This window comes from Planctomycetota bacterium (assembly GCA_026387035.1).
GTDB lineage: Bacteria > Planctomycetota > Phycisphaerae > FEN-1346 > FEN-1346 > JAPLMM01.
Genome location: JAPLMM010000227.1, coordinates 1 through 45,907 on the forward strand (window position 1 = coordinate 1; position 45,907 = coordinate 45,907).

General features: G+C 65.2%; 40 protein-coding genes. 30 read left to right on the top strand and 10 right to left on the bottom strand.

Annotated elements, in window-relative coordinates; genetic code table 11:
- Positions 1 to 167: 167 nt before the first annotated feature.
- Entirely contained in the window at positions 168 to 902 is a 735-nt protein-coding gene (locus NTX40_08200; protein MCX5649059.1) for a PEP-CTERM sorting domain-containing protein, read from the bottom strand.
- An 818-nt stretch (positions 903 to 1,720) separates the two neighbouring features.
- Here NTX40_08200 and NTX40_08205 point away from each other — a divergent pair.
- Positions 1,721 to 2,806 (top strand): hypothetical protein, encoded by a 1,086-nt coding sequence (locus NTX40_08205; protein MCX5649060.1) that lies wholly within the window; start codon positions 1,721 to 1,723, stop codon positions 2,804 to 2,806.
- 377 nt (positions 2,807 to 3,183) lie between these two features.
- Here the strand turns inward: NTX40_08205 and NTX40_08210 are convergent, their stop codons facing one another.
- Both NTX40_08210 and NTX40_08215 read right to left on the bottom strand, forming a co-directional pair.
- Positions 3,184 to 3,567, bottom strand: a complete 384-nt coding sequence (locus NTX40_08210) for a hypothetical protein (GenBank protein MCX5649061.1) — start codon at positions 3,565 to 3,567, stop codon at positions 3,184 to 3,186.
- A complete protein-coding gene (locus NTX40_08215; protein MCX5649062.1) occupies positions 3,567 to 3,830 on the bottom strand; it encodes a hypothetical protein in 264 nt (87 codons plus the stop codon). The genes NTX40_08210 and NTX40_08215 overlap by 1 nt, the downstream gene beginning before the upstream one ends.
- Positions 3,831 to 4,293: 463 nt before the next feature.
- Between NTX40_08215 and NTX40_08220 the strand changes: the two genes are divergently transcribed.
- The 7 genes from NTX40_08220 to NTX40_08250 all read left to right on the top strand — a co-directional run bounded on the left by NTX40_08220 (position 4,294) and on the right by NTX40_08250 (position 17,913).
- Positions 4,294 to 8,766 carry a hypothetical protein gene (locus NTX40_08220; protein MCX5649063.1) on the top strand — a complete coding sequence of 1,491 codons (4,473 nt, stop codon included), beginning with the start codon at positions 4,294 to 4,296 and terminating at the stop codon, positions 8,764 to 8,766.
- A complete protein-coding gene (locus NTX40_08225; protein MCX5649064.1) occupies positions 8,763 to 10,811 on the top strand; it encodes a hypothetical protein in 2,049 nt (682 codons plus the stop codon). Before NTX40_08220 ends, NTX40_08225 begins: the two co-directional genes overlap by 4 nt.
- Before the next feature lie 214 nt (positions 10,812 to 11,025).
- Positions 11,026 to 12,423 (top strand): sialate O-acetylesterase, encoded by a 1,398-nt coding sequence (locus NTX40_08230; GenBank protein MCX5649065.1) that lies wholly within the window; start codon positions 11,026 to 11,028, stop codon positions 12,421 to 12,423.
- Complete coding sequence (locus tag NTX40_08235; GenBank protein ID MCX5649066.1) at positions 12,420 to 14,330, top strand: sulfatase-like hydrolase/transferase; 1,911 nt, start codon at positions 12,420 to 12,422, stop codon at positions 14,328 to 14,330. Before NTX40_08230 ends, NTX40_08235 begins: the two co-directional genes overlap by 4 nt.
- Positions 14,331 to 14,464: 134 nt before the next feature.
- Positions 14,465 to 14,608 (top strand): hypothetical protein, encoded by a 144-nt coding sequence (locus tag NTX40_08240; protein MCX5649067.1) that lies wholly within the window; start codon positions 14,465 to 14,467, stop codon positions 14,606 to 14,608.
- Between the two features lie 54 nt (positions 14,609 to 14,662).
- Positions 14,663 to 16,267, top strand: a complete 1,605-nt coding sequence (locus NTX40_08245; protein MCX5649068.1) for a DUF4038 domain-containing protein — start codon at positions 14,663 to 14,665, stop codon at positions 16,265 to 16,267.
- 32 nt (positions 16,268 to 16,299) lie between these two features.
- A complete protein-coding gene (locus NTX40_08250) occupies positions 16,300 to 17,913 on the top strand; it encodes a DUF4038 domain-containing protein (protein ID MCX5649069.1) in 1,614 nt (537 codons plus the stop codon).
- Between the two features lie 188 nt (positions 17,914 to 18,101).
- Here NTX40_08250 and NTX40_08255 read toward each other — a convergent pair whose 3' ends face one another.
- Entirely contained in the window at positions 18,102 to 18,407 is a 306-nt protein-coding gene (locus NTX40_08255; GenBank protein ID MCX5649070.1) for a DUF4976 domain-containing protein, read from the bottom strand.
- Positions 18,408 to 18,475: 68 nt separating this feature from the next.
- Positions 18,476 to 19,876, bottom strand: a complete 1,401-nt coding sequence (locus tag NTX40_08260; GenBank protein MCX5649071.1) for a Gfo/Idh/MocA family oxidoreductase — start codon at positions 19,874 to 19,876, stop codon at positions 18,476 to 18,478.
- Between the two features lie 529 nt (positions 19,877 to 20,405).
- Between NTX40_08260 and NTX40_08265 the strand changes: the two genes are divergently transcribed.
- The 11 genes from NTX40_08265 to NTX40_08315 all read left to right on the top strand — a co-directional run bounded on the left by NTX40_08265 (position 20,406) and on the right by NTX40_08315 (position 28,912).
- Positions 20,406 to 20,963, top strand: a complete 558-nt coding sequence (locus NTX40_08265; GenBank protein MCX5649072.1) for an SIS domain-containing protein — start codon at positions 20,406 to 20,408, stop codon at positions 20,961 to 20,963.
- Positions 20,960 to 22,060 (top strand): phosphatidylserine decarboxylase family protein, encoded by a 1,101-nt coding sequence (locus NTX40_08270; protein MCX5649073.1) that lies wholly within the window; start codon positions 20,960 to 20,962, stop codon positions 22,058 to 22,060. Before NTX40_08265 ends, NTX40_08270 begins: the two co-directional genes overlap by 4 nt.
- Entirely contained in the window at positions 22,057 to 22,941 is an 885-nt protein-coding gene (locus NTX40_08275; GenBank protein MCX5649074.1) for a CDP-alcohol phosphatidyltransferase family protein, read from the top strand. The genes NTX40_08270 and NTX40_08275 overlap by 4 nt, the downstream gene beginning before the upstream one ends.
- Positions 22,942 to 23,116: 175 nt before the next feature.
- Complete coding sequence (locus tag NTX40_08280) at positions 23,117 to 23,881, top strand: hypothetical protein (protein MCX5649075.1); 765 nt, start codon at positions 23,117 to 23,119, stop codon at positions 23,879 to 23,881.
- A 30-nt stretch (positions 23,882 to 23,911) separates the two neighbouring features.
- A complete protein-coding gene (hisS, locus tag NTX40_08285) occupies positions 23,912 to 25,207 on the top strand; it encodes a histidine--tRNA ligase (GenBank protein MCX5649076.1) in 1,296 nt (431 codons plus the stop codon).
- Between the two features lie 8 nt (positions 25,208 to 25,215).
- The gene (locus NTX40_08290; GenBank protein MCX5649077.1) at positions 25,216 to 25,770 is read left to right on the top strand and encodes an HYExAFE family protein; all 555 of its coding nucleotides are present in this window, start codon (positions 25,216 to 25,218) and stop codon (positions 25,768 to 25,770) included.
- Positions 25,771 to 25,783: 13 nt separating this feature from the next.
- Positions 25,784 to 25,999: a hypothetical protein gene (locus tag NTX40_08295; protein MCX5649078.1), complete on the top strand. Its 216-nt coding sequence runs from the start codon at positions 25,784 to 25,786 to the stop codon at positions 25,997 to 25,999.
- A gap of 49 nt (positions 26,000 to 26,048) precedes the next feature.
- On the top strand, positions 26,049 to 26,336 hold the full coding sequence (locus NTX40_08300) for a hypothetical protein (GenBank protein MCX5649079.1): 288 nt from the start codon (positions 26,049 to 26,051) through the stop codon (positions 26,334 to 26,336).
- A 35-nt stretch (positions 26,337 to 26,371) separates the two neighbouring features.
- Complete coding sequence (locus NTX40_08305) at positions 26,372 to 26,677, top strand: hypothetical protein (GenBank protein ID MCX5649080.1); 306 nt, start codon at positions 26,372 to 26,374, stop codon at positions 26,675 to 26,677.
- Positions 26,678 to 26,685: 8 nt separating this feature from the next.
- Positions 26,686 to 27,723, top strand: coding sequence for a biotin synthase BioB (bioB, locus tag NTX40_08310; GenBank protein ID MCX5649081.1), 1,038 nt, complete (start codon positions 26,686 to 26,688; stop codon positions 27,721 to 27,723).
- Between the two features lie 64 nt (positions 27,724 to 27,787).
- Positions 27,788 to 28,912 (top strand): beta-ketoacyl-[acyl-carrier-protein] synthase family protein, encoded by a 1,125-nt coding sequence (locus NTX40_08315; protein MCX5649082.1) that lies wholly within the window; start codon positions 27,788 to 27,790, stop codon positions 28,910 to 28,912.
- 185 nt (positions 28,913 to 29,097) lie between these two features.
- Here the strand turns inward: NTX40_08315 and NTX40_08320 are convergent, their stop codons facing one another.
- The 5 genes from NTX40_08320 to NTX40_08340 all read right to left on the bottom strand — a co-directional run bounded on the left by NTX40_08320 (position 29,098) and on the right by NTX40_08340 (position 34,847).
- The gene (locus NTX40_08320) at positions 29,098 to 30,258 is read right to left on the bottom strand and encodes a hypothetical protein (GenBank protein MCX5649083.1); all 1,161 of its coding nucleotides are present in this window, start codon (positions 30,256 to 30,258) and stop codon (positions 29,098 to 29,100) included.
- Positions 30,255 to 32,396 (bottom strand): ABC transporter permease, encoded by a 2,142-nt coding sequence (locus NTX40_08325; protein ID MCX5649084.1) that lies wholly within the window; start codon positions 32,394 to 32,396, stop codon positions 30,255 to 30,257. Before NTX40_08325 ends, NTX40_08320 begins: the two co-directional genes overlap by 4 nt.
- Positions 32,397 to 32,505: 109 nt before the next feature.
- A complete protein-coding gene (locus NTX40_08330; protein MCX5649085.1) occupies positions 32,506 to 33,435 on the bottom strand; it encodes an ABC transporter ATP-binding protein in 930 nt (309 codons plus the stop codon).
- A gap of 65 nt (positions 33,436 to 33,500) precedes the next feature.
- Positions 33,501 to 33,695, bottom strand: a complete 195-nt coding sequence (rpsU, locus tag NTX40_08335) for a 30S ribosomal protein S21 (GenBank protein MCX5649086.1) — start codon at positions 33,693 to 33,695, stop codon at positions 33,501 to 33,503.
- Between the two features lie 597 nt (positions 33,696 to 34,292).
- Positions 34,293 to 34,847 carry an FHA domain-containing protein gene (locus NTX40_08340; protein MCX5649087.1) on the bottom strand — a complete coding sequence of 185 codons (555 nt, stop codon included), beginning with the start codon at positions 34,845 to 34,847 and terminating at the stop codon, positions 34,293 to 34,295.
- A gap of 598 nt (positions 34,848 to 35,445) precedes the next feature.
- On the opposite strand from NTX40_08340, the gene pilM reads away from it, so the two are divergent.
- The 11 genes from pilM to NTX40_08395 all read left to right on the top strand — a co-directional run bounded on the left by pilM (position 35,446) and on the right by NTX40_08395 (position 45,868).
- Positions 35,446 to 36,567, top strand: a complete 1,122-nt coding sequence (pilM, locus tag NTX40_08345; protein MCX5649088.1) for a pilus assembly protein PilM — start codon at positions 35,446 to 35,448, stop codon at positions 36,565 to 36,567.
- Between the two features lie 18 nt (positions 36,568 to 36,585).
- Positions 36,586 to 37,317 carry a PilN domain-containing protein gene (locus tag NTX40_08350; GenBank protein MCX5649089.1) on the top strand — a complete coding sequence of 244 codons (732 nt, stop codon included), beginning with the start codon at positions 36,586 to 36,588 and terminating at the stop codon, positions 37,315 to 37,317.
- Positions 37,314 to 37,841: a type 4a pilus biogenesis protein PilO gene (gene pilO / locus NTX40_08355; protein MCX5649090.1), complete on the top strand. Its 528-nt coding sequence runs from the start codon at positions 37,314 to 37,316 to the stop codon at positions 37,839 to 37,841. Before NTX40_08350 ends, pilO begins: the two co-directional genes overlap by 4 nt.
- A gap of 2 nt (positions 37,842 to 37,843) precedes the next feature.
- Positions 37,844 to 38,563, top strand: coding sequence for a hypothetical protein (locus tag NTX40_08360; protein MCX5649091.1), 720 nt, complete (start codon positions 37,844 to 37,846; stop codon positions 38,561 to 38,563).
- Between the two features lie 8 nt (positions 38,564 to 38,571).
- Positions 38,572 to 40,377, top strand: coding sequence for an ATPase, T2SS/T4P/T4SS family (locus tag NTX40_08365; protein ID MCX5649092.1), 1,806 nt, complete (start codon positions 38,572 to 38,574; stop codon positions 40,375 to 40,377).
- Positions 40,378 to 40,388: 11 nt separating this feature from the next.
- Complete coding sequence (locus NTX40_08370) at positions 40,389 to 41,450, top strand: type IV pilus twitching motility protein PilT (GenBank protein ID MCX5649093.1); 1,062 nt, start codon at positions 40,389 to 40,391, stop codon at positions 41,448 to 41,450.
- 7 nt (positions 41,451 to 41,457) lie between these two features.
- A complete protein-coding gene (locus tag NTX40_08375) occupies positions 41,458 to 42,681 on the top strand; it encodes a type II secretion system F family protein (protein ID MCX5649094.1) in 1,224 nt (407 codons plus the stop codon).
- A gap of 2 nt (positions 42,682 to 42,683) precedes the next feature.
- A complete protein-coding gene (locus tag NTX40_08380) occupies positions 42,684 to 42,827 on the top strand; it encodes a prepilin-type N-terminal cleavage/methylation domain-containing protein (GenBank protein ID MCX5649095.1) in 144 nt (47 codons plus the stop codon).
- A 625-nt stretch (positions 42,828 to 43,452) separates the two neighbouring features.
- Positions 43,453 to 43,896: a type II secretion system protein gene (locus NTX40_08385; GenBank protein ID MCX5649096.1), complete on the top strand. Its 444-nt coding sequence runs from the start codon at positions 43,453 to 43,455 to the stop codon at positions 43,894 to 43,896.
- Between the two features lie 49 nt (positions 43,897 to 43,945).
- Entirely contained in the window at positions 43,946 to 45,358 is a 1,413-nt protein-coding gene (locus NTX40_08390) for a pilus assembly PilX N-terminal domain-containing protein (protein ID MCX5649097.1), read from the top strand.
- A gap of 3 nt (positions 45,359 to 45,361) precedes the next feature.
- On the top strand, positions 45,362 to 45,868 hold the full coding sequence (locus NTX40_08395) for a prepilin-type N-terminal cleavage/methylation domain-containing protein (protein MCX5649098.1): 507 nt from the start codon (positions 45,362 to 45,364) through the stop codon (positions 45,866 to 45,868).
- The last annotated feature ends 39 nt before the right edge of the window (positions 45,869 to 45,907 follow it).

Consider the following 45,907-nt stretch of genomic DNA (forward strand, 5'->3'; position numbering starts at 1 on the left):
CCGCCTCCTAACTACCCAGCGCCAACACCATGCCGCGAAAAACGGTCACACCCGCGTAAAAAAGAAGCGGCGGGCAAGCCCGCCGGCTAAATGTGACGGCGCGGGGGTGAAAAAGAGAGCGGCGTCCCGGTGGGACGCCGCGCTCAAAGCCTCAAGCCCGCTTTACATTACTTGCGTTTGCGGCCGAGGATGAGGCCCAGGCCGCCCAGACCCAAGAGGGCCATCGTCGCCGGCTCGGGAGCCGCCTCGACGCGGAAATTATCCATGGCAAAGACCTGGGAGTTACTGTCGTTGTAGGCGACGAAGCCGAAGTCGGTGATAGTGCCAGCCGGCAGCAGGGTGGGGGTGGTTGACCACGCTTTACTATCCCTCCAATCATATGTGTTAAAAACGTTGCCCGTCATTGCGTACCAGTTGGCGGTTTCCACGTTTACCGTCGAGGTCGCCCATCCGGTGATGTTAGAGCCGTTGACAGTGCCGTGGTCGTTGGCACCGGTGCCGAACGTCTCGCTACCGTACCATGTGCCGCCGACTTTAGCGAGGAATTTCGCGCCATTAGCAATCCCTCTGGCCCAGTCAACCGTGAACGTAGTCTCGGTACGCTCGGCACTCAGGATCGGCCGTTCCGCGGTGGTCCCCCATGTGTGACAATGGGATTCTCCCTCATACCACCGAGCGAACCAATCGTCACTCGTGTCGGGCGGTGCGGTGCTGGTCCAGCCTGTTGCTGTTCCGACCTTTCCCGTTCCGCCGACCCAACCGGTGCCAAGGTTCAAGGCTTCCCCGGGGGTGGTGCCCACGAATGTCTCTTGGTAGAGTTGCACCGGCGCAGCCTGCGCCGCCGAGGCCAGCACCAACACCGCGCACGCCATCAACGCTACTGCCAGTCCTAACGTTCTCATGATCCTCCCCTTTCGAAAGGAACCCCACAGGACCGATCCACTTGCCACACCAAACGACTTGTCACCCTCTAACTCCGCCGGAAGTATACCACAAAATCCGGCGAAGTCAAATGGAAAAAGGATTTTTTCGGCATCCGGGGGGGGAAGGGGGGGGGGGAAAAAGTGCCTGTAAATAAAGGATTTACGGGGGAAAAATTTTCGGATTTTCCCCGGTTTTTCCCTCTTTCGGCCTCTTCGCCAGGAAACGGCAAAGCCTTCAACGCAGAGAACGCAGAGAACGACAGGAATTGGGGAACGGCAAAAGGCAAACCCGCCGTCGCCGACCCTGCTCTGCGAAGCCCGCTACGCAGGGCGAAGCAGAGGGCTATGGCGGGCAGGCGGCACGGCCTTCAACGCAGAGAACGCGGAGAACGGCGGAGACTGGGGAACGGCAAACGGCACGGCAGCGGTCGAGCCACCCTGGCAGGGCGAGCCCCTGGATGGTCTGCTTGTGCGCGGTGGGTCGGGAGACCCACCGCGCAAAGTTGCGAAGGATTTACGGAGGAAAAATTTTTCGGATTTCACCCTGGCAGGGGGGGCGGAATCGGATGGAACCCCCGACGCCCGCTCGATATACTACAACTATCCCACGAGCGGCCCCTCGACCATGCCCTTCGAGAGCCTCAGGGCCCTGAGGCTCTCGAAGGGCATGGTCGAACGGCTCGGGCCGCCCTGCGGTTCGACCGTGCTCACCGCCCCGAGCGTGTCGAGGGGAGGTTCTCGAAGGGCGGAGAGGGGAGATAAGTACGGTGTCCCCCGGAACTCCGACACGTAGCGGCATGATGAACGCGAAAGAGCGAGTTCTGACGGCTGTGGCTCGGCGGGCGCCCGACCGGGTGCCCATGGATTTCCAGTTCAATCCCTGGGTGCTCGAACGCCTGCATCGCGACCTGGGAACCTCAACGCTCCGAGAGGTGCTCGACCGTCTGCGCAGCGACATCGTCGACTTGCGGGGCGTTGTCGATCCGAAGTACCGCGGCCCCATCCCGCAGTCGCGCGAATTGGGCGACGGCGTGCGGGAGAATTTCTGGGGATGGCGGCAGAAGGTCATGCATACGGCGACCGGTCCGGAAGACTGCTTCGTCGAGTTTGTGTTGGCCGATGCGACGTCGATTGACGATTTCGAGCGGCATCGCTGGCCAAGCCCGGATTGGTTTGACTTCTCCGCGTTCTCCACGCGCCTTGACGAGTGGCGGGACCTCGCCGTCATGGCCAGCGGGGCCAGCGTCTTCCAACACCCTACGTTCCTGCGAGGGTTGGAGAATCTGCTCATCGACATGGCCGCCCAGCCCGAGATGGCGCACTGGCTCATCGATCGCTTCACGGACTTCTACCTGGGCTTCTTTGACCGCATGCTGACGGCAGCCAAAGGGCGGATTGACATTCTGCGGACGGCGGATGACCTGGGCGCCCAGCGAGGACTGTTCTTCAGCCCGGACATGTTTCGGACCTTCATCAAACCCCGACTGAGCAAACTGATCGACATGACCCACAGCCACGGGGTGAAATTCTTGTTTCACTCGTGCGGCGCCATTCGCCCTCTGATCGAAGACTTGATCGAGATCGGCGTCGACATCCTCGACCCGCTGCAGGCCGCGGCCGAAGGGATGCAGCCCCAAGTCCTCAAGGATGCGTACGGCGACCGCATCTGCCTGCACGGCGGCATCTGCACCCAGCACCTCCTGCCGCGAGGCACGCCGGACGAGGTGCGATGCGAGGTGCAACGACGCTTGAAAATCATGGGCAACGGCGGCGGTTACATCCTGGCGCCTTGCCATGTTCTGCAAACGGATGTGCCTACCGAGAATATTTTGGCCCTGTCTGAGGCGGGCTTCGAATCCGGCCGGGACTCCGGATGCTATTGAGCATTTTGTTTTCCAGGTGCATTGCCGTGTGAAAATTCGGGCGATACGCTTCAACGGCAGGCTGGAGGCTTGAGACCGCAGAGGCCTGCCCTGCCTGCCCTGAGCAGGGTCGAAGGGAGCGAGCGAAGCGAGTCGAAGGGACGCAGAGAAAGACGCAGATTGGGGAAAGGCAAACGACAAACAACAATGACCAAGGCGAGACCCCTCCGCTTCGGTCGGGGTGACACCCGGCGACGCCTGCCCGCCCCGCCTGCCCCGTTGGGTTTGGGGCCGGGATCCGCCTTTCAATCCGCAATCCGCATTCCGCAATCACTATCTCCCCCCACCCCCCTCTGCGATCTCTGCGTTGAAGACACCGCGAAATCCCGCCGACGCCCTCACGGGTGCGGCGTAATGGCAAGGATCGTGATCTCGCCCGGACCGGGACCGTAGCACCAGAACACGCGGTAAGCCCCCGGCGTTCGGTGCTGGGCATACGCCTCGAACACCTTGGCCTTCGGGTCGAAGGGGCTTTCCAGCGAGTGGTACGGGTGGGTTTGGAGTCCGGGATGGCGCGGATTGTCCGCCAGAAGGAGGATCGTCTTACGGACCTGCTTAAAAAGCCCTTCCTGCCGGGAGGATTTCCGTCTGCCGGTTCGCCCCCGCGTCCGGCCGGATCGCTTGCCCTGAGTCCCGACAAGGTCGGGATCGAAGGGGGCGACCGAAACCTGGAGTTCCTCGTACTGGCGGCGCGCGGTGGGCGTCCATCGGACCGCAGCCATCAGCGATTGTCCTCATCGTCGCCCGACCCCGCCTCCAGGTCCGGGGCCTCGGCAAACCGGCCCGCGCGCGCCTCCTCCAGTCCCCCGCGGACCGCCTCCAGAGCCTTCGCGTTCTTGTAGAGCCACGCTTCCCGGGCGGGAATCGCCTCCGCTGGAATGATCTCCAGCGCCCCGTCCTCGTGCTCCCGCACGATCACCAGGCGGTTCGCGTATCGTGGGCCGAGCGTAATCCGCCCCCGGCCGTCAACGGTCTTCGTCGTCATGGCACCTTCCTCCTCACCGGACATTATTGCCTATATCGGGCGAAAAGGCAAGTGGGAAATAGGGCAATTGCTCCGGATTTCAAGGGCAGGGCATTTCCGCCCCGCCTCAGGCACCCAGGCACTCCCTGGCAGGGCGAGCCCCTGGCTGGGCTACGCCCGCCGTGGCCCGCTGCCGTGGCTCGACCGCAGGAACCCAGGCACTGGCCGTCCAATGCTGTTTCTTTGTCAAATGCGAGATTCCCCCGCCGACCCCCAAAGGCACGCGCTCGCCCCGCCACGGCGGGTAAACTTCCGGCTTCGTCCTGCGGACTACGCCGGGACAAGTCGGCTCGCGGCTAACCGTGAACGGCGCACAGCGCTGCTGGGTGGACCACGGGGCCCGGGGGAGCGAAAATTTTTGGAACTTTCGGCCGGGGGGATGGTCTAATACCTGGAATCCGAGTGGTTCGGTTGCCGAGCCTTTATGAAGCGTCGGCTTATCGCTATCGCCGTTCTGGTATTCTTCGTCGCGGCCCCGGCCGTGGGGAACTCCGTGCGCCCGGACCTGGTGCGCGAAATTCTTCGCCGGAAACCCGAATGGCCGGGCGTCGAGGTCGAAATTCCCGTCGAGGTCTACGACGCGTACGTGCGGGACCTGCGCGCGGTTCCCGTCCCGCCGCAGCCCCCCGAAGTTTCCTGGATCGAGCGGGTCACGTACCGCATTTCCATCGCCGCCGACGACGCGAAACTCGAAGCGGAGTTCAACCTCGTCTTCCTGCCCGGCGAGGGGGCCAAGGCCCTGGCTCTGCTTCCGAAGGCCCTCGCGTGGAGCGAGGTGACGCTGGACGGCAAGACCGTCGAACTCCGGCAGGCCGACGACGGCTGGTTCTACCTGGACCCGCCGGAGCCCGGCCGATACCGCGTCGTGGCGAAGGCGCCGGTGAAACCGGCGAAGAACGGCGACCGGTTCGACGCCTCGTGGCCGACGCCGGCGGCGGCGTGGACCGTCGGGGCCGTGGAGTCGGACGGCCTGTGGGAGGTGCGATTCTCGCGGTCGCCGCTGCCCGTCGTCGGGGCGGAGGCGGCCGGGACGCACGGCACGGTGGGCCTCGTGCCGGGCGACCGGTTGGGCGTCCAGTGGCAGCGTCCTCAGCCGCCCGTCCGCCGGGCCGCCAGCATCGAATCGAAATCCCATGTCGGTTGGACGCTGGCGGACGGCGTGCACCAGGTGCGTGCGATCCTGGACCTTCGGCTGTGGGGCGGGGAGGCGGAGGAACTTTCGCTTTCGTTCCCGCTGGGGGCCGACCGCATCGAAATCCGGGGTCCCGACGTCCGCGAGGTGCAGACCCAGGGGGCCCAGGCCCGCGTGTTCCTGCGCGGGGCGATTACGCAGCGGACGCGCCTGGCGGTCTCCTTCGAGGTGCCGCGGGCGGCCACCGGGCGGATGACGCTGCCGGCGTTCGGCGTGGCGGGAGCGAGGCCGGCGGGCGGAACGCTGGCGATCGCGGGCGGCAGCGGGGCGGTGCTCCTGGAGATGGAGAGCCGGGGCCTTGAGCCGATGGCCCTTTATGACCTGCCGGCGGAGACGCGGGGTCTCCTGGCGGCGCCGCCGGTCTATGCCTACAACCTCGCGCCGGGGCCGTGGGAAGCGCAGGTCGATTTGGTGGCGATGGCGGAGTTTCCGGTCCGCGAGACGCTGATCGACTCGGCCCTTTACACGGTCCTCTACCGCCCGGACGGGCGGGTGATGACGAAGGTGATTTACGAGGTTCGGAACCGGGCGAAGCAGTACATGCGGGTGGACCTGCCGGCGGGGGCGACGCTGGTCGTCGCCCGCGTGTCGGAGGAGCAGCGGAACCTGGCCCGCGGCCCGGGGACGAGCGTTCTCGTGCCCCTGGAAAAGAGCGTTCTGACGACGGCGGGGCTGGTGAGTTTCCCGGTGGAACTGGTGTACGTGATGGCCTCGCCGCCGCTGGACCGCAAGGGCGAGTTCCGCGCGGTGCTTCCGCGGACAGACCTTTCGATCGCCTACGCGCGGTGCGCGCTGATGCTGCCGGAGGGGATGAAGGTGAAGGAGTGGGGCGGACCGCTTCGGAAAGTGCCGTCGTGGTCGAGCGAGACGGCCGAGATGGAGTTTGAGTACGGGCGCGGGTACCTGGCGCCGCCGGAGGCGAAGGAGCCGCCCACGCCGAAAGGGCCGGGGATTTTGGAGACCATCGGCGGGCTGTTCGTGATGGCCTCGCGGGCGCCTGTGCCACAACGCGTTGCTCAACCGATGGAAGACGATGAAACGCGGCGGCAGCGGGAACTTCAGACACAGACGCTCCAGGCGAAGAACACTTACCGTGCGGCGGTGCGGGCGTACGATGCCGGGGACAACCCGCGGGCGCAGAAACTGTTCGAGCAGGTGACGACCATCGCGCCGGAATCGACGGAGGGGTACAACGCCAAGAAGTACCTAGGGAACGTGAAGATTGCGATGGGCGAAGCGGAGGAGGGCGCGAAGGGCGACCGCGGCGCACGGGCGGCGACGAAGGCCGTCCAGCGGGCGCAGCAGATGGCGAACGTGACGATGCTCGAGCGCCAGCAGGAACTCCTGGCCCAGGGCCGGCAGGCGGCCCAGGCGGGGGACGTGAAACAGGCCGAGGCGGCGTACCAGGTGGCGACGGAGATGTCAAAGGAACTCCAGTCCCGCGGCGAGGAGGCGCGCGAGCAGCACGCCACGGTCCGCAAGGCCGAGCAGTTCCTCACGGAGTCCAAGGCGCAGCGCGGGAAGCAGGAGGCCGAGGTGGCGGGACTTCAGCAGCGGCTGGAGTCGGCGAAGAAGAACCTCACCAAGGCGGGCGGAAAAGCGGCAGCGAACATCGCCGACTTCGGTGTGGAGGGAGATGAGCGCGTGGGGGTGAGTGGAGGCTTCGCGTATTTTGGGACGCCGCCGGCGAAGGCGCCGGCCCAGGTGGAACTTGGGACGGCTATTGCGAAGCAGCAGGTGGACACGTACGGCAAGGTAGGGTCGGCCCAGGGCAAGGCGGTCTTCACTGGCCATGGCGTGGGTGGAGGCGGGGGCGGCACCGAGGGTTTGGGTCCCGCCGGAGGTGGCGGCGGGCAGGGGGAGGTCGCTCAACTTCAGGAACAGGTTCACGAACTGGAGGCGCTCCAGAAAAGATTCGGCGGCGAGAAGGCGGCCAAGCAGCCGACGTCCGAGGCGCTGGCGAAGGCGATTGACCTGGACAAAAAGGTGGAGCAGCGGACCGAGGCCCTGAAAGCGGGCGCGAAACAGGCGGCCTCGCTCGCCCGCGCGGGACGCCTGGCCGAGGCCGAGCAACTGATGGCGAACCTCCAGACGGAGGTGGAAAAAACAGCGAACGTGGCCGCCCTGATGCTGGCGGAAAAGAAGCCAGAGAAAGTGGCGGCGCTGGAAGGCGCGCCAGCGGCTGTGGAAGTGGCGGCGCCGGCGGCGCCGGAAGGCACGCCAGCGGTCACGGTGGACCGCTCCGGCTCGATGGTCCGGGGCGTCCGGACGGCGCGGGACCTTCAGCGGCAAGAGGTGAAGGCGAACGTGAGCGACCTTTTGGCGCTGGCGGAGCGGCGCGTCAAGGAGGGGCGGACGCTGGAAGCACGGAATACGGCCCTTCAGTCGCTGGCGAACGCGGAACGGATTGTGGAGGTCAACAAGGACCTGCTGGACGCCGATGCGGAGGGGCTGCGAAGCGGAATCAACGCCTTGCGGTCGGAGGTCGGGAAACCGAGCGGGCAACCTCCGCCGAGCCCGGCCGCGGAACCGGCCATGCCGGACCAGGAACGCGACAAGCGGGTGGAAGAACTCTGGTCGCGTGCGCGGAGCCTCGGGCGCTTGAAGAGAATGGACGAGGCGGTGGCGACGGTGGACGAGATCATCCGCCTGGAGCCGGGGAACGAAAACGCCTGGCGATGGCGGGAGGACCTGAGGGGGCTGAAGGGGCAGAAGGAGAGTCTGGCGCGCGCGCCGGAGGCCATGACCGACCCGGCGCGGCAGGGCGCGGCGGTGAGCGGCAAAGAGAAGAAACTTGAGGAACTGAACGCGGAGTTCTTCAGGGCCGTCGAGGAGATCCAGGAGCAGAAGAAGGGGCAGGAAACGGTCCAGTTCGACGTGAGCGACCTCACGGAAGGGGTCCAGGACGGTAAAAGGCTGGCGGAGTTCGTCGGGGCGAACTACGACTGGACGCTTCGGCAGGACGTGCGGGCGGCGCCGACGGTGACCGTGATGAACGGGCAGGCGACCACCGTGGTGGCGACGGGAGGGCGTTACGGGGCGATGACGGCCGCGGGGGTTGCAAGCGCGAATGTCCGTTTCAACGACGGGAGGCTGGAGGTGCCGAACGACCCGGCCGTGGTGGGCCAGGTGCAGGCGGTGCTGGAGCGTCTGCGGGCGAATTGGGGCCAGCGGGTGGCGGTGGGGTCGCGGAACGTGTATGTGGCGGGCCATCAGGTCGGCGCTGCAGGGGTCAAGTGGGTCGAGGGTGCGAACGGGGTGCGGTACGCGGTGGTGGATGAGGGGGCCCTCTTGAACCTCATGGACCTGGAGCAGCGGGACCGCAACGGTCCGCCGGCCGGCGCGGCGAGGGACGTTTACCAGGACGCCGTGGTGGGGACGCAGGCGCTCCTGGCGAACGGCGCCGTGGTGGACCTCGCGCGGGCGGGCGACCGGGACAACACGCTGAACTACAACGGCAACAGCATTCCGGTTGGGCACGACGATTACCTCCTGGTGAATAACGGTTCGTACGTGACGGCGGTGAAGGCGGGCGAGATGCGTCACTGGTCGGCCGAGACGGAACCGGTGAAGTTTCCCGGGGTGCCGGCGGCGGTGGTGGTTCCGGCCGTCGGGCGCACGGTGAAGTTCGAGAAGACGTTGCTGGAACCGGAAGACGTGGTAGAATTGGTCACCCAGTACACTTGGGAAGGAGAGCCGAGATGAGGACGCGAACGTGGGTGCTGTGGTTGGGTGTGGCGGTGCTCCTGGCGGCAGGGCCGGCCCTGGCGGCAGGTCCGGCGGCGATCGCGCAGGAGAAGAAACCCGAAGAGGTTCCCCTGGATGAGGAAGGGCGGGTGATCCTCTCGTGGGAGACGTTCAAGGACGTGACGAAGTGGGACGAGCAGCGACCGCCGGCGGAGGAGCCCGGCGTCTTCACCCTCTCGTGGGAGGACGTGCGCGACCTCCTGGGGATCGAGATGAAGGACGTCAAGATGGACAAGACGAAACTGCGGATCCCGTGGCAGGAGTTCAAGGCCCTTCTGGAATGGAGCATCACGAAGAAGAAGGAGCCGGCGGCAGCACCGCCGCCCACGGATTGGACGATCACGGCGGCGGTGTACGAGGGCCAACTGACGAAGGACGGGGCGATCTTCGACGCGACGTTCCACATCCGGATCCTGAAGGAAAAGGAGTGGAAGACGGTGCCGCTGTTGCCGGCGTCGGTGGCGGTCGAGGAAGCGACGCTTCCGGAGGGGGCGTACCTGAGGCTCGCGGGCGGGTTCTACGAGTTGATCACGGCCGGCACGGGCGCCCAGGAAGTGAAGGTGAAGTTCTCCACGGCCGTGACGGAATCGGCCGGCTCTAACACGGCGGGGTTCGCGCGCGTGCCTTCGGGCACCTCGATCGTGAACCTGGTGGTGCCGCAGGCGGCCGTGACCGTGACGGTGGCGAACGCGCAATCGCTCGTGAAGACCGAGGGCGAGAAGGAAACGCGCGTGACGGCCGCGCTGCCGTCCGGCGCGCCGTTGCAAATCGCCTGGGAGCGGGCGATCCCCGAGGCCGAAAAGGTGCCGCCGAAACTCTATGCCGAGACGAAAACCCTCGTGGCGGTGGGCGACGGCATCCTCATTTGCCGCCAGCGCGTGGACTACAACATCCTCCACACGGGCGTGCGGGTGCTGAAACTGAAGGTGCCGGCCGGCGCGAGCATCCTGGAGGTGACGGGCAACCGCGTCCGCGACTGGCGTGTGGCGGACGGGAATCTGTCGGTCTCGTTGACGTATGAGGCGATCGGGGCGTACAGCCTCCAGGTGGTGTATGAGAAGGCGACGGGCGAAGTGCAGGCGGGCGGGGTTTCGTTGCCGGTGCTTCACGCCTCCGACGTCGAACGCGAGAAGGGCAACATCGGCGTGGTGGCGCTGGCGAACGTGGAACTGTCGAGCCCGGCATTGAAGGGTGCGACGGCGATTGATGTCCGCGAACTGCCGCCCGAACTCCTCGGCATGACCGGCCAGCCGGTCCTCCTCGCCTACCGCTACGTGGCGGAGGACTTTAACATCCCGCTCGCCATCAAAAAGCACGAGGACGTGACGGTGCTGGTGACGATCGTGGACTCCGGCGTCATCACGACGATGCAGACGCTGGACGGGCGGCGGATCACCAAGGCGATTTACAACGTGCGGAACAACCGGAATCAGTTCCTGCGTCTGACGCTGCCGGCCGGCGCGGAGATGTGGTCGGCGAGCGTGAGCGGCCGGTCGGTCCGCCCCGCGAAGGACGAGCAGGGGCGCATCCTTCTGCCGCTCGTGCGGTCGGAGGGGGCGTCGAGCGGTCTGGCGGCGTTCCCCGTGGAGGTGGTGTACGTGGAGAAGGGCGAAGTGCCGCCGGCCTCCGGGACGCTCGAGATCAAGTTGCCTCGCGCGAGCGAACCCATCACGCAACTGATGGTTAACCTGTACCTGCCGAAGGAAGCCAAGTATACGAAGGGGTGGTCGGACGAGCCGGCCATCGAGAGCCCGCTGACGGTCGTCAAGGCGTACCGGCAGTTGGTGGGCGTGGTCGGCGCGCCGGGCATCCAGGCGGAACAGGCGGCGATGGCGATTCAGCAGGCGGCCCAGGCGAGGGCGGATGCGGAGACGGCCGGCGCCGGCGCGACGCCCATCCGCGTGAACCTCCCGATCGACGGGGAGTTGTTCCGGCTCGAGAAGATCCTCGTGCTGGACGAGGACCTGTTCATCCGGGTCAACTACAGCGGGTGGAAGAGGTAGGTCGGCGACGGAGGAAGGCGGGGCGGGGGTGTCCTATCCCCGCATGGAAATTATCTTGACATGCCCCCCTCGTGACTACACTGTTTTCAGTTGTCGAACTTCGGCTGGTTCGAAGCCGACTTCGTCGTGAACCGGCGACCGGTAGGAGATGTTTGTGCAACAGGCTCGCTTCCTGAATTGTTGCCCAGGGGGGCTTGGGAGAAAGGAATCACGCATGAGGCCTGTCAGACTGCTCGGACTGCTCGGATTGCTGTGCCTGGGGTTGGTCGTGGGTCCAGCCGAGACTCTCGGCCAGGAGGCGAAACCGTTCGTCCATTCCTTGTTCGGCGACCACATGGTCCTCCAGCGCGACATGAAGGCGCCCATCTGGGGCTGGGCCAAGCCGGATGAGAAGGTGACCGTCGAGATGGCGGGGAAGAGCGGCACGGCCGCCGCCGACAAGGACGGCCGATGGGAGGTCCGGCTGGGTCCCTTCAAGGCGGGCGGTCCGCACACGCTGAAGATTTCCGGGCCCCAGGCGGTGACGATTCAGGACGTCCTCGTGGGCGACGTGTGGCTTTGCTCGGGCCAGTCGAACATGGCGTGGGGCATGAAGGGTAGCGACACGGGCGACGACATTGCGAAGGCCGATTTTCCGAAGATTCGGCAAACGGGTCCCGGTGGGAATTGGGCTGTCTGCACCCCGGAGTCGGCGGCCGGGTTCAAAGCCGTCGGTTTCTACTTTGCGCGGGCGGTTCAGCGGGAGACCGGCGTTCCGATCGGCCTAGTCAACAATGCCGTGGGCGGATCGCGCATCGAGCCGTGGGTCGACCCTGCCAGTGTGGCTTCTTCGGTGCCCGAAGTTCGGCCCGCGCTCGAAGGGGGCAAAAGCGGCCTGTTCAACGCCAAGACGCTGCCGCTCGTCCCGTATGCTTTACGCGGCATGCTGTGGTACCAGGGCGAAAGCAACGGCAACGAGGGCACAAGTTACCTCCAAAAGTTGCGGGTCCTCATCGGCGGCTGGCGGAAGTTGTGGGGCCAGGGCGATTTTCCCGCGTATGTCGTGCAACTTCCCAATTTTCAGCAGGCCAACGACAATCCGGCCGGCGGCGACGGGTGGGCCAAGATCCGCGAGGCCCAGTTGAAGGCCCTCGCGATTCCCAACACCGGCGTCATCATCACGATCGACGTCGGCGAGCCGGGAAACATCCATCCGAAGAACAAGTTCGACGTGGGCGAACGCCTTGCGCGGTGGGCGGTGGCCAAAGACTACGGCAAGAAGGACCTCGTTTACAGCGGGCCGCTCTACAAGGGCATGAAGGTCGAGGGCAACAAGGTCCGCATCTCGTTCGACCACGTCGGCAGCGGCCTGATGGTCGGCAAGAAGGAAGGCCGGCGACCGGCCGAGGAGGTCAAGGGCGGCCAACTGAAGCGCTTCGCCGTCGCCGGGGCCGACAAAAAATGGGTCTGGGCCGACGCCGTCATCGAGAAGAACACGGTCGTCGTCTCCAGCCCCGACGTGCCGAATCCCGTGGCGGTGCGGTATGCCTTCTCCGGCAACCCCGAAGGCTGCAACCTTTACAACAAGGAAGGGCTGCCCGCCTCGCCGTTCCGGACGGATGATTGGGAATGAAGCGAATGAGGAAGGGAACCGTGAGCGCCCCTCGAAGGGTGACGCGGCGATCGTTCATCAAGTGCGTGGGCGCGGGGTCGGCGGCGCTCGTGGCGCCGGCCGCCGCTCTGCGTGCGGCCGAGGAAGCGGCGGCCGGGGGCGGCCCGCGACCGAACATCCTCTGGATCACCAGCGAGGACAATGGCCCCTTCTTCGGCTGCTACGGGGACGCGTACGCGACGACGCCGCACTTTGACAAGTTCGCGTCCGAAGGGGTGCTCTACCTGAACGCGTTCGCCAACGCGCCGGTTTGCGCACCCGCGCGGTCGACGATCATCTCCGGTATGTACGCGTGCAGCCTGGGCACGCATCCCATGCGGAGCACCTACGCGATCCCTTCGGATATCCGGTTCTTCCCCCAGTACCTCCGCGAGGCGGGCTACTACTGCACCAACTGCAGCAAGGAAGACTACAACATGCGGAAGCCGCCCGGAACCTGGGACGACTCCAGCGCCAAGGCCCACTACCGGAACCGCCAGGCCGGCCAGCCGTTCTTTGCGGTGTTCAATCTCACGGTGAGCCACGAAAGTTCCGTTCACAAGAGCGCGCCGAAAACCTCGCACGATCCGGCGAAGGCGCCGCTGCCGCCGTACCATCCTGACACGCTGACGATCCGCCACGACTGGGCGCAGTACTACGACAAGGTCCAGGCCCTGGACGCGCAGGTGGGCGGGATCCTGGCGAACCTCGAGAAGGACGGCCTCGCGGAGGACACGATCGTCTTTTACTACTCGGACCACGGCGGCGTGCTGCCGCGGAGCAAGCGGTTTCTGTACGACAGCGGAACCCATGTGCCGATGATCGTCCGCTTTCCGAAGAAGTACCAGCACCTCTCGCCCGGGAAGCCGGGGACGCGGACGGACCGGCTCGTGAGTTTCGTGGACCTGGCGCCGACGGTGCTCGGCCTGGCGGGGATCCCGGTGCCGGAGAGCATGCAGGGCGAGGCCTTCCTCGGCCCCGAGGCGCGCGAGCCGCGAGAGTATGTCTGCCTTTTCCGCGCGCGCATGGACGAGCGCTACGACATGATGCGCGCCGTGCGCGACAAGCAGTTCAAGTACATCCGCAACTACATGCCCCACCGGATCTACGGCCAGTATCTGGAGTACCTCTGGAAGATGCCGGCGACGCGGTCCTGGGAAGAGGAGTACAAGGCAGGCCGGTGCAATCCGACCCAGAGCATCTTCTGGGGACCGAAACCCGCGGAAGAACTGTACGATGTCGCGAAGGACCCGTACGAGGTGAACAACCTCGCGGCGGACCCGGCGTGCGCCGACGTCCTCGAGCGGATGCGCCGGGTCTTGAGGGACTGGATCCTGAAAATCCGGGACACGGGTTTCCTGCCCGAGGGCGACAGGATCGAACAGACCGCCGGGACGACAGCCTACGAGTTGGTCCGCAAGGCCGGTTTTCCGCTGGAGCGCATCGTTGAGACGGCCGAGATGGCGACGGACCGCGACGCCCGCCATTTGCCGGAACTTGTCAAGCGCCTGAAAGACCCCGACAGCGCGGTGCGGTACTGGGCCGCCACCGGGTGCGTCGTTTTGGGCGAGCAAGCGCGTTCGGCAGCGGGCGCTCTCGCCGCCGCGCTCGCGGATTCCTCGGGGGACGTCTGCATCGCTGCCGCCGAGGCCCTCTTCAGGCTCGGCATGACGGACAAAGCCCTTCCCGTGCTGAAGCAGGCGCTGGCCGACAAGAATCCGCGCGTGGTGCTCCATGCGGTCAATGTGGTTCAGTGCTTAGGCGAGAAGGCGTTCTCGCTCTTGCCGGCCGTGGAGCGGGCGATGAAGAATTCCGGCGACAATTACGTGGACAGCGCGGGAGCGCATGTGCTGGAAACGCTGGGGAAGAATAGTTTCGGGCCGGAATGAGTCATGAAACGAGGGGCGACCGCACCGATGCCCAGGGAGAGAAGTAAAACTGCCGAGTCGATGCGTCAGGCGGCTGCCGGTACTTGCTGCTACGTTCCCGGCTGCCCCCGCGGCACCGGCCTCGGAACCACGGAATGCCCGGACTGAAGGAGCCCGACCGGCGAAAAACCCTCACTTGCGCCGAGGGCTTCATTGTGCCACTCTCGCTGACGACATACATGGAAGCCAACCTTCCCAAGCAGAGGGCGGTTCACGATTTTGTGGTTCCCAAGCAGTAACGCTGCACTCGAACGGGAGACGCAACGATGAGCAGACGATGGCTGGGGGCATGGGTGGTTGTTTCGCTGGCCCTTGCGGCCCGCGCTAACGCGGGACAGCGCGTCGAGACGAATCGCGTTGCCGAAATCGCCTTGGTCTCCGAGAAAACATATGCGAACCCGTTCACGGAGATCCGACTCGACGCTATCGTTACTCAGCCGGATGGCAACCCATTGCGGGTGCCGGCGTTCTGGGCCGGCGGCAATCGGTGGTGTTTCCGTTACGCATCGAGCCAGCCGGGCCAGGCCGTGTGGCGGACCGAATGCTCTGATGCGGCGAACCCGAAACTCCATGGCGTCGAAGGGAAGGTCGACGTGGTCGCCTACGCAGGCGACAATCCCTTGTACCGCCATGGCCCGATTCACGTGGCCAAGGGCCAACGGCACTTTGAACATGCCGACGGCACGCCGTTCTTCTGGCTGGGCGATACGTGGTGGAAGGGGCTGTGCAAACGGCTCACGTGGGAAGGGTTCCAGGAACTCGCGGCCGACCGCAAGGCCAAGGGATTCAGTGTCGTGCAGATCGTCTGCGGACCCTATCCCGATGAAGGGATGTTTGAGCCGCGATGGGAAAACGAAGGCGGAAAGCCGTACGAGACCAGGGATTTCACGGTGGTCAATCCCGCGTATTTCGAGTATGCGGACCGCCGCATCGAGCACCTGGTGGAGGCAGGCATCGTCCCGGCCATCGTCGGTGCTTGGGGGCGAAGCGACTGTAACAGTATGCAGGCGGTCGGAGCCACCGGCCTCATGCGGCATTGGCGGAATCTGGTTGCGCGGTATGGCGCCTTTCCCGTGGTCTGGATTCTGGCGGGTGAAATCGGCACCGGTACCAAGTGGGGCCAGGGACCGTGGGCCGAAGTGGCAGAATATCTGCGCAGCGTGGATCCCTACAAGCGCCCGCTCACCTGCCATACCTCGGCGGGTCGCCGCGGCGCTCCGGGGGATGAACTACTGATTGATTACGACATGGTTGGGGGTAGCCATGCCGCTCCGACAACCCGGCAGACCCTCTCGGTCTTCACCGAAGCGTATGGCAAGGCGCCGCCCATGCCGGTTCTCTGCGGCGAAACCGGTTACGAAGGCCACATGCAGTTCCATTTCCAGGATGTTCAGCGCCACGTGTTCTGGATGTACATGCTCAGTGGCGCGGCGGGCCATACGTACGGCGCGGCGGGCGTCTGGCACGCGAGCGTCGAAGGCGATCCGGGCATCACGCCCGTCTACGACCGGACGACCTGGCGGGAGGGGATGAACTACCCCGGCTCGACGCAGCTCGGGCTGGGCAAGCGGCTGCTCGAACAATATCCCTGGTGGCGATTCGAACCGCATCCTGAGTGGGTGGAAGACGGCTACTTTGCGGCAGGTATTCCGGGCGAGGTGCGTTTCATCTACCTGCCCCGGCGCAACGTTTACGATTGGAGCGGCCCGACGGTCAAGAACCTGGAGCCCGACGTCAACTGGCATGCCTATTACTTCGATCCCGCGACCGGCCGGCGATTCGATCAGGGCACGATCCAAGGGAAGACTGGGAACAAGACGGCAGAGCCGGTGGATTTCAAGAGGAACGTGCCATCGCCCCAGGACTGGGTGTTGGTGCTGGAACGAGTGACATCGTAAGAGAAGGACACGCTTTTTAGGAGAGGCAACCGATGAGAAACATGGTGCATCTGGCATTGGCGTTGTGTGCGTTAGCCCAGGGGGCGGCGCGCGCAGCCGAGGTGGGGCAATGGGAGGTGTTTGAAGCGTCCTACGAATCCAAGAAGACCTACGCGAACCCCTTTAATGACGTCGAGGTGGAGGTCGTCTTTCGCAGCGGGGTGAAGCAGTGGACCGTGCCTGCGTTCTGGGTGGGTGGCAGCAAATGGACCGTTCGCTTCGCGCCACCCGTGCAGGGGGAGTATGCGTTCCGCGTTCAGTGCACGGACCCGTCGAACCCCGACCTGAACGGGCACGAGAAGGCCCTTCGCGTCGCGGCCTACGCGGGCAACAACCCCCTGCTGAAGCATGGCTTTCTCCGCGTCAGCGCGGACAAGCGGCACTTGGAACATGCCGACGGCACGCCGTTCTTCTGGCTGGGCGATACGTGGTGGAAGAACTTGTGCAAACGAATGACGTGGGAAGGCTTCCAGGAACTGACGGCCGACCGCAAAGCCAAGGGCTTTTCCGTGGTGCAGATCGTCTGCGGGCCGTATCCCGATGAAGGCATGTTTGAGCCACGATGGGAGAACGAAGGCGGAAAGCCGTACGAGACCAGGGATTTCAGCGTTGTTAATCCCAAGTACTTCGATTACGCGGACCGTCGTATCAAACATCTGGTCGATGCCGGGATCGTCCCGGCAATCGTCGGTGGATGGGGGCGAGGCGACTGTGACGGCATGAGAATGGCAGGCGTGGACGGCATCAAGCGGCATTGGCGGAATCTGATCGCGCATTATGGCGCCTATCCGACGGTATGGATCATTGGCGGCGAATCGGGCGGGCCGCAGTGGACCGAGGTGGCACGGTACGTTCAGAAAATCGACCCCTATTGCCATCCGGCGACGGTCCATCCGTTCCATTCGGGCCGGCTGTCCGTGACCGACGAAACGGTCATCGATTTCGACATGCTCCAGACGGGGCACGGCGATTGGGACGCGGCGCGCGGCGCGATACCGAAACTCCAGGCCGCCTACGCCCGCGAACCGGTCATGCCCGCCATGATCGGCGAGTACTGCTACGAAGGCCACATGCAGACGGCATTCCAGGACGTTCAGCGTTACGTGTTCTGGGGGACCATGCTCAGCGGTTCGGCGGGTCTTACCTATGGTGCGGCGGGCGTCTGGCACGCCAGCGTCGAAGGCGATCCGGGCATCGCGAGGGTTTACGACTTCACGACCTGGAAAGAAGGCATGAACTTTCCCGGCTCCGCGCAACTCGGGCTGGGCAAGAAGTTGCTCGAACAGTATCCCTGGTGGAAATTCGAGCCGCACCCGGAGTGGGTGGAAGCGGGCTGTTTTGCCGCCGGCATACCGGGCGAAGTGCGCTTCATCTACCTGCCGCGACGCAACGTGTACAACTGGACCGGCCCGACGGTCAAGAATCTTGAGCCTGACGTCGATTGGCACGTCTACTACTTTGATCCGGCGACAGGCCGGAAATTCGATCAGGGCACAATCAAAGCCCGGGTGAAAGCGGGCGACACGCCGGCGGACCCCGTTGATTTTAAGAAGAACGTTCCTTCGCCTCAGGATTGGGTGCTGGTGCTGGAGCGGGTGAAACCGTAAAGATAACCTTTACGATCTTGTGGTTCCCAAACAGTAACGCTGCACTCAAACTGGAAACTCAACGATGAACAGACGATGGCCGGGTGTCCTGATCCGGCGATTTCCGTGCCATACGGTCCCCGCACAAGCGTCCTGCACGTTATCTCCGTGGCCCCACATTAGCCGCCGCGCCGGCCCGGCACGGGTTGCTACTTGGGGCGGGCGGACTGCCAGCCGCCGGGCAACAAGGCTTTCATTTCCTCGAGGACGCCGGCGGATTTGGGATCGTCGGCCAGGTTGTGCCACTCGTGCGGGTCGGCCTGGTGATCATACAATTCCACGCCGTCCCTGCCTTCATTCCATTCGGTGTAGCGATACCGCTCGTTCCGGGCACTTCGGCCCATCGCGCTCTTGCTGCTGATCCTGGTTGCCCGGCCGCCCTTTTGCCCGTGAATCACCTGCGTGAAGGCGCCCTTTTTCCACGGCCTGTCTGGGTCATCGAGCAGCGATGGCAACTTCGTCCCCCTCACGGCGGGGGCTAATAACGCCTGCCCGCGCACGGCCGTCGGTCTTCCGGACGCGCTTACAGCCACTTCTTCCGCTGCGGGAGGTTGATGAACCGGTCGGCCTCGGGCAGGCCCTTGGCCTTCAGGGCGACGCTGTCCCATTCGATGGGCTTACCCACGCGGAGGGCCACCATGCCGACCATCGCGATCTCGGCCACGCACGCGGCCACCGCGAACGGCTGGAACGTCGGCGGGCCGCCCTTGCAGGCGTCCAGCCATTCCTGCATGTGGCCCCTGGTGCGCGGCAGGGTGACGGGGACGGGCTTGGCGGCCTCGTGATCGTTAACGCCGCGGCACTTTTCCTCTCCCTTGAGTTTCATGACGCCGCCTTCGCCCCACGCGCTGGACAGGAGCAGGCCCTTCTCGCCGGCGAACAGGCAGCCGTTGCCCGGCACCTTCTTGTAGGTGGCCAGCAACTCCTTCGACAGTTCCTCGGGCGGGCCGCCTTGAGGGCCGTCGTGCCAGTAGACGCTGACGGCATCCATCTTCTCGCGTGCGGCAAAGTCCCAGCGGAACGTCGTGGCCGACGGGTAACTGTCCTTGAGCGGTTCGCCGGTGGGAATCTCGACCGAGGCCTTCTGGGCCGCCCCCAGTTTCAACGCCAGGTACGGCAGGTTCAGCCCGTGCGCGCCCATGTCGCCCAGGTGACCGTCGGCGAACTCCAACCACCGGCCCCACGCCAGGCACCCGCCCAGGTAGTACTTCTTGAACGGCAGGAGCGCCGAGGGTCCGCACCAGAAGTCCCAGTTGAGGCCTTCGGGAATCGGGTCGGCGTTGGTATCGATCGGCGCGCTGGGCGGAAAACTGCGGGTAATCCAGCAATGCACCTCGCGGATCTGGCCAAGGAGGCCCGCCTGCATGACTTCCATGCTGCGGCGGAAGGTGTCGCTCGAGCCGCCCTGTGTCCCCAGCAGCGTCATCAGTTTGGTCTGCCGGCCCAGTTCGCGGATCTCGCGGGTCTCGGCCACGCTGTGGGCCATCGGCTTCTCGCAGAACACGTGTTTGCCCGCCAGCATCGCCGCCTTGCTCATCGGCACGTGCCAGCGTTGGCCCACCGCAATCACCACCGCCTCCACCGACTTCTCGGTCTCCAGGAGTTTGCGGTAATCCTCGTAGACCTTGGCCTTGGCCATCGCCGCGCCGGCCTCGCCGTGCCTCTCGGTGGCCATCTTTTTTATCCGATCGATCTGCCGGGCGTCGACATCGCAGACCGCCACGATGTTCTCGTTGATGAACGAGGGCAGGATCTGCCCGCTCCGGCCGCCGCAGGCCAGCATCGCGATGTTCAGTTTTCTGCTGGGCGCCCCGGCCCCCAGCGCGCCCGACGGCAGGATGGTCGGCAGCGCCATGGCGCCGACGCCGGCCGCCCCGAGTCCCTTGAGGAACGAACGCCGAGTTGTCTTTGAATGGTGTTGCATGATCGCCTGCCCTCCTTCTGGTAACCGTTCACGGCCTTGTGGCCGGCCAGGCTCACGATGAGCCTGATCGGTAATATATACGCCCCCCCCGCACAATAGCAAGGAAAAAACCCAGAAAAGAAAGGTGGACGTGTGCCTGCCGACAGTCCGACGGGTCGGCCACGGCCGCCCTCGCGGACGGGTAAGTATTCCAAAGCCACCCGCACGCTTCCGCGAGTTCGACTATGGAACCGGACCCTGGGCAAGTCATCCGGCAGCAGGCCGAGGCAGCAGGCGCGCATCGCCGAGTTGGAGCAACGGGTCGCCCAACCGACGGCCCGGGCCCGAGGAACTGTCGGCCCAGGTGGCTCGCCTGAAGAAGAACTCGTCCAATTCCTCCAAACCGCCCTTCAGTCCCGGCGCGCCTGCCCCGCCTGCCCCGTTGGGGTTGGGGCCGGGATCAAGCCGCCCAAGCCGCCGGCCGGCAAGGGCTTCCTTTTGAGCAGCGAGAGCGGTATACTGGCCCGCGATCTTTGAAGCGGAAACCGCGATGCCGATACGGAACTCCATCACGCAGATTCTCGGCGAAATGAGCCGAATGCTCGGCCAGGTCCCTGTGGAGGGTCTGGAACGGTTGGCGGAGGAAGTGTTAAAGGCCGACCGGATTTACGTGGCGGGGGGCGGGCGGTCGGGCCTGATGGCCCGGGCATTTGCGATGCGTCTGATGCACCTGGGCCTGGTGACTTACGCGGTCGGCGAAACGACGACGCCGGGCATCCGGCGGGGGGATCTTCTGCTGGCGTGCTCGGCGAGCGGCGAGACGCACGTGACGGTGCTGGTGTCGCGGGTCGCCCAGGATGCGGGGGCGCGGGTGTTCGCCATCACGGCGATAGCGGATTCGCCGATGGCCCAACTGGCGGACGAGACGATCGTGATTCCGGCGCCGTCGAAGCGGTCGGACCGGTGGAGCGACCAATCGTCGCAGTACGCGGGATCGCTGTTTGAGCAGGCGCTGCTGGTGCTGCTCGATGCCGTCAGCGCGGAAATCGGTCGGCGTCTGGGGAAGCGGCCGCAGGACCTGGATTCTCGCCACGCGAACCTGGAGTGAGACGTCCGGTCGGCCTGCGCGGCGGACGCCGCGGATGGGACGACCGGATTGGAACGATGACGGATCGGACGGACAACACGGAGGCGATTGCGCCAGCCAACCGGCGATTTGCCGAGCAGCCCGCCGGGGCGTGGAAACGGCTGGGGCGGTGGTTTTCCCGCCTGGCGGGGCAGGGGCGGCGTCAGGTTCTGAGCCGGCTCAGGCCGGGGTACGTGAAGCGGGTGCGTGAGGCGCGGCGGGGGGAGTGCCGGTCATGCGGCGCGTGCTGCGACCTGACGTTTTATTGCCCGTTCCTGGACCCCGAGAAGACGCTGGAGCGGTGCACGCACTATGAGAAGCGGACGCGCACGTGCCGGGACTTCCCGATCGACTCGCTGGACCTGGTCCTCGCGCGGGTCCCGTGCGGTTACTGGTTCGAGGGGGGGGGCGAGAAGGCGCCGATGCGGATACCCCTGGCGCGGTACGGCATTCGCGAGATGGTGCTCTTTGGCGGGCTGGCGGCGGCGGGGGTGGTGCTGTCGGCGATTTACTTGTGGTATCTGACCCCGGCGTTTGCGGTTGGGTTGGGGTTTGTGCTCTTTTTCTTCCGCGATCCCGAGCGGCGAGTGCCCTCGACGCCGGGCGTTCTTCTCGCGCCGGCGGACGGGAAGGTGGTGGAGATCGGAGAGGTGGATGAACCGGAGTTTCTGGGGCAGCGTGCCTGGCGGATCGGCATTTTCATGTCGCCGCTGAACGTTCACGTGAACCGGGCGCCGTGCGACGGGGAAGTGGAGGCGGTGGCGCACCGTCCGGGGCGGTTCCTAGGCGCGTATAAGGAATCGGCGTCGAGCGAGAACGAGCGGACGAGCCTCGTGCTTCGCAACGCAGCCGGGGGGCGGACGCGGGTTCTGGTCCGGCAGATTGCGGGGGTGCTTGCGCGGCGGATCGTGTGCGACGTGGCCGTCGGCGACCGCGTGGAGCGTGGCCAGCGGTTCGGGATGGTGAAGTTCGGTTCGCGGGCGGAGGTGTATGTGCCGGCGGACAGCGGATTGGAGTGGTCGGTCCGGGTGGGCCAGCGGGTGCGAGGCGGGGAAACCGTTCTCGGGGTGTTTCGATGAAAGCGCGACCGATCGCCATTTTGCCGTCGCTCTGCACGCTGGGGAACGCGCTGTGCGGGTTTGCGGCGATCACGCTGACGATGAAGGCGCTGGGCAGCGCGGATGCAGAACACGCGATGGGACCGGCGAACGTCCGGCTGGCCGGGGCGTTCATCCTGCTGGCGATGGTGCTGGACGCGCTGGACGGTCGCCTGGCCCGAATTGCCCGTGCGACGAGCGAGTTCGGCGGCCAGTTGGACAGTGTGGCCGACGCGGTCAGTTTCGGCGTCGCCCCGGCGTTCCTGATGAGCCGGGTGGTCGTCGAGACGCTCAAGGGCACGGTCCCGGAAAGTTACGCCGGGTGGCTGTGGGTGATGTGGGTGTGCGCGGCGGTGTACCTGGGGTGTACGCTGATCCGGCTGGCACGGTTCAACGTGGAGAACGTGCACGACGAAGAGGCGCACATGAGTTTCAAGGGTCTTCCGTCGCCGGCGGCGGCGGGTGCGATTGTCTCGGTGGTGATCTTTCTGGCCACGTGCTGGCAGCATGGCACGTATCCCCAGGTGACGGTGGTGCTCTTGTGGTTCCTTCCGGTCCTCGCGGTCGCCCTGGCCGTTCTGATGGTGTCAAACGTCCGGTACGAGCACGCGCTGAACCACCTGATCCGAAGGCGACGGCCGATCAGCCATCTGGTGTTGGCGGTTCTCGGTCTGGCGGGGGCGGTGATTCTCGGTCTGGCGCTGGCGGCGCTTCTGTGGCACGTGGTCTTGCTGGTGGGGTTCGGGGGGTACGCGCTGAGCGGTCCGCTCGGGGGCCTGTACCGTCGCTGGAAGTATCGCGGCCAGGCGCTGCCGCCCGAGGCGGAGATGTCGGAGGACGAGTTTTCCTCCGAGGAAGAGTGAAAGGCGTCGGGTGCCCCTGAGAGCGGTGACGAACGCCTGAGTGCAATGGCCCGGGGTCCGCGGTCGGTCCGGATGGTCCAAGAACCTTGACAGGGTTGCGGGGCAGGTCTACCATCCGCCCAAGTGCAGGTCGGAGCGTGGAGCGGCTTTGCGCGACAGAAACGGGAGTCCGCGGTTGTCTCACCGAACGGCGCATGCGGCTATCTGCTGGCTCGCGGTCGGCCTGCCGGCCGCGGGCGTCTTCACGTCGGGATGTGCTCCGGCGCACGCGGTGCTGTGGGCGGACACGGCCCTGGCGAACGAGCGGTTCTCGGCCGCACGTCACCAATGGGCCTACGACGGCGAGCCGGTCCAGTTTGAACTCCAGGTGACGCCCGGAGGGGCGAACTATATCGTGTTCGGCAAGGGCGACGAGGCCTCGGTCGTGGACATGGAGGAGGGGAGGGGGCAATACCGCTGGACGCTGGTTTTTCAGGCGGGGCACGAGCCGCAGGGCTACGAAATCTATGCCGTCCCGTTTCTGATCCGTGACGAGAGGGACTGGGTTTACGACCGGACCGAGAAGAAGTGGTATTTCTATCCGCCGAGGGGTGATCGGAGCGACGTGCAGACGGCGCCGGAACAGGTGATGCGGATCACGTGCTACCGGCGGGCGATTTCGACGACGTTCAAGGCCCGTGGCGGTCGTCCGCGTCGAGTGACGATGACGCTCGTCAAAGGCGTGGGGGAGCGTGTGGCGATTGCGGAGCAGCGGCCGGGCGCGTCGCCAGAGGGGCGCGGGTTCCTGCTGCTGGGTCCGAACGAGAAGGGCGAGTGCGGCGTGAGTTATTCGCCGCTCTACAATGAAGTGAGCCGGGCCGGGACGACCCAGGTGGAAGTCGTCGTCGAGCATGGGGACGGGTCGCTGGAGCGGATGGTTGAGAAGATCGACACCCCGTAGCGCGGGTGGCGCGAAAGACAGGGGCAAGGCGTGAAGATCCAGGCGGTCAGGGGAACTCGGGATTTCTACCCGGAGGAGATGGCGCTCCGGGAGTGGCTGTTCGCGCGGTGGCGAGCAGCGAGCCGGCGGGCGGGGTTCGTCGAGGTGGACGGCCCGGTCCTGGAACCGCTGGACCTGTACACGGAGAAGAGCGGTCCGGAGATTGCGGAGCAGTTGTACTGTCTGGAGGACAAGGGCGGGCGTCGGCTGGCGCTCAGGCCGGAGTTTACGCCGACGCTGGCGCGGATGATTGCGGCGCGGCAGGCGTCGCTGCGGATCCCCATCCGCTGGTTCAACATTTCGCGGTGCTTCCGCTACGAGCGGGCTCAGAAGGGCCGCCTGCGCGAGTTCTTCCAGTGGAACGTGGACCTGGTGGGCGTCGAGGGGGAGGTTGCGGACGCCGAGTGCATTGCCGTGGCCGCCGACGCGCTGCGGGAGATGGGCCTCGGGCCCCAGGACGTGGAGTTCCGGATAAGCGACCGGCGGCTCCTCGCGGCGCTGGTGCAGCATCTGGGGATCGCCGAGGCGAAGGTGCCTCAGGTCTTCCAGATCCTCGACAAGCGCGACAAGGTGCCGGCGGCGGCGATCCAGGGGATGCTGGAGGAGGCGGGCCTGGAGTCGCGCCAGCGAGAGGCGCTGGAGCGCGTCCTGGGGTGGCGGAGTCTGGAGGACATCAACGCGCGGGAGCGCGCGACGCCCGAAGTGGGTCAGGCCCTGGAGTCGCTCGAGCGCCTTTTTGCGCTGCTTGCCGCCTACGGCATCCGCGACTGGTGCCGGTTCGACATCGGGACCGTGCGCGGCCTGGCTTATTACACCGGGCCGGTGTGGGAGGTCCACGACCGCAAGGGCGAACTGCGGGCGATCTTCGGCGGGGGCCGATACGACCGGCTCCTGGCCGATGTGGGCGCGAAGACGATGCCGGCGTGCGGGTTCGGGTGTGGGGACGTGATCCTCGGACTCCTGCTACACGATCGCGGACTGGGACCCGAGTTGGGGAATGAGGCGCAGTACTATATCGCGACGTGGAACCGAAACTGGGAAAGAGTGTTTACCGTCGTGAGCCACCTTCGCCAGAAGGGCAGGGCTGTCCTGCCGGATTGCCTGGGGGGCACCATTCTCCGGCAGGAGAAAAGGGCGATAGAGTCCGGCGCGCGGTTCATCGTGACCGTTGACGACAAGGACCTTGACTGGCCCTTGGTTCGAGTGAGAGACCTGCGCCCAGCGGATGGCGGCGGGCCCACGAGCGTGGCGAAAGACTATCACGCTCTTGGCGGCGAGCCCCAATAGGCCGGCCCATGGCCAACCGGAAGGTCATTTACGAGGCCTGCTTCGAGGATTACCTTCGGACGGCCGGCGTTCCTTACGTGGCGGTGGACGAGGCGAAGAAGGCGCTGTTCGCGGGGGTTCGGCTGAAGAGTTTCGACTTTGTGGTGTACAGCGCGAACGGGGCGAACCTCCTGGTGGACGTGAAGGGCCGGCGATTTCCGTACGAGCGTGCCGGCAGCCGCCCTTCGACAGACTCAGGGCGGTCCCGAGCAGGGCCGAGGGGCCGCCGCCGGTTGGAAAACTGGACGACGCGGGAGGACCTCGAGAGCCTGGCCCAGTGGGAAGAAGTTTTCGGGTCGGGGTTTGCAGGTTTGCTGGCGTTCTGTTATCATCTGATGCGGCCGGAAGCGGCGGAGGCGTTTGAAGTGGTGCACCTGTTTCGGGGCGAATACTACGCCTTGATGGGCGTCTATCGGGGCGCGTACGCGGATGCGGCACGGCCGCGGAGCCGCGCGTGGGACACGGTTTCTGTTCCGACGCGGACATTCCGGGAATTGGTGCGTCCGATCCGAGCGTTCTTTTGAGAGGAGGGCGGCCATGAAGGACCCGCCAAAGGGATGGCGCTGGACGGTGCGGGCGGGCGCGTTTGCGGCGGCGGTGTTCCTGGCCGCGGGCTTGGCCTTGGCGCTCGGCGCCTGGAAAGTGCCTGAGGAGACCCTGCCGCAACCCTCCTACGCGATTCCGAACATCGTGGCGGTCGTGATGTGTCTGAGCGTGCTGGCGATTCCGTGCAAACGTTTCAAACGAACTTAGTGCTGCGTTTTGGCTGTAGCCCGGTGGCCAACAAGAAAGGAGAGAGAACATGGACGGGAAGACGTGGGCAATTGCGGGGCTCGTCGTGGTGGCGCTCGTGTTGGGCGGCATCGTGTCGAGCGGCTTGCGGCAGGAGCGGATGGCGTACGGCCAGGGCGGGGTGTATTCGGCATACCTGGTGGTGACGGCGGAGGTCCGCGACGATAACGTGGACTTCGCCATACTGGACACGGCCACGCGCCGCCTGATTTTCTACGCGTACGGCCAGGCGGACAAGAAACTGAAGATCGACGGCGGGGCGGATCTGGCCCGCGATTTCCAGCACAGGGGACCCTGAAGGCCTCCGGCCTTTCGCAACAGATGAGGTGCGACATGAAAACAAAAGACCTGATTCTGGTAGCCTTGGTGTGTGTGAACGCGACGCTGGCCGCCCTGGCCCTTGGGCTGTACCTGGGAAGGGCGGAACCGTCGGCCCTTGCGTCGACAGCGTCGCACGCGGGCGACTACACGATGGCCAGTGGTGCCATTTCCTCGAGCCGCGAGGCCATTCTCATTGTTGACACGGTTGCCAAGCGGGCCAACCTGTATGCCCCCAAGGTAGGGACGACGGCGGCGGGGCCCGGCTGGGAACTGTTGGATACGCGGAACCTGGCGGCGGACTTTGCCGCAGGCGGGTGAGCGGCCGCATGGCACCTCCGACGGACATCATGGCGACGCCGGTCGCGGAGCCCTGCGCGCGCCGCGTCCTACGGGGCGAGGCGATCGGGCGGGCGGACGCGCTGGCGCTGCTTCGGGAAGCCGAGCGCAATCCGTGGCCGTTGCTCTTCGCCGCCGGTCACGTCCGCGAGCATTTCCGTGGGCGGCGCGTCCATCTGTGCAGCATAGCGCCGGTGAAAATCGGGCGATGCAGCGAGGATTGCCACTGGTGCTCGCAGAGCGGGCACTGGAAAACCCCTGTGGAGCCGCGCGGTCTGCTGGCCGTCGAAGACCTCGTGCGGATGGCGCAGGCGGCGGCGGCGTGGGGCGCGACGAGTTTCGGCCTCGTAACGAGCGGCGCCCGCCTTTCGGAGAAGGAACTGTCGCAGGTCGAGAAAGCGGCGCGGGCCATTCGCGCGGAGTCGCGGCTGGAGGTCTGCGGGAGTTTCGGATCGCTGAGCCGCGAACAGGCGGATCGGCTGCTGGCCGCGGGCTTCCGGCGATACAACCATAATCTGGAGACGTCGGCGCGGCACTTTCCGCGCGTCTGCTCGACACACACGTACGGGTCGCGGGTGGAGTCGGCGCGGGCGGCGCTGGAGGCGGGCCTCGAGTTGTGCTCGGGCGGCATCTTCGGGGTCGGGGAATCGGACGAGGACCGGGTGGACCTGGCCCTGGCGATTCGCGACCTCGGCGCCCGCGTGGTGCCGCTGAACTTTCTGCACCCGATCCCGGGCACGCCGCTCCAGGACGCGGCGCCGCTGGCGCCGCTGAAGATCCTTTCGATTGTGGCGATGTTCCGGCTTGTCCTGCCGGATCGGACGATCAAACTGGCGGGCGGCCGGGAGAAAAACCTGAGGGGTCTGCAGAGCCTGATGTTTCAGGCCGGCGCGGATGCGTGCTTGATCGGCAACTACCTGACCACCGCGGGCCGGCCGGCCGAAGAAGACCTGGAGATGATCCGGGACCTGGGGCTCGAGCCGGCGGGGGCAGGGGACGGAGCCGCCGGCGCCTCTCCCAATGCGTGACATGCCGCCAGCAGCCATCACCGGGGTTGGCCTCGTTTTGCCGCAGGGCGCAGGTCTTGAAGCGGTGGAACCCGTTTTTCGAGGCGAAAGCGCCATCGCGTACCTTTCCGGTTTTCCCGGTCTGGAGGGAGCCACTGCCGCCGCCCTTGCGGATTTCGTCCCGCCGCGCGGGACGGAAGACGCCGACCGGGCCGTCCAGTTTGCGGTCCGAGCGGCGGACGAGGCGTGGGCGCATTCGGGTCTCGGGGCGAGCGGCGTCGATCCGCGGCGTGTGGCGGTGCTCGTCGCCCTCAGCAAGGGAGGGGTGTTCGCGCTCAGCGAGGCCGCCGCTTGCCCGGACGGCCGAGACGCGTGGGCACGGGGCGCGCCGGACGCGGCGGCCCGAGCCGTGGCAGCCCGGTTCGGCCTGACGGGTGGAATGGCGGCGCCCGTGACGGCGTGCGCGTCGGGCGGGCATGCGATTGTGTGGGGCATGCGGCTGATTGGGCGGGGAGTGGTGGATGCGGTGATTGTGGGAGCGGCGGAGGCGTCGATTCATCCGCTCGTCATCGGATCTTATATGCGGATGGGCGTTCTGGCGGACGCGCGCGGGGATCCGGCATCCTCGGTACGGCCGTTTTCGCTGACGCGGCGGGGATTTGCCATCGGCGAGGGCGCGGGGGTGCTCATCCTGGAGTCGGAGGCGTTGGCGGCGCGGCGGGGTGCGGACGTCGTGGCGCGGGTGACGGGATGGGCGGCCGGCGCGCATGCTGCGAGCCTGACCGCAGTGGAGGCGAGCGGCGAGACCCTCGCCGCTCTGATGCGTGAGGCGATGAGACGGGCCGGCATCCGCCCGGGCGAAGTCGACTATGTCCACGCGCATGGGACGGCGACGGCGACCAACGACCTGGCGGAAGCGCGGGCGATTCGGTGCGCCCTGGGCAAGGCGAGCGGCCGAGTGAGCGTGTCCTCGACGAAAGGGTCTCACGGGCATCTGTTGGGCGCGGCGACGGCGGTGGAGGTGGCCGTGACGGCGCTGGCGATTCGGCGCGGCGAGGTGCCTGCGACGGCGAACCTGACGGATCCGGATCCGGCCATCGGGCTGGATTGCACAGCGCTTCAGCCGAGACGGCGGTCGATTGTGCATGCGATTAAGATATCCAGCGGATTCGGCGGGCAATCGCTGGCGCTCTGCCTGGGGGCGGCGTAATTCTACAACGCTATCTCAACGCAGAGATCGCAGAGGCCGCAGAGGGAGGATTGAGCAACAACGGCAAGGCAATTTTCGCCAGCGGTTCACAAAGCATGTTGTTTGCCGTTCCCCTATCTTTGCCGTTCTCTGCGTTCTCGGCGCTCTCTGCGTTGAAGAACACATCGTAGTAGTACTAAGGGGGCTCAGACGTTCAGGTCGGGGCGCTGAAAGCGGGGGAACAGTTCCGGCAGGTTCTCGTAGGTCAATTGGGCGCGGAATTCGCGGAGTTGGCGGGCGTTGGCATCGGCCTCCGCGTAAAACCTTTGATAGACGGCGCTGAGCATGCTTGGGATGCCCTCCCGTTCGAAGCGGACGGCGTGGTCCTGCCATTCGCGGCACGCCCAGGTCCAGGCGGCGACGGCCTCGTCGAGTTTTCTGAGGCCGTCGAGAAACTTTGCGCGGGCGGCGTCATCATCGCCGGCCCGGCGCGCGTCGAGGGATTGGCGGAGCGCGTCGTGAGCGTCCTGCGTGAGTTCCGTGGCGTAGTAGGAAACGTTGTGGCACGCCTGGCTGTAGATCACGGCTGTGGAGAGGGCCCCGCGCAAGGTGCCGTAGCGGTCGTTGGCTTTGCGAGCGCGGTCGTACCACTCGTAGGCGATGAGGAAGGTGCTGCGGCCGTCATCCTGCCTGACGCGCGGTCGGTAGTAGGGGGCTTCCTCGGAACGGCCGAGTTTTTCGGAATAGACGCGGCCGAGAGCGGCCATAATTTCGGCGTTGCGGGGGTTCTTCCGGTTGCCTTCCTGAAGGAACTCGACGGCGCGGCGAATCCACTGGTATTTGCGGTCGAGCGAGTGCCACTGGGCGCTGAGGTTCCAAGCGAGGTTCCATCCGAGATCGGACCACACTTCGGCGTACTCGCTCTGAAGGGCGGCGATCTTGGTGTAACGGTCAATGAGGTCGAAATGGAGGTTGGCTTGCTTCTCCTGCTCGGCCTGGACCCAGAGCCAGACAACGTAGGGCCCGCGGAACCCGCCGAGGATGAGCGTGACGGCCTGGGCGGGGAGGTCGGCCAGTTCCAAGGGGGGGGCGCCGGGGACGATGCGCACGGAGGTTCCCGAGGCGGTAGCCATGCCGAACTGGGCGGCCTGTGCCAGGCGCCAGCCGGCCGATTCGTGGCGGCCGAGAAGATCCTGGCGTTTGCTCTCCACGTGGCGGCGGAGGGGATGCACGAGCCCGGCGAGGATCCCAAAGAGCACGAGGGCATAGAGGACAGTGATGCCGAGGTCGCGTGGTCGGCGGGCTGGCGGGGGCGGCGAGGATGCGCCGGGGGCATGGTGCATTTGAACCGGCCGCGGATCGCTCATCCAGCCACCTCCCGCGTTCTGAACAGATAGGCGCCGAGAAGGACCGTGACGAGGACGAACAGGGCGGCCCATCCGAGGGTCGTCGCCAGGGATGCCAGGGGCAGCACTTCTCCAAGGTTGACGCTCTCATCGGGGAGCAGGGACCGCAAGTTCGGGATGGGGGGGACGAAGAAGCCCGTGAGCCAGGTCCAGAGGGAGGATTCGCCTGCGCAGCATCCTGCGGAGGCGCGGGACTCCAGTTCGCGTGCCGCCTCGCCGATCGGAGTGGCGCCGAGAATGAACTGGCGCGACATGCAGACGATGAAGAGGGTGATGGCGGCGAAGATGCTGACGAACCAGGAGAAGCGGGTGCTTAAGAAGACGCCCGCGGCGGCGAGGACGGTGCCGAAGAACCAGACCTCGAGCGTGGCCTTCGCGAAGTTCAGGGCGAAGGGGCCCCCGTCGAGCCGCAGACGCACGCTCTCGGGCAAAAGACCGAGCGAGTCCTCGTTGGTCAGGCATTCGAGGCGGGCTTCCAGCGGTCCGCCGTTCCAGAAGTCTCGGTCGAGGTACAGAAGCGACGAATGGTGCATTTCAGGGGTGAAAGAGATGGTAACGGATTCATCCGCCCCGGGCTTCAGGAAGGTGATTCGGGCCGTGGTTTCCAGGGTGGTTGGACTCCAGGCGGTCAGGGTGAAGTCCACCTCCACAGGGGTGTCGCCGATGCCTAAAATCTCGCGGGGGACATCCTTGAAGCGGAAGACAGCCATCTGGCGGGGTTCCGCGGCTCGGCCGCCGATCCATTGTCTGCGTTGGAAGGATTCGGAGACGAGTTCCGACTCGTCCGGTCCGGGGACCGTTTCGCCGGCGGGACCGACCAGGCGAACGGCGGCAGGCCTGACGCCGACGAGATGGCCGGGGCCGCGGCAGCGCAGTTCGAGCCGAAGGTCGCCCCGGGCCGGGAGCCGAAGGACGTCCCCCGCTGTTTCCGATTCGGAGAAAACGAGGGGAAGCGTTAGAGTCCTGGAGCCCGCGATTTCGAGATCCAGGGTGTATCGAGCCGCCTCGGTATCGGGTACGGCTTCGGCCCCCTGGCCGCCGCCGAGCGTCAGGGGAACGACCTGGAGGGTGATGGGCGTCGGCCGGTCGGGCGCTTCCGGGGGCGCGCGGACCTCGAGGTCCAGAACAAGTTGGGCCTGCCACGGGGGAAGGCGAAAGTCGGGGATGCGAGCGATCGATTCGCGCAGGTTCTCCTCCGTCAGATCTGCGGGGAGCCGGGCGAAAGTCTCGGCGGCGGTTCCCATGGAAGCGGCGAGGCGGCGATAGAACTCTTCAGCCGGGGCAGGGGGGGTGCCCTGGGCGAGTTGCCTGGAGTAATTCTCCCAGAAACGTGCCGCGCGGTCCCAGGCGTCGGCTGCGTCGCGCAGTTTCTGCATGCCGACGCCGAACGCCTCGCGGGCGGTTACCTCGTCGCCGGTCTCCCGTGCCTGAAGGTTGAGGCGAAAGGCGCCGCGCGCGGCCTCGGCGGTCTGGGCGGCGACCTGGAAGGCGCCGTACAAGACGATCCACGAGCGCAGCGGTGTTGCGGCGAGGTTCCATCGCAGGCGGGTGCCGCTGTCGCCCAGAATCCACCGGACGTTGCTGTCGGGCGCCGTACCAGCCGGATGCTGAATCTCAATGTCGGGCCCGCTGTCGGGCCGGCGGTAGCGGTAGGTCAGAAGCGGACCGCGCCGAACCACGGCCTCAAGGGCGTTGAGGTCGGCTTCGTAACGGGCGCGAGGGAGGACTTCTTTGCGCCGCTGTTCCGCGAGGGCCTGGACGTCCGAGCCGCGAGCAACGAAGTAGGCGTAGGCCCCCCCCCAAACGATGCCGAGCATCGCCAGCAACAGAAGGGACATGCCCAACGTCTTACCGGCGACCAGTTCGAGGCGGCCTACGGGCTTGGTGATAAGGGTGTAGGCGACGCGCGTTTCGACCTCGGCGGGAATGGAATAGGTGGCAAAGAAAACCCCGACGACGACCGCCAAGGCGGTCATGATGAACAAGGCCGTGCCGACCGCCGCGGGGATGGTCTCAAAGACGGGGTCGAAACGCGGCGAGTACCAGTCCACGGCGATGAAGACGAGGATGGCCAGGGGGGCCATGATCCAGAGGTGCATCCGCAACCCTTGGCGGAAAGTGAGGAGGGCGATGGCCCAGGTTCGCCGGAACGGCCAGGGGGAGCGCGACGACCCGGGCCGGCACGAATCGGGAGGTGTGGTCGTGTGGCTATTCATTCTCGCCGGCCCCGTGGGGCGGACGGTCCGCCTGGCGCCCGCCCGGCGAATGGGGTGCGGTGCGGCTCTCGGCCTCGGCGCGGACGACGCGCAGGAACAGATCTTCGAGGGTGGCGGTCGGGTGCTCGGCGGCGAGGACTTCGGCGCCCGCGGATCGGGCCGCGGCGACGATGGCCTCGGCCGCCTGGGGGGAAACGCCCTTGGCGCGGAGTTGGAAGACGTCCTTGATGAGGAGAAGGTCGCGGACGCGCCCGATTTTTCTGAGTTCGCCGCGCGCGAGGATGCCGATGCGATCGCACACGTCCTGGACGTCGGCCAGAAGGTGGGAGGACAGAAGAATCGTCCGGCCTTGCTCCTTGAGGCGCACGATGAGGTCCTTCATCTCGCGGGTGCCCATGGGGTCGAGACCCGTCGTCGGTTCGTCGAGGAGCAAGAGTTCCGGATCGTTGACGAGCGCCTGGGCGAGGCCGATGCGCCGGCTCATGCCCTTGGAATACTCTTTGAGTTGGCGGAGGCTCGCGCGGTGATCCAGCCCGACCAGGTCGAGGAGTTCGGCGGTGCGTCGGCGGCGCTGGCGCCGACCGAGGCCGAACAGGCGCCCGTAGAAGTCCACCGTCTCCTCGCCGGTGAGAAACCGGTGGAGGTAGGACTCTTCGGGCAGGTAGCCGATCCGCTGGTTGACGGCAGGGGTTCCGGGCGTGTGGCCGAGGACCCTGGCCCTGCCGGCGGTAGGGAAAATCAGCCCCAAAAGCAGTTTGATGGTGGTGCTCTTGCCGGAGCCGTTGGGCCCCAGCAGGCCGAAGACCTCGCCCGGCTCAAGGGCAAGATCGAGCCCGACGAGGGCATGAACCTTTTGGCGTCCCCAGAAGTCCTTGTAGACCTTGGTGAGGCCTTCGGTAACCACAGGCTGGGGCTTCACCATGCTGCCTCTCAGACTCGCACGCCCAGCCCCCCCTGCTCGGCTTTGCAGGCCACAGGGGAGGGGGGTTAGCGAGGCTCGATATCTTTGCGCAGGGCTTGCCGAACGGCCTTGCGCATCTGGCGCCGCCGGCGCTCGCTCGGCTTCTCGTAGTAACTGTTGCGCTTGATCTCTTTGGTGAGACCCTCTTTTTCGCACAACTTTTTGAAGCGTTTGAGCATCTGCTCGACGCTTTCGTTGCCTCTCGCACGAATTCTCAGCATAGGGTTTTTTACACCTCCTCTCCGCGGATATCAAGATTGACAGCGGCATGATACCCAGGACGCGCGCCGTTGGCAAGAACCTTTTCGTCCGAGCCTTTCGGTCGGCAGGGCCGGAGGCGAAGGATCCGCAACGCAAGAAGCGAATCGCGAGGCGACCGCACAAAATGGGGCGGCCGCAACAGGGCCACGCAACAGCAAGCCGCCTCCGTGATTTCGCAACGCCGGTTCGCCTGGACGCAAACCTTGTGCGGGGACGCCTGTGAGAAGCCTCGTGCGGGCAAGGCCCCTGTGAACCGTCCGCGAAAACTGCTTGGAAACCGGCCCAGACGACGGAATGCGGGGAAGGTCCGATAATATATGTTATGTTGCGCTGGGTGCCGTTCCACTCGTGGTGGCTTGGGCTGGGGCCGTCCGCCCTCGGGTTGGGATTCAGTCTGTACGCGGCGTTGTGCAGAACGAGGAGCATGTGCGGGCCGAGATGTTGTTGCGGACTCGGCGTGCAATGGTTGGTTTGCGCGGCGAACCGGTTGGCGGGTGAACCGTGAAAAACTGGCTTCTGTGGAGGCGCGTGACGGGCGCAGAGAGGCCAGACAATCGTCACTCTTCGGTTTTCAGGAGGTCGTCGTCGGAGATCTGGAGGACGTCGGCGTCCTTTTTCGTATTTTTGGGTTTCGAGGGACCTGGTTGCTTTCCGCCGGCCAAGCGTTCGAGGGTGGAGGCGATGTCTTCAGGGCCCCGTCGGCGCTGCACGGGCGGCAGCTTGGGTGCGGCAGGCTTGGAAGGTCGAGCCGCGGGTGCTACAGGCTTAGCGCTGCTCTTGGCGGGCTGTTGGGCGGGCGGCGAGGACGGTCGTTTGCGGACGCCGTTGATCTCGACGATGAACGTGAGGGGTCCGACCTGGACCTGGTCGCCGGGCTGAAGGGCTTGCTCCTGGATCTTCTGGCGGTTGACGAAGGTGCCGTTGGCGCTGCCGTTGTCGCGGATGACGAGTCGGTCTTGGTCGTTAGCGATTTCGCAGTGATGGCGCGAGACGCGTGTGGAAGCGATGATAAGGTCGCTGTCCTCGGCGCGGCCGACCTTGAGGATGCCTGCGGGCACGTCAACGGTCTTGCCCTTGGGGTTGCCTTTGGTGAGATGGAGTTTGACGTCCATGCAATGGTCTCCTATAGCGAATCTCGATCCGACTTGCGGGGAGAGTAACAGAAGCCGGGGGGCGAATCAACGGAAAATCAGGGCGTGCGCGCGGAATCCCGGCGCGCCGGGACCCGGCCCTCGCGAGGACGTAAAAGGTCGGTCTTGCAATCTGCGGGCGGCAAAGCGAAGGCGCGGAATCCCGGCGCGCCGGGACACGGTCGGGAGGGCTGCAAATCAGTAAAGCACGAGGGGGTATCGTGCCGATAGTAACGTCTGAAAGGGCCTTCAAAGGCCGTTTCCGCAGCCTCGGCATGGCCCACCGCGAACTGGCGTCTGCCAGAAGGCCCCCCGAGGCGAGGGAAAATCGGCCCGAATTCGGCGGTGACGTACATTCCCCTACGGCCCACGAGAAGTGGGTCCCCTACCCCACAGGCGCTGCGTGCGATTGTAACGCCTTATCTGAAGCCATGTTATGAGAAGAGCATTCTGTTTCGGCGGCTTGCGTGACGGGTGGAAGTACTGTCGTTTGACAGGACCGTGCCGCCGGTTAATCTGACTCATATGGGCTGGCCCCGTGCGGCACGCAGGGTTTTAGCCGGGTAGGAAGGGGAATGGCATGGCGCTTCGCAAGCGGGTCCTGCTGCCCATTGGGATCCACCTGAACCTGGAATCGGTCCACATGGTGCAGGTGGAACAGGCAGAGGGCTCGTTGACGCTTGTTTCGAAGGCGAGCATGGTGTTTCCGCCTCTTGAGGGGGGGGTCGGCGCCGGGAACGGGGGGTGGACCGAGGCCGCGAAGGCTTCCGCGGAGGTCAGGGAAAACCGGTACCGGCAAGCGTGCGATTTTGTGCGGCAGCGGTGTTCGGCGGACGGTTTTCGGGGCAACCAGGCGGTGATCAGTGTACCGGCGGAACAGTTGGTCATCCAGCAGGTGCGGATGGCGCCGATGCAGCCGGAGGAACTGATCGGTGCCCTGCCCTGGGAACTGCAGGGGAAGTTGCCCTTCGATCCGAAGCAGGCGGTGGTTCGGCACATCGTGGCGGGCACGGTTTCGGAAGACAACCAGACGAAGCAGGACGTGATCGCTCTGGCCGTGCCGCGCGACGCGGTTGAGAAACACATCCGCGCGGTGGAGAAGTTGGGCCTGGAAATTGTAGGCGTGGGCGTGGAGCCCTGCGCGATGTGCTACCCGTACATTTTTGCTGCGAGCCACGCCGAGGCAAGCCCGGAGGGCCCCGGTTCGCTGGTGCTGGTGCATATCGGCGCGCTGGCAACATACGTTGCGATCGCGCGGGGAGAAGAAATGCGGTTCGTCAAAGGCGTCACGCAGGGCGTGGAGGGCGTGGTTCGGGCGGTTGCAGAGGCTCGCAAAACAAGCGTGGAGCAGGCGCGGGCCACGATGTCGGGTTGGTGCACGGGGACTGGAGGCGGCGGATTGAGCGCCGAAGCGGTGGAAGTCTACAACCAGATTTCCAAGTACCTGGGGCGCTTCGTCGACGAGATCGAGTCGTGCATCCGCTATTACAGTTCGCTGGCACGCGGGGCGGGCATTGATCGGATCGTTTTCCTTGGCCCGGGCGCGCGGGACCGTGCGCTCGTGCAGGTTATCGGGTCGCACCTGAGCGTTCCGTGTGAGGTCGGGGCGCCCCTGCGGGCGGCCAGCCAGTCGGAGGCGGACGGCGAAGCGGAGCCGGAGTTGGCCGTCGCCTTGGGACTGAGTCTCTTCGGGGCACAATAGAACAAGGCGAGACCCATCATGCAGGTGATGAATTTCCTGCCGAGGGATTTCACAGAACGGCGCGGCCGGCGCCGGGCGAACCTCCTGTGTCTCGGATTGGCCGGGGTCGCGCTGTTGGCCCTCGCAGGGGTGTGTGCCCTGTACGTGATACGTGTGTTCGGCGCGTCCAGCCTGCGGGCCGTCGTCGAACAGCAATACCGGAAGGCTGGCCGGCAGATCGAGCAGTTGAAAAAGTTGGAAGACCGGAAAGCAGGCCTCGTGCGGAAGGTGGAATTGAGTGCGGACTTGCTGGAGCGAGTTCCGCGGAGCCACATTCTGGCCCGGCTGACCAATGCCCTGCCCTCGGATACGAGCCTGCAGGTGCTGGTCATGTCGAGCGTGGAAGTCGAGGTGCCGGCGCCGAAACCCACGACGACGAAGGATGGCGAGGCATCCACCGCGGCCTCGAAAGGCAGCAAGTTGAAGCGTCCGGAGAAGATCCGGAGGCGGGAGATCCAGTTCCGCCTGGACGGTCTGGCCGTGACGGACGTGCAGGTGGCGGAGTACATTGCGAGGCTGGCCGCGGACCCGCTGTTTGAGGAAGTGAACCTGAAGTTCAGCGAGGAGTTTCCGTACGAGCCCGGGGTCACGATGAGGCGGTTTGAGTTGACCTTCCGGCTGAGCCTCGAGGCGCAGAAACTGCTGGCTTCGGGCGACGAGGCCAAAGCGGCGCTGCCGACAGCGGCGTCGCCTCCGAGGAGTAAATCATGAAGGGTTCGACGCGCATTCTGCTGACGCTGTTCGGCATCGTTGTGGTGACCGTGGCGGTGGTGTTCGTGGTCGTCCGGCCTCTGGGGCAGCGCGCGGCGGCGGACCTGGAAGCCCTCCGGGAGCGGCGCGACCAATTGGTGAAACTGCAGCGTGTGGCGAGGCGGATCGACGACTTGCAGGAGGAGATTAAGCGGCTGGAGGACGCGCTGGCGTTCTTCGAGGACCGCTTGCCGCAGCAGCGCGAGATCGACGTGATTCTGCGGGAGGTGTGGGTGACGGCGGAGGCCAGGTCGCTGGCCGCCCGCAGCATTCGGACGCTGAAGGTGGAGACGGCGTCGCGATACAATGTGCAGCCGATCAGCCTGACGTTGGAAGGTCCATTCGCAGGCTTTTACGAGTTTCTGCTCTGCCTGGAGCAACTGCCGCGCATTACGAAGGTGCGGGAGATGCAGATTCAGAAATCGCCCACGGAACCGGGGGCGGTGTTGGTCGACATGGTCGTGGACATCTTTTTCGAGAACTGAGCATGGACGACGAAAAACCTCTAAATCAGTACCGGATGTCTGAAGCCGGGCTGGAGCCCCTGACGTCTGAGCATGACCGGGATCTCGGCAGCCGGCAGGCGAAATTCGGTCTGAAGGACACGAAAAAAGTGATCGTCCTCGTGTGCCTGGTGGTCGCAGGCGGCGGGGTGGTGGCGTTCCAGTTTCTGCGCGGGCGGAGCCCGGCCACGGCCGTCGCTTCCGTCACGTCGTCCTCGGCCGTCAGCCCGGGGGCTACGAGCGTCGGTGAAATTGACTCGGTCCTGCAGCGGCTGGCCACGACCTCGGCGGACCCGAAGCAGGGCGACGTGTCGGTCGTTCGCGTCGAGCAACTGGTCAAGGAATTCGACGGGTACATCCGGCAGCGTCAGGTGCCGCTCAGCCAACTCCACGCCAACCCGTTCCAGGTGACCTCGGCGAAAGTCGAGGCTAAGGCGGAAACCAACCAGAAAGAGGTAGCGGCGGCGGTGGCGGAAGAGGCGCGGCGCCGGCAGGTCTTGGAAGCGGGCGCCCGACTCACCCTGGGTTCGGTGTTGGTTTCGGGCGAGAAGCGTTTCGCCGTGATCAGCGGGAAGGTGTGCAGCGTCGGGGATGTGGTGTGCGGCTTCCAGGTCCGACAGATCGAACCTAACCGCGTGGTGCTGGCATGCGAGGGCGAGACGGTGACGCTGGCCCTTTTTGACGCCACCGGACCGAACAAGTAGAGGGCGCGATGCCTGAGGAAAGACGCAAGCGCGAAGCGGAGGCTGGAGCCGGCGAAAGCGTCGTGACGGCGACGGTGCCCACGGGCGCGGCGCCGAAGCCGGCGCGCCAGCGGATGGGCGACCTGCTCGTCAGCCGCGGCGAGGTGACGCGCGCGCAACTGGAAGAGTGCCTCTCGCTCCAGAAGTCGAGCCCGGGCGAGCGGCTGGGCCAGATCCTCATCCGCAAAGGATACGCCAAGGAAGACGAGGTGATGGCGTGTCTGGCGGAGGAGTACGGGCTGGAGTTTGTGCCCGTGGGCCAGTTGGAGGTGCTTCAGCGCGTTCTGGAGATGCTTCCGTCGGACTTTTGCCGGCGGCACAAGGTGCTCGTCATCGACGCGGACGACGACGAGGACGTGGCCACGGTGGCGACGGCCGATCCCGCGAACGTCTTTCTGGTGGACGAGATTCGGCGGCGCCTCGGCCGCCGCGTTCGCCTGGCCGTGGCTTCCCCGTCGGCCATCGTGAAGATGATCGAGGAGAAGTTCACGACGCTTGACGACTTCCAGTTGGACGACCTGATCCGCGACATCGCGGACGACGCGGTGGAGGTCGTCGAAGACAATGACGGGGATGTGACGGACCTGGCGAAGGTGGCGGGTGAGTCGCCGGTGATCCGGCTCGCGAACTATCTGATCTGCAATGCCGTCAAGGAAGGCGCGAGCGACATCCATATCGAGCCGGGCGAAAAGAAAATGCGCGTGCGGTACCGGATTGACGGCGTCCTGTTCGAGGTGATGTCGCCGCCCCAGGGCATGCACGCGGCGCTGGTGTCGCGTTTGAAGATCATGGCCAACCTGGACATTTCGGAGCGGCGTTTGCCGCAGGACGGCCGCATCCGCGCAATCGTGCGCAACCGTTACGTGGACTTCCGGATCAACACCCTTCCGACGACGCAGGGCGAGAAGGCGGCGATCCGCATCCTCGACAACCGATCCATCCTGATCGGCCTGGAGCGGCTGGGGTTTGAGCACGACCACCTGAAACGGTTCAAGGAACAGATCGACCGGCCGCACGGCATCATCCTCGTCACGGGCCCGACGGGCTCCGGCAAGACGACGACGCTGTACTCAGCGCTCCTGACGATGAACGCGGGCGAGATCAACCTCTCGACCGTCGAGGACCCGGTGGAATACTTCCTGGGCTTTGCGAACCAGGTCCAGATCAACGAGCGCATCGGCTTCACGTTCGCCACCGCGCTTCGGGCGCTGCTCAGGCAGGACCCGGACGTCATCATGGTGGGCGAAATCCGGGACGAGGAAACGGCGCGCATCAGCGTGCAGGCCGCCCTCACCGGGCACCTGGTCCTCTCGACCCTGCACACGAACGACGCGCCGTCGAGCATCACGCGGCTCATCAACATCGGCATCGAGCCGTACCTCATCAGCGCCTCACTGAACGCGGTGCTCGCCCAGCGTCTGGTGCGGCGCATCTGCGAGCAATGCAAGGAACCGTACGCGCCGAGCGACGAGGTCAAGCAGGCCCTCGTCCGGAACAAGATCGAGGCCGGGCAATTGTACCGCGGCAAGGGATGCGAGCGGTGCCGGAAAACCGGGTACAGCGGGCGCTGCGGCATCTACGAGATGCTCGTTCTGGACGACTCGATCCGGGACATGGTGGCGGCGAGCCCGGACGTCACGGAATTGCGGCGCTACTGCGAGGAAGCCGGAATGGTTTCGCTGCGACAGGACGGGATTCGCAAACTCCAGGAGGGCGTCACGACGGTCGAAGAACTGCTCCGCGTGACCGAAGACATTCACCTTCCGGTGGAGTAGGAGAAGCGGCCTTGACGCGTATCAAAAACCTGATGCGAAGCGCGGTCGATGCGGGGGCGAGCGACCTGCATATCCTTGCAGGCCACCCGCCGCTCCTCAGGATTCATACGGTTCTTGTCGCCATGGAGGGCGAGGCCGTCGTCGCGGAGGACGAAGCCCACGCCTTCGTCAAGGAACTGGTGACCGAGGAGCAGCACCAGCACTTCACGCGCCAGCGCGACCTGGACTTTTCGACCTCGTTGCCGGGCGGCCCCCGCTTCCGCGTCAACGCGCATTTCCAGCGGGGGACCCCTGCCCTGGCGTTTCGAGCGATTCCGGCGCGCGTGCCGCCGCTCGAAGAACTGAACCTGCCGGAAGTTGTGGTCGAGTTTGCCGAACTTCAGCAGGGTTTGGTCCTCGTGACGGGAGAAACGGGCAGCGGAAAATCCACGACCCTCGCCTCGATGGTCGATCACATGAACGACCGGTTTAAGTACCACGTGATCACCCTGGAGGATCCGATCGAATACATGCTCGAGTCCCGCCTGTGCACGGTCGAGCAGCGGGAGGTGGGCGAGGATGTGCCGGATTTCCGGCACGGGCTGCGGCATATTCTGCGGCAGGACCCGGACGTGATCCTCATCGGCGAAATGCGCGACCTGGAGACGATCTCGACGGCGCTGACGGCCGCCGAGACGGGTCACCTCGTCCTCTCGACCCTGCACACGAACGATGCGGCCTCGACCGTCGAGCGTATCATCGACATGTTCCCGGCCGCGCAGCAGAACCAGGTTCGCTCGATGGTGGCGAACACGCTGCGCGGTGTGCTCTGCCAGCGTCTGTTCCCTCGCGTGGACGAGGCGGGCATGATCCCGGCGACGGAGGTGCTCGTTTCGACCCCCGCGGTGCGCAACTGCATCCGCGAGAACCGGATCTTCGAGATCCCCAATATCATCGAAACCAACCGGGCCCTGGGCATGGCCCTGTTCGACGAGTCGCTCAAAAGGCTCTACTTCAACGGAAAGATCAACCGGCAGGACGCCCTCACGTACGCGCGGCAGCCGGAGCAACTCGAACGGGCTCTGACGGCCTAGGAGCGCCATGGCTACGTACCGATACCAACTGAAGCGAAACGACAGCCAGGTTGTCACGGGAGTCATGAAGGCCGACAGCCTCGTGTTGGCCACGCAGCAGGTGCGCGAACTCGGCGGGACGATCCTGGACCTGATACGGATCGGTGAGGAGGAGGTGGCCCGGAAAGGCTTGCTGGGCAGCATCCAGTTCGGCCAGCGGGTCGGGTCGAAGGAAATTCTGGCGTTTACAAGCCAGTTGGCGGTGATGTCGAAGGCCGGCATCGGTCTGACGACGGCGCTGGAAAGCATCGGGGAACAGGTGAAGAACCCCAAGATGGGTCAGATCATCCGGACGCTGAAGCGCGACATTGAAGGGGGACGGCAGTTTTCCGAGACTCTGCCCCGTTTTCCGAAGATCTTCTCGCTGCTCTACGTGAACATGGTGCGGGCGAGCGAGTTGGCGGGTTCGTTTGGGCACATGCTCGAGCGCATCTCGGAATACCTGACCCAGCAGATTGAGACACGCCGCCAGGTCAAAGGCGCCATGATTTACCCGGCGATCATCCTCATCCTGGCCATGGTGACGGTGGTGTTCATGCTGACGTTCGTCCTGCCGCGGTTCGCGCCCCTCTTCAAGGGACGCGAAGAGATCTTGCCGATGCCGACCAAGATACTCATGGCGTTGAGCAGTTCATTGACCAATTATTGGTACGTCTACCTGCTCTCGGTCGGCGCGCTTGCGGGAGGGTTCATCTACTTTTTGAGAACGGAACTCGGCCGCGAGTGGTGGGACGGCGCGAAACTCAAGATTCCGATCCTGAAGGGCCTGTGCCACGCCCTGTACCTGTCGCGCGGACTGCGGACGATGGGCGAACTGGTGAATGCGGGCGTGCCGATGCTCGATACGATTGCCATCACGGCGGAGGTTTCGGGCAACGTGCATTATGCGCGAGTGTGGCGGCGGGTCCACGCCGCGGTGCGCAAGGGACAGCGCATCGCGCCAACGCTGTCGCGCAGCCCGCTGATTCCCGCCAGTGTGGCCCAGATGATCGGGGCGGGCGAAGAGACCGGCTCGCTAGCCGAGATCCTGAATGACGTCAGCGCGTTTTACGATCGGGAGTTGAAGGCAACCATTAAAACAGTGACGTCCGCCATTGAGCCGCTCATGATCGTTTTGATGGGTGGAATTGTGGCCTTTATTGCATCCGCGATCCTCTTGCCCATCTTCAAGATGTCCCAGTTGGTGAAATAGCCATGACGCGCGCAAAAACGCATGAGTCCGGGAACCGCCGGAAAGCCTTCACGCTCGCGGAAGTGCTTGTCTGCTGCGTGCTCGTGGTTCTCGGTTTTGTTGCCTCCGTGGCGGCGTTCGGTCACGAGTCCGTCGTCACGCATTGAGAGGTCCCAAGGGCGGACGTCCCATGCGGAATCGGCGACGGAACGGCAGGGCGGTTTCGAGGGGTTCCGCCCTGCCCCACCGAACGCGTGCTTTCACCCTGGCGGAAGTGCTCATTTCGCTCGCCCTGATGGCGCTGCCGGACGATCGTGGTGAGCGTGGCGGGTGACGTGACGCATACGGGAACCAACCTTGCAAATCCGGCTGGTGCTGGCCGGGGAACAGGCGATGGCAGAAACCGTTATCACGGCGACGCCGCGCAAAGAGTTCTTCTGAATCCCCGCAATGGCGTTAAGATAAGCCCCCAATACCCTTCGGAAGGTGATTCGGACCCGGCGCAGATCGGGCTTGGCGCTGCCTTGCGCCCCGGTTAGCTGGGGTGCGTCGTCGCACGAAACCGCCTCAAATCCCCTTAACTTAATGCCATTGCTGAATCCCTGCGTATGCGGCGGTTGGTTTTCCTTGCGAAAATGGCGCCTGACTTGCAAGGCGCGGGGGAAGGCCGAAGCCACCAGCCGCGCGTAAGTGCCGAATGTATAAGGTCTTACGTGCCTCCGGCCGGAGTTCCTCCCCTCGTGCTTGCCAGGCGGTCGTGGCGCGTTAGGCTTGAAGGTGGAAAGGGGCTCTATGGTGACTCGACACACTGGTGGCGGGGCGGGCGCGAGGGGGTTTACCCTCGTCGAGGTGCTGGTCTCGGCCATAATCATGGCCATCGGTTTTCTGGCCGTGGTCGCCGCGTTCGGGCATGATTCCGTCGTGGCCGAGCAAGGCAGCGACGTGGCAACGGCCACATACCTGGCGGCCGAGATTCGCGACCTGGCCCTGCGGATGGATTTCGCAGACGTGCTGGCCCTGGACGGGGAGCACTATGCCCCTGACACGGACTGGGCCCAATATCTGACCGTCACGCCTGTTTCCGTGGCCGACCTGAACGATGACGAGGACATAGACGCCGAGACCGCCAAGGCGGTTCGGCTGATGGTGGAAGTCCGCCACCACGGAACGGCCGTGGTGACGCAGACGTCTTACGTGTTCAAGATGGAAGGGATCCTATTCACGGACGGCGGCTGATGCACGGAGAGGGAGCCGACGCCCCAAGAGAAAGAAAGATGGGCGTATCATGAAACGACTCACATCTTTACGACGGGGCACTCGCCGTGGCGTCGCGCTGGTGGTCACGATGATTTTCCTGGCACTCTTCGCCTGCCTGGCGGTGGCGATTGCCACGACGTCCGACACCAACCTGGCCGTGGCGCGCAACCGCATCGCCTCGCAGCAGGCGTCGGCGCTGGCCGAGACCGGCATCCAGTTGATTCAGCGCAACCTCGGCGGCGTCAGCCTTTCCAGCGACAGCAGCAGCGCGTCGGCCCTGTACGAAGCCATCGCCGAAAAACTCGAGATCCTGTGGGAGTCTTCGACCATGGTTGATGACGCCGGTGTTTCCTGGGACGACGCCGGCGTTACCGTGCCCATCACGCTGGACGACGCGCGCGGCAAAATCGACCTCCAGATCGCCGTCAGCGACCTGATCGGCACCAACCCCAACACGGTCACGATTACCAGCACAGGGTCCTGTGGCAACGCGTCGCGAACCGCCCGCTACAACATGATGGTGCAGCAAGGCCAGACGGCGCTGTCGCTGTACGGCGTCTCAAGCAAGTCCGCCGTCCGGCTGACCGGCCACGGCCGCATCCAGGGCCTCAACAACAACGCCGAAGGCAGCGTTCTGGCAGCCACGTACACCACCAGCCCCGCCATCCGCCTGAGCGGCAACGCCAGCATCACCGGCGATGCCAAGATCAGTAACCCGGACGCCCGCATCCAGACCAACGGCCAAGCTACCATTGGAGGCAGCCAGAGCGTCGGCGTCGGGGAACCGGAATGGCCCGTCGTGGACCAGAGCATCTTCCGCCCTTACGCCACCAACCTCCGGACCAGTGGGGCCTCCGGAGACGTTACCCTGTCCAACATCCGGATTCCCGCCGGAACCAACCCGACGTTTTCCGGAAAAGCCACCCTCAACGGCATCGTGTACGTCGAATCGCCCAACATAGTGACGTTTTCCGGCAATTGTACACTGGCCGGACTCATCGTTTGCGAGCAACCCTCCGTGGATAACCTGAACGCCAACAAAGTGACCTTCTCCGGCAATGCAAGCCTTTCGGCGGTCGTTCCGGACGGGTCGCAGTATGACGGGCTGCGCGACTTGACAGGATCGGCGGTCTTAGCCCCCGGCTACGGCGTCAAGTTCAGCGGCCAATCGAACGCCGTCGGCGGATGCATGGTGGCCAGCGAGTTTGAGTTCACGGGCCAGGCCCTCACCGGCAAGAAGAAAAAGAATGAGGACGACGATTCGGACGAAGCGCCCACGTTCACCGCGATTCGCGGCGGGATCATCAACTTGCGCGATTCCGGTTTTAAGGTCGCCGGCAAGGCGACGGTGACTATCGATCGCAGCAACCTGAACGATCACCCGGCCGGCCTGACCCGTTCCTACAAACTGGCTTGCATCTCGGGATCCTATGCGGAGTAACCGATGAAGGCTTTTCATCACAGACCGGGCTTCACCTTGCCGGAAATACTTCTGGCGATGGCCCTTATGGCCCTCATCATGGCCGCCGCCGCCGCCGGCATCCATGCCGCCAACACCTCGTACACCTACAACTCCGAGAAAACGGAACTGGTGGCCAAGGCGTGCGGCGTATTGGACCGGATCGCCCGCGACATCCGCCGGGCCACGGACTTTGAAATCCTGGACGACGAAATCCTGGTCGACGTGCAAAGCCTTCGCATCATGCTGCCTGATGGCACGCAGCATACTTATACATGGGATGGCACGGACCGCGGCGACATCACGTTTGTGAAGACCGAAAGCGACAACAGCGAAAGCGATCCCGAGCGCTTAATAAAGGGAGACGTAACGTCTTTCACCCCCGAGCAACCCACCGGCAGCCAGTCTTGCCACGTCCAGGTTTCGCTAAAGGGAGACTATGCCACGGTCAGCAAAAACATCACGGTCACGCCGCGCAAGGTTCTATTCTGACCGCTGCAAAATGCGTTAGAACTGCCGGAGAAACCGTAC

Excerpts from the sequence above, each read along its gene's own strand:
- NTX40_08200 (MCX5649059.1), bottom strand. The coding sequence starts at position 902 with ATGAGAACGTTAGGACTGGCAGTAGCGTTGATGGCGTGCGCGGTGTTG.
- NTX40_08205 (MCX5649060.1), top strand. The coding sequence starts at position 1,721 with ATGATGAACGCGAAAGAGCGAGTTCTGACGGCTGTGGCTCGGCGGGCG.
- NTX40_08210 (MCX5649061.1), bottom strand. The coding sequence starts at position 3,567 with ATGGCTGCGGTCCGATGGACGCCCACCGCGCGCCGCCAGTACGAGGAA.
- NTX40_08215 (MCX5649062.1), bottom strand. The coding sequence starts at position 3,830 with ATGACGACGAAGACCGTTGACGGCCGGGGGCGGATTACGCTCGGCCCA.
- NTX40_08220 (MCX5649063.1), top strand. The coding sequence starts at position 4,294 with ATGAAGCGTCGGCTTATCGCTATCGCCGTTCTGGTATTCTTCGTCGCG.
- NTX40_08225 (MCX5649064.1), top strand. The coding sequence starts at position 8,763 with ATGAGGACGCGAACGTGGGTGCTGTGGTTGGGTGTGGCGGTGCTCCTG.
- NTX40_08230 (MCX5649065.1), top strand. The coding sequence starts at position 11,026 with ATGAGGCCTGTCAGACTGCTCGGACTGCTCGGATTGCTGTGCCTGGGG.
- NTX40_08235 (MCX5649066.1), top strand. The coding sequence starts at position 12,420 with ATGAAGCGAATGAGGAAGGGAACCGTGAGCGCCCCTCGAAGGGTGACG.
- NTX40_08240 (MCX5649067.1), top strand. The coding sequence starts at position 14,465 with ATGCCCGGACTGAAGGAGCCCGACCGGCGAAAAACCCTCACTTGCGCC.
- NTX40_08250 (MCX5649069.1), top strand. The coding sequence starts at position 16,300 with ATGAGAAACATGGTGCATCTGGCATTGGCGTTGTGTGCGTTAGCCCAG.
- NTX40_08260 (MCX5649071.1), bottom strand. The coding sequence starts at position 19,876 with ATGCAACACCATTCAAAGACAACTCGGCGTTCGTTCCTCAAGGGACTC.
- NTX40_08265 (MCX5649072.1), top strand. The coding sequence starts at position 20,406 with ATGCCGATACGGAACTCCATCACGCAGATTCTCGGCGAAATGAGCCGA.
- NTX40_08275 (MCX5649074.1), top strand. The coding sequence starts at position 22,057 with ATGAAAGCGCGACCGATCGCCATTTTGCCGTCGCTCTGCACGCTGGGG.
- NTX40_08290 (MCX5649077.1), top strand. The coding sequence starts at position 25,216 with ATGGCCAACCGGAAGGTCATTTACGAGGCCTGCTTCGAGGATTACCTT.
- NTX40_08295 (MCX5649078.1), top strand. The coding sequence starts at position 25,784 with ATGAAGGACCCGCCAAAGGGATGGCGCTGGACGGTGCGGGCGGGCGCG.
- NTX40_08300 (MCX5649079.1), top strand. The coding sequence starts at position 26,049 with ATGGACGGGAAGACGTGGGCAATTGCGGGGCTCGTCGTGGTGGCGCTC.
- NTX40_08305 (MCX5649080.1), top strand. The coding sequence starts at position 26,372 with ATGAAAACAAAAGACCTGATTCTGGTAGCCTTGGTGTGTGTGAACGCG.
- bioB (MCX5649081.1), top strand. The coding sequence starts at position 26,686 with ATGGCACCTCCGACGGACATCATGGCGACGCCGGTCGCGGAGCCCTGC.
- NTX40_08320 (MCX5649083.1), bottom strand. The coding sequence starts at position 30,258 with ATGAGCGATCCGCGGCCGGTTCAAATGCACCATGCCCCCGGCGCATCC.
- NTX40_08325 (MCX5649084.1), bottom strand. The coding sequence starts at position 32,396 with ATGCACCTCTGGATCATGGCCCCCCTGGCCATCCTCGTCTTCATCGCC.
- NTX40_08330 (MCX5649085.1), bottom strand. The coding sequence starts at position 33,435 with ATGGTGAAGCCCCAGCCTGTGGTTACCGAAGGCCTCACCAAGGTCTAC.
- rpsU (MCX5649086.1), bottom strand. The coding sequence starts at position 33,695 with ATGCTGAGAATTCGTGCGAGAGGCAACGAAAGCGTCGAGCAGATGCTC.
- NTX40_08340 (MCX5649087.1), bottom strand. The coding sequence starts at position 34,847 with ATGGACGTCAAACTCCATCTCACCAAAGGCAACCCCAAGGGCAAGACC.
- pilM (MCX5649088.1), top strand. The coding sequence starts at position 35,446 with ATGGCGCTTCGCAAGCGGGTCCTGCTGCCCATTGGGATCCACCTGAAC.
- NTX40_08350 (MCX5649089.1), top strand. The coding sequence starts at position 36,586 with ATGCAGGTGATGAATTTCCTGCCGAGGGATTTCACAGAACGGCGCGGC.
- pilO (MCX5649090.1), top strand. The coding sequence starts at position 37,314 with ATGAAGGGTTCGACGCGCATTCTGCTGACGCTGTTCGGCATCGTTGTG.
- NTX40_08360 (MCX5649091.1), top strand. The coding sequence starts at position 37,844 with ATGGACGACGAAAAACCTCTAAATCAGTACCGGATGTCTGAAGCCGGG.
- NTX40_08365 (MCX5649092.1), top strand. The coding sequence starts at position 38,572 with ATGCCTGAGGAAAGACGCAAGCGCGAAGCGGAGGCTGGAGCCGGCGAA.
- NTX40_08375 (MCX5649094.1), top strand. The coding sequence starts at position 41,458 with ATGGCTACGTACCGATACCAACTGAAGCGAAACGACAGCCAGGTTGTC.
- NTX40_08380 (MCX5649095.1), top strand. The coding sequence starts at position 42,684 with ATGACGCGCGCAAAAACGCATGAGTCCGGGAACCGCCGGAAAGCCTTC.
- NTX40_08385 (MCX5649096.1), top strand. The coding sequence starts at position 43,453 with ATGGTGACTCGACACACTGGTGGCGGGGCGGGCGCGAGGGGGTTTACC.
- NTX40_08390 (MCX5649097.1), top strand. The coding sequence starts at position 43,946 with ATGAAACGACTCACATCTTTACGACGGGGCACTCGCCGTGGCGTCGCG.
- NTX40_08395 (MCX5649098.1), top strand. The coding sequence starts at position 45,362 with ATGAAGGCTTTTCATCACAGACCGGGCTTCACCTTGCCGGAAATACTT.